Origin of the sequence: Bacillus aquiflavi, assembly GCF_019915265.1 — a bacterium.
GTDB lineage: Bacteria > Bacillota > Bacilli > Bacillales > Cytobacillaceae > Bacillus_BT > Bacillus_BT aquiflavi.
In genome coordinates this window covers 2,883,570-2,941,240 of the sequence record NZ_CP082780.1, presented here as the reverse complement: position 1 = coordinate 2,941,240, position 57,671 = coordinate 2,883,570, and the positions used below count along the sequence as shown (strand labels likewise).

57 protein-coding genes, 1 pseudogene and 2 riboswitches (1 of these 60 only partly in view) are annotated in these 57,671 nt (G+C 35.5%); of the genes and pseudogenes, 36 read left to right on the top strand and 22 right to left on the bottom strand.

What is annotated here, in order from left to right; genetic code table 11:
* The 8 genes from K6959_RS14340 to K6959_RS14310 form a co-directional block, all read right to left on the bottom strand.
* Positions 1 to 407, bottom strand: the 5' portion of a protein-coding gene (locus tag K6959_RS14340) for a zf-HC2 domain-containing protein (protein ID WP_262421798.1). It extends 7 nt beyond the left edge of the window; the window shows 407 of its 414 coding nt (coding positions 1-407); the start codon lies at positions 405 to 407; the stop codon falls past the left edge of the window.
* Positions 400 to 894: an RNA polymerase sigma factor gene (locus K6959_RS14335; protein ID WP_163243066.1), complete on the bottom strand. Its 495-nt coding sequence runs from the start codon at positions 892 to 894 to the stop codon at positions 400 to 402. The genes K6959_RS14340 and K6959_RS14335 overlap by 8 nt, the downstream gene beginning before the upstream one ends.
* Before the next feature lie 207 nt (positions 895 to 1,101).
* On the bottom strand, positions 1,102 to 1,356 hold the full coding sequence (locus K6959_RS19700; protein WP_316252499.1) for an alkaline phosphatase: 255 nt from the start codon (positions 1,354 to 1,356) through the stop codon (positions 1,102 to 1,104).
* Positions 1,357 to 1,378: 22 nt separating this feature from the next.
* Positions 1,379 to 2,428 (bottom strand): alkaline phosphatase, encoded by a 1,050-nt coding sequence (locus K6959_RS14330; RefSeq protein ID WP_316252498.1) that lies wholly within the window; start codon positions 2,426 to 2,428, stop codon positions 1,379 to 1,381.
* A gap of 285 nt (positions 2,429 to 2,713) precedes the next feature.
* Entirely contained in the window at positions 2,714 to 4,015 is a 1,302-nt protein-coding gene (locus tag K6959_RS14325; protein ID WP_163243064.1) for a dihydrolipoamide acetyltransferase family protein, read from the bottom strand.
* Between the two features lie 11 nt (positions 4,016 to 4,026).
* The gene (locus K6959_RS14320) at positions 4,027 to 5,046 is read right to left on the bottom strand and encodes an alpha-ketoacid dehydrogenase subunit beta (RefSeq protein ID WP_163243063.1); all 1,020 of its coding nucleotides are present in this window, start codon (positions 5,044 to 5,046) and stop codon (positions 4,027 to 4,029) included.
* Positions 5,047 to 5,073: 27 nt separating this feature from the next.
* Complete coding sequence (locus K6959_RS14315) at positions 5,074 to 6,030, bottom strand: thiamine pyrophosphate-dependent dehydrogenase E1 component subunit alpha (protein WP_374058351.1); 957 nt, start codon at positions 6,028 to 6,030, stop codon at positions 5,074 to 5,076.
* A gap of 263 nt (positions 6,031 to 6,293) precedes the next feature.
* Positions 6,294 to 8,222: a sigma-54-dependent Fis family transcriptional regulator gene (locus K6959_RS14310; RefSeq protein WP_223086826.1), complete on the bottom strand. Its 1,929-nt coding sequence runs from the start codon at positions 8,220 to 8,222 to the stop codon at positions 6,294 to 6,296.
* 325 nt (positions 8,223 to 8,547) lie between these two features.
* Here K6959_RS14310 and K6959_RS14305 point away from each other — a divergent pair, with 325 nt between their 5' ends.
* The gene (locus K6959_RS14305; RefSeq protein WP_163243060.1) at positions 8,548 to 9,705 is read left to right on the top strand and encodes a glycosyl hydrolase family 28-related protein; all 1,158 of its coding nucleotides are present in this window, start codon (positions 8,548 to 8,550) and stop codon (positions 9,703 to 9,705) included.
* A 169-nt stretch (positions 9,706 to 9,874) separates the two neighbouring features.
* Here K6959_RS14305 and K6959_RS14300 read toward each other — a convergent pair whose 3' ends face one another.
* From K6959_RS14300 to K6959_RS14275, 6 genes are all read right to left on the bottom strand, one after another.
* On the bottom strand, positions 9,875 to 10,174 hold the full coding sequence (locus tag K6959_RS14300; protein ID WP_163243059.1) for a cupin domain-containing protein: 300 nt from the start codon (positions 10,172 to 10,174) through the stop codon (positions 9,875 to 9,877).
* 106 nt (positions 10,175 to 10,280) lie between these two features.
* Positions 10,281 to 10,850 (bottom strand): TetR/AcrR family transcriptional regulator, encoded by a 570-nt coding sequence (locus K6959_RS14295; protein ID WP_163243058.1) that lies wholly within the window; start codon positions 10,848 to 10,850, stop codon positions 10,281 to 10,283.
* Complete coding sequence (locus K6959_RS14290) at positions 10,851 to 12,272, bottom strand: efflux RND transporter permease subunit (protein ID WP_262421797.1); 1,422 nt, start codon at positions 12,270 to 12,272, stop codon at positions 10,851 to 10,853. It abuts the gene before it with no gap.
* Entirely contained in the window at positions 12,262 to 13,242 is a 981-nt protein-coding gene (locus K6959_RS14285; protein ID WP_163243057.1) for an MMPL family transporter, read from the bottom strand. Before K6959_RS14285 ends, K6959_RS14290 begins: the two co-directional genes overlap by 11 nt.
* An 814-nt stretch (positions 13,243 to 14,056) precedes the next feature.
* On the bottom strand, positions 14,057 to 15,415 hold the full coding sequence (locus K6959_RS14280) for an aldehyde dehydrogenase (RefSeq protein ID WP_163243056.1): 1,359 nt from the start codon (positions 15,413 to 15,415) through the stop codon (positions 14,057 to 14,059).
* Between the two features lie 18 nt (positions 15,416 to 15,433).
* Positions 15,434 to 16,531, bottom strand: a complete 1,098-nt coding sequence (locus K6959_RS14275) for an SDR family oxidoreductase (protein ID WP_163243055.1) — start codon at positions 16,529 to 16,531, stop codon at positions 15,434 to 15,436.
* Between the two features lie 273 nt (positions 16,532 to 16,804).
* Between K6959_RS14275 and K6959_RS14270 the strand changes: the two genes are divergently transcribed.
* The 19 genes from K6959_RS14270 to K6959_RS14180 all read left to right on the top strand — a co-directional run bounded on the left by K6959_RS14270 (position 16,805) and on the right by K6959_RS14180 (position 33,589).
* Positions 16,805 to 17,203, top strand: coding sequence for a hypothetical protein (locus K6959_RS14270; protein WP_163243054.1), 399 nt, complete (start codon positions 16,805 to 16,807; stop codon positions 17,201 to 17,203).
* 47 nt (positions 17,204 to 17,250) lie between these two features.
* The gene (locus K6959_RS14265) at positions 17,251 to 17,604 is read left to right on the top strand and encodes a hypothetical protein (protein WP_223086825.1); all 354 of its coding nucleotides are present in this window, start codon (positions 17,251 to 17,253) and stop codon (positions 17,602 to 17,604) included.
* A 539-nt stretch (positions 17,605 to 18,143) separates the two neighbouring features.
* Positions 18,144 to 18,875: a hypothetical protein gene (locus K6959_RS14260; protein ID WP_163242747.1), complete on the top strand. Its 732-nt coding sequence runs from the start codon at positions 18,144 to 18,146 to the stop codon at positions 18,873 to 18,875.
* Between the two features lie 12 nt (positions 18,876 to 18,887).
* Complete coding sequence (locus tag K6959_RS14255) at positions 18,888 to 20,225, top strand: lipase family protein (protein WP_163242746.1); 1,338 nt, start codon at positions 18,888 to 18,890, stop codon at positions 20,223 to 20,225.
* A 132-nt stretch (positions 20,226 to 20,357) separates the two neighbouring features.
* Positions 20,358 to 20,687 (top strand): hypothetical protein, encoded by a 330-nt coding sequence (locus K6959_RS14250; protein ID WP_163242745.1) that lies wholly within the window; start codon positions 20,358 to 20,360, stop codon positions 20,685 to 20,687.
* Positions 20,688 to 20,827: 140 nt separating this feature from the next.
* Positions 20,828 to 21,553, top strand: a complete 726-nt coding sequence (locus K6959_RS14245; protein ID WP_223086823.1) for a hypothetical protein — start codon at positions 20,828 to 20,830, stop codon at positions 21,551 to 21,553.
* Between the two features lie 12 nt (positions 21,554 to 21,565).
* Complete coding sequence (locus tag K6959_RS14240) at positions 21,566 to 22,204, top strand: hypothetical protein (RefSeq protein ID WP_163242743.1); 639 nt, start codon at positions 21,566 to 21,568, stop codon at positions 22,202 to 22,204.
* 119 nt (positions 22,205 to 22,323) lie between these two features.
* A complete protein-coding gene (locus tag K6959_RS14235; RefSeq protein ID WP_374058350.1) occupies positions 22,324 to 23,532 on the top strand; it encodes an RtcB family protein in 1,209 nt (402 codons plus the stop codon).
* A 25-nt stretch (positions 23,533 to 23,557) separates the two neighbouring features.
* Positions 23,558 to 24,214, top strand: coding sequence for an MOSC domain-containing protein (locus K6959_RS14230; RefSeq protein WP_163242741.1), 657 nt, complete (start codon positions 23,558 to 23,560; stop codon positions 24,212 to 24,214).
* A gap of 70 nt (positions 24,215 to 24,284) precedes the next feature.
* Complete coding sequence (locus K6959_RS14225) at positions 24,285 to 24,677, top strand: thiol-disulfide oxidoreductase DCC family protein (protein ID WP_163242740.1); 393 nt, start codon at positions 24,285 to 24,287, stop codon at positions 24,675 to 24,677.
* A 391-nt stretch (positions 24,678 to 25,068) separates the two neighbouring features.
* Positions 25,069 to 25,761, top strand: coding sequence for a DUF1538 domain-containing protein (locus tag K6959_RS14220; protein WP_163242739.1), 693 nt, complete (start codon positions 25,069 to 25,071; stop codon positions 25,759 to 25,761).
* Between the two features lie 19 nt (positions 25,762 to 25,780).
* Positions 25,781 to 26,509: a DUF1538 domain-containing protein gene (locus K6959_RS14215; protein WP_316252554.1), complete on the top strand. Its 729-nt coding sequence runs from the start codon at positions 25,781 to 25,783 to the stop codon at positions 26,507 to 26,509.
* Entirely contained in the window at positions 26,490 to 27,185 is a 696-nt protein-coding gene (locus tag K6959_RS14210; protein WP_223086822.1) for a P-II family nitrogen regulator, read from the top strand. Before K6959_RS14215 ends, K6959_RS14210 begins: the two co-directional genes overlap by 20 nt.
* Before the next feature lie 97 nt (positions 27,186 to 27,282).
* Positions 27,283 to 28,434 carry an endospore germination permease gene (locus K6959_RS14205; RefSeq protein WP_163242736.1) on the top strand — a complete coding sequence of 384 codons (1,152 nt, stop codon included), beginning with the start codon at positions 27,283 to 27,285 and terminating at the stop codon, positions 28,432 to 28,434.
* A complete protein-coding gene (locus tag K6959_RS14200) occupies positions 28,431 to 29,969 on the top strand; it encodes a spore germination protein (RefSeq protein WP_262421796.1) in 1,539 nt (512 codons plus the stop codon). Before K6959_RS14205 ends, K6959_RS14200 begins: the two co-directional genes overlap by 4 nt.
* Entirely contained in the window at positions 29,966 to 31,117 is a 1,152-nt protein-coding gene (locus K6959_RS14195; RefSeq protein WP_223086820.1) for a Ger(x)C family spore germination protein, read from the top strand. The genes K6959_RS14200 and K6959_RS14195 overlap by 4 nt, the downstream gene beginning before the upstream one ends.
* Before the next feature lie 117 nt (positions 31,118 to 31,234).
* The gene (gene tsaA / locus K6959_RS14190; RefSeq protein ID WP_223086819.1) at positions 31,235 to 31,696 is read left to right on the top strand and encodes a tRNA (N6-threonylcarbamoyladenosine(37)-N6)-methyltransferase TrmO; all 462 of its coding nucleotides are present in this window, start codon (positions 31,235 to 31,237) and stop codon (positions 31,694 to 31,696) included.
* A gap of 255 nt (positions 31,697 to 31,951) precedes the next feature.
* Complete coding sequence (locus K6959_RS14185; RefSeq protein WP_163242733.1) at positions 31,952 to 33,133, top strand: FtsW/RodA/SpoVE family cell cycle protein; 1,182 nt, start codon at positions 31,952 to 31,954, stop codon at positions 33,131 to 33,133.
* Between the two features lie 207 nt (positions 33,134 to 33,340).
* Complete coding sequence (locus K6959_RS14180; protein ID WP_163242731.1) at positions 33,341 to 33,589, top strand: DUF2573 family protein; 249 nt, start codon at positions 33,341 to 33,343, stop codon at positions 33,587 to 33,589.
* 139 nt (positions 33,590 to 33,728) lie between these two features.
* Here K6959_RS14180 and K6959_RS14175 read toward each other — a convergent pair whose 3' ends face one another.
* Together K6959_RS14175 and K6959_RS14170 are read right to left on the bottom strand one after the other, a co-directional pair.
* The gene (locus K6959_RS14175) at positions 33,729 to 34,070 is read right to left on the bottom strand and encodes a spore coat protein (RefSeq protein ID WP_163242730.1); all 342 of its coding nucleotides are present in this window, start codon (positions 34,068 to 34,070) and stop codon (positions 33,729 to 33,731) included.
* 35 nt (positions 34,071 to 34,105) lie between these two features.
* Positions 34,106 to 34,366, bottom strand: coding sequence for a hypothetical protein (locus K6959_RS14170; RefSeq protein WP_163242728.1), 261 nt, complete (start codon positions 34,364 to 34,366; stop codon positions 34,106 to 34,108).
* A gap of 249 nt (positions 34,367 to 34,615) precedes the next feature.
* Between K6959_RS14170 and K6959_RS14165 the strand changes: the two genes are divergently transcribed.
* The 4 genes from K6959_RS14165 (at position 34,616) to K6959_RS14150 (ending at position 41,309) form a co-directional block, all read left to right on the top strand.
* A complete protein-coding gene (locus tag K6959_RS14165) occupies positions 34,616 to 35,533 on the top strand; it encodes a proline dehydrogenase family protein (RefSeq protein WP_223086817.1) in 918 nt (305 codons plus the stop codon).
* Positions 35,534 to 35,913: 380 nt separating this feature from the next.
* Positions 35,914 to 38,253, top strand: a complete 2,340-nt coding sequence (locus K6959_RS14160; RefSeq protein WP_262421995.1) for a 3-hydroxyacyl-CoA dehydrogenase/enoyl-CoA hydratase family protein — start codon at positions 35,914 to 35,916, stop codon at positions 38,251 to 38,253.
* Between the two features lie 60 nt (positions 38,254 to 38,313).
* Complete coding sequence (locus K6959_RS14155) at positions 38,314 to 39,489, top strand: acetyl-CoA C-acetyltransferase (protein WP_163242723.1); 1,176 nt, start codon at positions 38,314 to 38,316, stop codon at positions 39,487 to 39,489.
* Positions 39,490 to 39,524: 35 nt separating this feature from the next.
* The gene (locus tag K6959_RS14150) at positions 39,525 to 41,309 is read left to right on the top strand and encodes an acyl-CoA dehydrogenase family protein (protein WP_223086814.1); all 1,785 of its coding nucleotides are present in this window, start codon (positions 39,525 to 39,527) and stop codon (positions 41,307 to 41,309) included.
* 277 nt (positions 41,310 to 41,586) lie between these two features.
* Here K6959_RS14150 and K6959_RS19310 read toward each other — a convergent pair.
* A pseudogene (locus K6959_RS19310) lies at positions 41,587 to 41,757 on the bottom strand (IS5/IS1182 family transposase); the annotation flags it as partial.
* Between the two features lie 437 nt (positions 41,758 to 42,194).
* On the opposite strand from K6959_RS19310, the gene K6959_RS14145 reads away from it, so the two are divergent.
* The 11 genes from K6959_RS14145 to K6959_RS14095 all read left to right on the top strand — a co-directional run bounded on the left by K6959_RS14145 (position 42,195) and on the right by K6959_RS14095 (position 51,575).
* Entirely contained in the window at positions 42,195 to 42,557 is a 363-nt protein-coding gene (locus tag K6959_RS14145; RefSeq protein ID WP_163242720.1) for an arsenate reductase family protein, read from the top strand.
* A gap of 93 nt (positions 42,558 to 42,650) precedes the next feature.
* The gene (gcvH, locus tag K6959_RS14140; protein ID WP_163242718.1) at positions 42,651 to 43,034 is read left to right on the top strand and encodes a glycine cleavage system protein GcvH; all 384 of its coding nucleotides are present in this window, start codon (positions 42,651 to 42,653) and stop codon (positions 43,032 to 43,034) included.
* Between the two features lie 363 nt (positions 43,035 to 43,397).
* Positions 43,398 to 43,745, top strand: a complete 348-nt coding sequence (locus tag K6959_RS14135) for a toprim domain-containing protein (RefSeq protein ID WP_179959040.1) — start codon at positions 43,398 to 43,400, stop codon at positions 43,743 to 43,745.
* Positions 43,746 to 43,854: 109 nt separating this feature from the next.
* Positions 43,855 to 44,172 carry a thioredoxin family protein gene (locus K6959_RS14130; RefSeq protein ID WP_163242715.1) on the top strand — a complete coding sequence of 106 codons (318 nt, stop codon included), beginning with the start codon at positions 43,855 to 43,857 and terminating at the stop codon, positions 44,170 to 44,172.
* Between the two features lie 89 nt (positions 44,173 to 44,261).
* On the top strand, positions 44,262 to 44,468 hold the full coding sequence (locus K6959_RS14125; protein ID WP_223086812.1) for a hypothetical protein: 207 nt from the start codon (positions 44,262 to 44,264) through the stop codon (positions 44,466 to 44,468).
* 359 nt (positions 44,469 to 44,827) lie between these two features.
* On the top strand, positions 44,828 to 46,057 hold the full coding sequence (locus K6959_RS14120) for an MFS transporter (RefSeq protein WP_223086811.1): 1,230 nt from the start codon (positions 44,828 to 44,830) through the stop codon (positions 46,055 to 46,057).
* A gap of 751 nt (positions 46,058 to 46,808) precedes the next feature.
* Positions 46,809 to 46,912: riboswitch (SAM riboswitch) on the top strand.
* A gap of 85 nt (positions 46,913 to 46,997) precedes the next feature.
* Entirely contained in the window at positions 46,998 to 48,305 is a 1,308-nt protein-coding gene (locus K6959_RS14115) for an O-acetylhomoserine aminocarboxypropyltransferase/cysteine synthase family protein (protein ID WP_163242712.1), read from the top strand.
* Positions 48,306 to 48,402: 97 nt separating this feature from the next.
* A riboswitch (SAM riboswitch) is annotated at positions 48,403 to 48,515 on the top strand.
* Between the two features lie 102 nt (positions 48,516 to 48,617).
* Entirely contained in the window at positions 48,618 to 49,643 is a 1,026-nt protein-coding gene (locus K6959_RS14110) for a methionine ABC transporter ATP-binding protein (RefSeq protein WP_163242710.1), read from the top strand.
* The gene (locus tag K6959_RS14105; protein WP_223086809.1) at positions 49,636 to 50,292 is read left to right on the top strand and encodes a methionine ABC transporter permease; all 657 of its coding nucleotides are present in this window, start codon (positions 49,636 to 49,638) and stop codon (positions 50,290 to 50,292) included. Before K6959_RS14110 ends, K6959_RS14105 begins: the two co-directional genes overlap by 8 nt.
* 18 nt (positions 50,293 to 50,310) lie before the next feature.
* A complete protein-coding gene (locus K6959_RS14100) occupies positions 50,311 to 51,138 on the top strand; it encodes a MetQ/NlpA family ABC transporter substrate-binding protein (protein ID WP_163242707.1) in 828 nt (275 codons plus the stop codon).
* Between the two features lie 68 nt (positions 51,139 to 51,206).
* Positions 51,207 to 51,575 carry a carboxymuconolactone decarboxylase family protein gene (locus K6959_RS14095; RefSeq protein WP_223086808.1) on the top strand — a complete coding sequence of 123 codons (369 nt, stop codon included), beginning with the start codon at positions 51,207 to 51,209 and terminating at the stop codon, positions 51,573 to 51,575.
* 89 nt (positions 51,576 to 51,664) lie between these two features.
* Here the strand turns inward: K6959_RS14095 and K6959_RS14090 are convergent, their stop codons facing one another.
* The 5 genes from K6959_RS14090 to K6959_RS14070 all read right to left on the bottom strand — a co-directional run bounded on the left by K6959_RS14090 (position 51,665) and on the right by K6959_RS14070 (position 55,928).
* Positions 51,665 to 52,852 carry a glycosyltransferase family 2 protein gene (locus K6959_RS14090; protein WP_163242704.1) on the bottom strand — a complete coding sequence of 396 codons (1,188 nt, stop codon included), beginning with the start codon at positions 52,850 to 52,852 and terminating at the stop codon, positions 51,665 to 51,667.
* An 82-nt stretch (positions 52,853 to 52,934) separates the two neighbouring features.
* Positions 52,935 to 53,192 (bottom strand): hypothetical protein, encoded by a 258-nt coding sequence (locus K6959_RS14085; protein WP_223086807.1) that lies wholly within the window; start codon positions 53,190 to 53,192, stop codon positions 52,935 to 52,937.
* A gap of 190 nt (positions 53,193 to 53,382) precedes the next feature.
* A complete protein-coding gene (locus K6959_RS14080; RefSeq protein WP_223086805.1) occupies positions 53,383 to 54,075 on the bottom strand; it encodes a glycosyltransferase family 2 protein in 693 nt (230 codons plus the stop codon).
* Positions 54,076 to 54,852, bottom strand: a complete 777-nt coding sequence (locus K6959_RS14075; protein ID WP_163242700.1) for a sugar phosphate nucleotidyltransferase — start codon at positions 54,850 to 54,852, stop codon at positions 54,076 to 54,078.
* 5 nt (positions 54,853 to 54,857) lie between these two features.
* Entirely contained in the window at positions 54,858 to 55,928 is a 1,071-nt protein-coding gene (locus K6959_RS14070) for a glycosyltransferase family 2 protein (protein WP_163242699.1), read from the bottom strand.
* Between the two features lie 915 nt (positions 55,929 to 56,843).
* On the opposite strand from K6959_RS14070, the gene K6959_RS14065 reads away from it, so the two are divergent.
* Positions 56,844 to 57,458 (top strand): lysophospholipid acyltransferase family protein, encoded by a 615-nt coding sequence (locus tag K6959_RS14065; protein ID WP_163242697.1) that lies wholly within the window; start codon positions 56,844 to 56,846, stop codon positions 57,456 to 57,458.
* Positions 57,459 to 57,671: the final 213 nt, after the last annotated feature.

Sequence of the window (57,671 nt, the reverse complement as noted above, 5' to 3'; positions counted from 1 at the left end):
TATGAGTTCCCAGCGACCAGAGGAAAATAGGTGTAAAAGCAATTAAAAAAATCATTTTTCATATCTTTATAAAATAAATAAGTAATGAGCCCTAAAATTGTATACGATAAAATAAACCCAAAGCTTTCATTTAGCAAAGATGTTTGAATGGCAAAAATAAACGATAAGGTAACAAAAATAATTTGATAGAGAGAGAGTTTGCGATTAATTTGTTTAAACATCTTTTTTTGATCAACTGTAGACTCAACAGGTTCTTTGACAATTGAATCTTTTGAAAGTGCTGCAAGCTCTTTACAATGCTCACACTGCTCAAGATGTTCTTCAAGCCACTTTGTCGTTTCAACACTTAACAATCCTTCACTGTATAGAGGTAATAAATCTTCAACAATAAAAAATGCTTTATCCATGAAACCCCTCCATTTCCTTTTGCAGTTTCAGCTTCGCACGGTGATAGGCTACTCGTGTGTAATTTTCACTTTTTCCTATTAATTCTCCAATTTCTTTAAAGGATAGTTCTCCATAAATACGATACGTTACGATTTCCTTTGAAAGTGAATCTAATTGATTAATTTGTTCGAGAAGTTTTCCGCTTCTCTCTTTGATCATTAGCTCTTCTTCTAATGAGTTCGTTTTTTTATCCTCCTTTGAAAGAGTTTCTACTAATTTTTTGCGATATTTTTTTGAGCGATAATACTTCTTTAATAAATTGTTTGCAATAGAGAAAAGCCAAGTTTGAATCGTTGATTTGCCAGCAAAAGAATTAAATCCCTTCATCGCTTCATAGAAAGTATCATGAGTTAGGTCTTCTGCCGTATTTTGATCTAAAGTTTTTACATAGAAGAAGGAATAAATTTTTGGTTGAATATCTTTGTAAAGTTCCTCAAGCTCTTTCACGGTGCCTCTCCCTTATTTAGTTCTTAAATAGATGGGCATCATCTATATCCGTCTTTCACAATATTAGTACCATCATATCTCATTTCGTTACAAACTTTTTTAAAAATTACAAAAAAAAAGAAGCTTTGTTAAAGAGGGCTTTAACAAAGCTTTTTTAAAGGAAAGGAAATAAATCTACATAAGTTGTCGTTAATTAAAGTTGTATTGTTAGAATGCGATTTTCATTTTCATCGCTTTCGCAATTAATTTAGGGAGATCTGTATTGTCATGTAATCCGCTAAACAAGCTAGAGCTCGGTCCAAAGGCATAGAGCGGGACATCTGTACCTGTATGACCTGTACTAGTCCAACCAATGATTGCTCGTTCTGAAATGATTTCATTGATGGCAGTTGCAGGTTTCTCAGCTTCGATAATACGATTAACTTCTTTATCAGTTAAGTCAATATTCGTATATTTTTTCACAATGTCATGTGCATTTGAACGATTAGCATTTTAGCATTAATTCGCTTGCCATAAAGTCACCAGTTGCTGTTACATTACGCAGAATGTCTATGTTTGCTGATGATTTGCCGTAACCTCCAACTGACATACCGCCAGTATCATGATCACCAGCAACGATAACTAATGTGTTTTGATCCATTTCAGCAAAATGGATTGCTTCTTGTAAAGCCTTTTCAAATGCTTCGACATCCTTCATTGCCCATGCAGGATCGTGTGCATGGCCAGCCCAGTCAATTTGGCTTCCTTCAACCATTAAGAAGAAACCATTTTTGTTATTTTGTAACACTTCGATTGCTTTTCTAGTCATTTCGGCAAGACTTGGTTCATCTGTTTCATCCCGATCTAATTCAGGAGCCATACCGTTATCCGCAAATAGACCGATTAATTTATCTGTTTCTGTTTTTTGTACATTTGCTAATTTATCGCGATTTTCAACAAGTTTGTATCCGTCTTTTTGTGCTTTTTCTAAAAGCGATTCAGAGAAAAATTTTTTCCCGCCTCCAAGGAGTACGTCAACATCGTTTTCAATAAGCTGCGGAGCAATTTCTTCTTCGTTTGAGCGTGACGCTACATGTGAAGCGAATACAGCAGGTGTAGCATGTGTAATCGTAGAGGTCGCAACTAAACCAGTTGCTTTTCCTTTGTCTTCAGCAGCTTCAAGGATAGTGTATAGCTCTTTACCATCTGGGGAAATGCTAATCATACCATTGTTTGTCTTTTCGCCTGTCGCCATTGCTGTTCCAGCAGCGGCGGAATCAGTTACTTCAGAATTTGCCGAATGTGTTTTCATCATTCCGACTAACATCGAGTCCATGACAGATTCTTCCCCTTTATACCAGCGATAATTAGTTGCGTATGAAGAAGAAAAACCATCAGGAATCATAAAAATGACGTTTTTTACTTTACCATTATGGTAGTCCGTTTTTGCATTAGCTGGGGATGAAGGTAACGTGTCAACAAGAAAAATTCCAATGATTAATGATGATACGATCGTAAGAAGCAATAGTTTTTTAGTAAAAGCCTGTTTAACCATTCTACTCCCTCCCATAGGTATCTTTCATCATCATTATAGTTTGTTATTGTTTTAGGCTTGTTAAGAGGGGATTAGATTATGATTAATGTATTGTAAACTGTGATCATGACATTCGCTTAAAAAGGTATAATCGGTAAAATAATGAAGTTTTAACAAGGTGAGAACTAGGGGGAATAGATCATTTTTTTGATTTATGGGGTTATTATTCTTGTGAGTCAGTTTCATATAATAAGCATAGTCCTGAAATAAAAAGGGATAGCCATCGATCTGGCTATTCCTTCGTAATTATTTTATTAAATCTATAAATAGTAAATCGGGATCGCTAATAAATTCTTTTAAATTGTTTAATGCTTTTTGAGCTAATGCTCCATCAATTAAACGATGGTCATAGCTTAATGATAACGGCATCATCGATCCAATTGTGATTTGATCATTCACTACAATCGGCTTTTTATCAATTCTTCCGATGCCAATGATGCTTGCCTCTGGATAGTTAATGATTGGCGTGAACCATGCGCCTTTTTCAGATCCAATATTTGAAATCGTGCAAGTTGCGCCTTTCATTTCGGTCATTTTTAGTTTTCCTGTTCTAGCTTTATCCGATAATTCGCTAATTTCATTTGCAATTGTAAAAAGTGATTTCTTGTCTGCATTTTTAATAACGGGTACGAGAAGACCATTTTCTGTATCTATTGCAATGCCAATATGATAGCCTTCTTTTAACACAATTTCATTCGTTTCGCCATCGAGTGATGCATTGAGGAGTGGATATGATTTAAGTGTAAGTGTTAATGCTTTTACAATATAAGCTAAATAGGTTAGTTTAATACCTTGTATTTCGGCGTGTTTCTTAAATTTAGTCCGATGTTTCACTAAAGCATCTACATTTACTTCATCAAAATGAGTAACATGTGGAATGGCAGTTTTTGAATGGACCATTGCTTTAGCGATGACATTTCTAATTCCTGTTAACGGTATTCGGTGTTCATTTTTTTCTTTTTTTACTACTGTAGTGGCTTCAATCGCTTTTTTGACATCCTCAATGACAATCCGTCCCCCGATTCCAGTAGGTGTCACATCTTCTAAGTTAACATTGTTTTCACGTGCAAATTTTCTTACTGAAGGAGCCGCACGGTACGTATGCTTGTCGCTCTTTTCTACCGGATTCGTTTTTATTCGTTTAACAGCATTCAACAAGTCTTCTTCTGTTAATTTTCTGTTTGCTTTTGATGGTTTCATTTCGCGCCAATTGAGACCAAGCTCTTTCGCTCGTTTTTTTATTCGAGGTGTTGCAATGACATTTATCTCTTCTGAAATCGTCTCGTGCTGTTGATTCTTTAAGTTGGTTTCAGTAGTTTCAATCGTAACTAATATATCCCCAACAGCGGCTACATCCGCTCGTTTTTTTACGATTTCTTTAATGATTCCATCTTCTGGTGCTTCAATTTCATTGACAGCTTTTTCTGTTTGCACTTCGACAATTACATCGTTCTTTTTTACAGTATCACCTTCGGAAACATGCCAAAACACGATAACGCTCTCATTATGTTCCTCCGAAACTTGTGGTAATTTCACTTCTATTAACATGGCTGCCTCCCCTATTCGTTCATTAATTTAATAGCTTCTTTCACAATTTTCTCCTCATTTGGCAAAATGAATTGCTCTAATGGGCGGCTATATGGGATTGGAACGTCTGGGATTGCAATTCTTTTTACAGGTGCTTCAAGCTCATATAAACCTTCTTCAGCCGCAATTGCTGCAATTTCAGCTGTCATTCCATATGATAAATAATCTTCATCAACGACCATTAACCGATGTGTCTTTTTTAGTGAAGTTAAAATCGTTTCTTTATCGAGTGGGGCGAGGGAACGAAGATCAATAACTTCGGCATCAATTCCTTCTTTTTCAAGTTTTTTTGCAGCTTCAAGTGCATAATAAACGGTCATTTGAATGCCGACAATTGTGATATCCTTGCCTTCACGAACAATATTTGCTTTTCCTAATGGAACGGTGTAGTTTTCCGCTGGAACATGTCCCACAGATGCATCAAGTTGATCCATCCAACCAAGACCTTGCAGTGTTTTATGAAACATGAACACGACTGGATTGTCGTCTCGAATTGCAGAGATCATCATCCCTTTTAAATCATATGGGGTAGATGGGGCAACGACTTTCATTCCAGGCAAATGGGCAAATGTTGCGTATAAAGTTTGTGAATGCTGTGCTCCATCGTTATAGCCTCCGCCTACACCTGTCATAAGCACTACCGGAAGCTTTACGTTTCCCCCTGACATATAGGGGATTTTCGCCATTTGGTTATAAATTTGATCCATACACACTCCAAAAAAATCAACAAACATTAGTTCAACAATCGGACGCATTCCTTCAGCAGCTGCTCCGACTGCCGCCCCAATAAAAGCCGTTTCAGAAATCGGTGTATCCATCACACGCTCAGGACCAAACTTTTCAAAAAGACCTTGCGTTGAACCGAATATGCCTCCATAAACACCAACATCTTCACCCATTATAAATACGCTTGCATCTTTCTCCATTTCTTGAGCAATCGCTTCTGACATTGCTTTGCTTCCAGTTAATAAACGATTTTTTTCAGCTTCCATTTTTGACAACTCCCCTTTCTATTTGTATTAAATAAATAGATCTTCAAGTGCAGCTTCAGGCTTAGGGTATTCACTATCGCGAGCAAATTGGTAGGCCTCGTCCACTTCTTTGGCAGCTCTTTTTTCCATTTCTTTTATTTCACTCACGTCTAGATGATATTCTTCAACTAGTTTTCTTCCTAGCAGGATAATTGGATCTTTTTCTCTTAAATACGGTACTTCGCTTTTTTCGCGATATAGCTCCGGATCGCCTTGGAAGTGACCTAAATAGCGGTATGTTTCTATTTCTATAATAGATGGCCCTTTTCCAGCTCTAGCTCGCTCGATCGCTTTTTCTGAAACGTTATACATTTCTACTGGATCATTATCCTTCACATTATATCCTTCTATACCATATGCTTCTGCACGTAAGTCGTTAGAAGGGATGGAAGTAGAGGCTTCTTTTCGCACTGAAATTCCGTATTGATTATTTTCAACGACAACAATTAAAGGGAGATTCCATAATGCAGCCATATTTAATGATTCATGGAATGCTCCTTGGTTTGCCGCCCCTTCACCGATAAAGGCGACAGCAACCCAATCCGTTTCTTTTTTCTTCGCTGCAAGAGCGGCTCCGAGAGCATGGGGAATTCCTGCTCCGACAATCCCGCCGCAGGAAAATTTCACATTTGGATCAAAGAGATGCATGTGACCTCCTTTTCCTTTACATAAGCCAGTCACTTTACCGAAAATTTCGGCTGTCATTTTGTTCAAGTCAATCCCTTTTGCAATCGCATGATGGTGCGGACGGTGTGGAGAAGAAACGGTATCATACTTTGTTAGATGAGCACAAATGCCGACTGCTGCCGGTTCTTGTCCAGTTGCTAAGTGCATTTCTCCTGGAACGGGACCAGCGCCAATGTTAAAGACTGGAGATTTACCTTCTCCATATGCTTCAACCATTCTATCTTCGTACCAGCGAATTTTGTACATCATTTCGTACATCCATTTTAATTTTTCAATAGGTACTGCCAATTTGTTCTCCTCCTTTAATAAATGTAGTAAACGCTTTCATTCTATTATTTATGCAAATTTCATGCCAAGTTTGGAAAAAGCGGATTCATGTTACTCAAAATCGCAGAAAGGCGGGAAATGAATGAAGAATGAATGAAGAAAACTGTTTCATTTAAAACGAAAAAATGTACCATTATGCAACAGAATAAAGTTACACTTTGATACACTTTAGAACAGAATGGCACGGTCTTCATTTAGTATGGGATGTTATATTTTTTTAATTGGCGGTATAGAGTGCTTCGCGAAATGCCTAAGTGCTTTGCGGCTTTTCTAAAGTTACCATTATATAAGCGAATGGATTGCATTAAGGCTTGTTTTTTCATGTCATCTTTATTTAGCGGCCATCCAGTATCTTTTTTAAACTGTTTTGTTGAAAAGATTTCTTCAGGCAAGTCTTCTGGCATTAATAAATGATCCTCTTTTTTATTTAATATCCGTTCTAAAATATTTTGCAATTCCCGAATATTCCCAGGCCAGCGATATTCCATAAGCGGGTTAAGAAATTCGCTCGTAATATCGAGTACTTCTTTGTTTAGTTTACTGCTTAATTCAGAGATGAAATATTGTGCAAGGAGCGGAATATCAGACTGTCTTTCCCGTAAAGCAGGAAGCGTGATTGGCATTACATTTAAGCGGAAAAATAAATCTTCGCGAAAGCTTCCTTTTTCGACTTCCTTTCGTAAATCTTTATTTGTAGCTGCTATGATTCGGACATCAACAGGTGTTACTTTATAGTCTCCGATACGGATCACTTCTTTTTCCTGAATAACTCTAAGAAGGAGGACTTGCATCTCTAAAGACATTTCACCAATCTCATCTAAAAATAACGTACCTCCATCAGCCAATTCGAACTTTCCTGCACTTCCCCCTTTTTTTGCCCCTGTGAAAGCTCCTTCAACATAGCCAAACAGTTCACTTCCAAGCAGATCACGAGGAATACCTCCGCAATTAATTGCGATAAATGGCTTATTTTTTCGATTGCTTTCATTATGAATTGCTTGGGCAAACATATCTTTTCCTGTACCGCTCTCACCTAAAATTAACACGTTAGAATTCGTCTTAGCCGCCATTTTTGCTTCTTTTAATTTTTGAATAAATAGAGGATGACTGCCAATAATTTCGTCAAATGATACCTTTGCTTGGTTGCCAGATAAATAGTTCACGAATTGGCGAACTCGTTGGATTTCCTTTATAACAATCATAGAGCCAATTATTTTTTTGTCTTTATCGATGGGAATGATATCAATTAAAACATGATGGATCTTACCAGTCTTACTTTCTTCTAACCTTAATTCTTTATTATAAATTTGTTTTTGTAAGCTTTTTTGAAAAATATGATTTACGAAAAAGTGTTGAATAAACCGACCTTCGATATGCTCGGGTTTCGTGGATAATAGATGCTGCAGTTTTGTATTTGTTTTAATGATTTCTCCGTTTGGATGAACGATTAAAATTCCGTCCGTCATATTATTTGTTGTTGCTTCAAGAATTCTTTGCATCATCATATTTTTTTTCATATTCTCTTTTAGTCGAAGCTGGTATTCAATTGCTTTAACTGTGGAGACAACCATCCCGAGTGTATGAGGATGAACACGTTCATAAGGACCAGACATATTTAATACTCCGATAATTTCTCCGTTTGATTGATGAATTGGAGCAGCTGAGCATGTCCATGACTGGCATACTTTTGTATAATGTTCTTCGGCGAAGATTTGTAATGGCTTATCAATAACGATGGCAGTACCAATTGCATTAGTACCCATCGCTTCTTCACTCCAATCCGCCCCTTCTGAAAAGTTAATTTTTTGAGCATTTTCAAGCATATCCTGATCCCCGATGGATTTTAGTAACTGCCCTTTTTCATTACATAGAATAACTAAAAAGCCTGATCCTTTAACTAAAGAAAACAGTCCTTCCATTAACGGGATTGAGATTTCAATGAGTTCATCATACATTTTAACAAAGTCCATTTTCCTTAATTTACCTTGTTTTTGAAACGGATCTACTTGAAGCTTCTTTGAACGAAGCCATGACTTTTCGACAATTGGATGCAATCCTTTATCTAACTGACCAGTTTTAACAAATTTCCACCAAATATTTTTTACTTTTTCTCGGTTTTTCATATGACCCACCTCATAAAAGTATTAACGGCTCGCCTAAATTGATTTTTCACATATGAAATAGTATGTAACTTTAATTGGCATAATGGTGTTAATTGTATCTGTGTTAGGCACTTATACCTTTATTGTATCATTATTTTTTAAAAAATTTGACCTTGTATTGATAGTGTTAAATGATGGCTGATAGAATAAAAGAAGTAATTGCTGTAAGTATTTTCTCTTATCAGTTTATCCTTTTGCGCATAAACTCCTATTTTATGAGAAAGAGGTATAAATCATTTCAGGGAAAATATTTATGTAAAGAAAATCATTTAAGGGGTGAAAGAAAATGTTAAGTGTAAAAGACTTTGGAGCAAAAGGTGATGGGATTACTGACGATACTTATGCGATACAACAGGCATTAAATCAACGGAAGTCAGTCTATTTGCCTGCAGGAGATTACCGCATTTCTGATACCCTTGTAGTACCGACGGGAACACGTATGTATGGGGATGGTGTTTATGCTACTAAAATTGTGCAATGGCGTGATGGAGTGCCAATTATACGTGTGAGCGGGAGTCATTATTCTATTGAACGTTTGTATTTATTGTTTCTCAATCAACAAAATGAGTCCACATCTGGTGGGGTAGGTATAGAACTTGGGGATGCACAAACAAGTGCCGGAGCTTTCGAAGGGATGGTACAATACGTTAATATTGAAAAAAGCTTTCGAGGTGTGGCAATCCCAACATGGGCTGGCCAGCCATTTGCGTTTCAAAATACTTTTAGGCATATTCGGGTGTTAGATCATTGGGATTACGGATTTCATTTAGGAGGAAGGTTGAATATCGGGCTGACAACGAATACATTTATTAATTGCTACGTTTTAGCTCAGAGTGATCAGCCGAATCCAAATTCTAAAGGGTTTTATCTTGCGATGCACGACGACTTCGCTTTAATTAATTGTGCTGTCGACCATGTCGCTCAAGAAGCATTAAAGATTGAACAATGTAAAGGCGGTTCAGTTATAGACTTCCACGCTGAAGAATGCCGTGTACGGCAAAATTATAAACAAGTTGTCCATGTTCATAATAGTAACGTTTGGTTTAGCAATTTACAGGTTATTTATACGATCATTGAAAATATTAGTACAGAAGCTTATTTAGTATTCGTTTCTGGCGAAAGCCATGTTCATATTCAGAACTATGTCGATAGAGATGAGAAGATTCTAAATAGTAATCAAGTATTTTCAATTGTAAAGGATAAAGAATCGGTGTTAACGGTAGAAAAGAAAAAGAGCAATCTTCCTCCATATTTTCAAGGCAAATATTTATCAGAACATAAATTATACGAAAGTTCTAATATTCCGACGGAAGGAAACTGGAAAAAGGGCGAGATTGTACTTAATACAAATCCCGCTTCAGGAGGTTATGTCGGTTGGGTTTGCACTCAAGCAGGTACAGCAGGGAGTGCTAAATTTCATCCTTTTGGAAAATTAGAATCGTAAAAATACAAATTGTCGCTGGTCCTTAAAAATTTTTAAGGATCAGCGACAAATGACAGATTGTTGAACAAATATGTTCTACTCTTGCACACCTTAACCTACAAGTGTTTTTTTCTAGTCTGAGGGAGATTTGCTGCAAATATTAACGCTATCTACAAGCTCAATTATTGAACTATCGAATTTTCACTAATAATAGTTCAGTATCTTCTAATGCAATGATCGAATGATTTTCATCAGGCTCCAAGTAAAGAATATCGTGATTCGTTATAACGATCTCTTTCCCTTCCACAGTAAATTGTACTTTTCCTTTTCTAACGATTATGAGTGCATCAGTTCCAGCTTTATGCGTAGAGATTTCCTTCCCTGCTAGAAGTTGGATTTGGATAAGCTGATTTTCATTAAACGATAGTAGCTTTTGCATGTTTTTTGGCTCATTTTCGGACACTTTCCATTCAGTTTTTATATAGTTCATTTTCAACGCTCCTTATCTAAAATGAAGGTAGGATTATTTTGTTGGCATTCGACTCACTTTTTTTCCTGACTATTAAGCGTTTTCAAGGTTAACGGCGGTTATTTATTCATCGTTCATTTATTACCGATATGACCGATTGTGCGTATGTTTTTGCTAAAATATTTTTTTCTTGCTCATTTAAACGATAGTATGGTTTTTCATTTGGTAAGATAATCTGGCTTAGGAAAATACCGCCCAATTGTCTTGCACATAATTCTGTATTTACATGATCACCTTTATTTTCAAAATGACGATCTAATCCCTTTTTCAAACTGAAAAAAATGATATTAGGAAAATCGATTTCATCTGTTAAATTACCCATTAGACTTTCTGAAATGAGCATTTTTACTAGTGGGATATTTTTCGAAAGGATTTCCAGTCTATTTTTAATAATTTTTGTTAAGAATACTTCGGTATCTTCCTCTGCAGCAATTTCCATCATAAAAGGATTAAATTGATTTTCAATCACATGTTTAATAACGTTTTTAAAAAGGTTTTGTTTTGTTGAGAATTTACGAAACAGTGTGACTTCGGCGACATCTGCCTCTTTTGCAATCTCTTGTGTTGTTGCCTGCAGACCTTTCTTAATAAAAACAGCAATGGCTGCTTTTAATATTTGTTCTGTTTTATCTCGCAATCACTTCACCTCTATTCCCTGTATCTCTTTACCGCCTATATGTTTTATTTTCACAAACCGATCAAAAATAATCAAGATAGCAGGCATGACGACAACGGTACTTAATAAAGCAAAGGAAATATTAATCAATGTCATCAATCCAAAATTACTTAAGATAGCAAAGTCGGATACGAGCAGGGCACTGAAGCCTCCAATAGTTGTAAAAGCTGATGTGAAGATCGCTCGCCCAACTTTTTGATTAGATATTTTCACCGCATCTTTGCTTCCTTTTCCTTTTTTGCGCTCTTCATAAAATCTCTCCATTATTAAAACTGTAAACTCTGTACCGATCCCAATAATTAATGCACCTAAAGTCGCGGTCAATGGAGTATAATTGATGTCTAAAAAATACATCACGGCTCCTGACCAGCCAATGATGAAGATGATTGGCAATAAAGGAATGAATGCTTTGACAGGATGGCGGTAGACAAGCAAGAGCCCTAAAAAGACAAGCCCCATTCCTAAAAATGTCATTTTATATCTACCTGTTGTTAATGCTGAGATCATCTCAACATCTAATACTGTTTTTCCTGTAACGGTTATCGTTACCATTTCATATTCGTTTTCATTTAAATACACCTTTAAGTCATTGAGAAATGTTTGCAACGATTTTGAGTCTAAATGTTTAATTCCAACTGTAATTAAGCCTTTTGTTTGATCTTCATTCATAAACAGCTTTAGTTGGTCTTCCGGTATTTGTTCTATTTGTGCTTTCAGTTGATTTCCTTCAGGTAATGTGCCTTCATTCAATTGTTTAAGTACACTGGTGATTGATTTACTGCTTACCACTACATCAGAAAAGTTGGACAGTAATGATTCAGTTGTGTCATTAACCCATGTTAGAATATTTTCTGACATTATATTTTTCCCTTTATATACAATTGTTACTTGATCAGTCGTTCCGATAATATCTCGTAAATTATGAAGATCTTTTAATGCTTGTGTATCTTGTGGCATAAACGTCTCAACATCAGTTTCAACACTTGCATTCATGTCTAGAAAAATCCCAAACCCAGCCGTGATAAAGGCTACGATCATAATGCCCCATCTTAATGAGATGATTTTTTCTGTATATGTTCCTAAAAAATTTTCGCTGTTTGACTGCTTTTTATTTGTTTTTCCTTTTGATTTTACAGTTTTCTCTCTAAAAAAAAGATCGCGTGTAAAAAGAATTGGTATTAATATAAATACTCCGACAAAAAAACTGATGATCATACCGATTGTTAACATTTTTCCGAAATCCTTGATCATCGGTACTGGAGAAGTATATAAAGCGATAAATCCAAGAACAGTTGCAATTAATGCCGACAAGACTGCTGGGATCATTTTCGAGACTGTATGGGATAGGCTTTTTTTTGCTCTTGTATTTAATTTATTGTTCAAGGGAATCCTCCTCTTTCATTTCTTCTGTGTAACGATTTTGGAGTTGGATAGCGTAGTCAATTCCTAGCCCGATTAAAATTGGGAAGACAGCCATTGAGACCATCGTAATTGGTATTTTTAGCCATCCCATCAAGCCAATTGTACCGAAAATGGCGATTAATATCATTCCAAGTGGTAGCAAGCGCCAACTTACTTTAAAGGTTAAAGATAAAATAATAATCATAAAAAAAATTGACAGAAGCATCATCTTTTTCATACTATCCTGCATTGAAGAGCGAATGGCATCATCTAAGACGGGTTTTCCTGAGACAAATGTTTTAGTCGCTTTTAACTCATGATCAGCTAAGTATGTTTTAATTTGACTGACAATTTCACTTTTAGATGAATCTTCTATACCGCCTTGAAATTTGATGATCATCATCAGATGTTCATCATCTGTTATAACTTCAGAAAACAGATCGCGTAATTTTCCATTGTTATCATAAAGCAGATCATTTAATGTTTTTTTATTTTCAGGCAATCCCGGCTTCAGTATGTCAGAGTGAGCTAACATCGTATTGATATGTTGGTTGTTTTTTAAGGCTGCGGACATTTCTGTTATTCCTTTTTTATATTGCTCAAATTGCCTTTTTGAAAGTTGTTCAACAACGGTAACGGGGCTAAAAATACTATAAATTTCATCCATCGTTTGCAACTGATTTTCTAACCCTTTCATATGATGTAAGTTCGTAAGATTGAGCAAATTTTGTCCTTCATACATAACAATAATCGACTCACCGCCAAACTCCTCTTCCAATTTCTCATTGTCTTTATATACTGTTGTGTCCGTGTTTATTAAAGTCTCATTACCTGTAGCCATTTGAATGTTTTTTGCACCAATAAATAAAATGATGATCACAAAGATGGATACTAAGGTGACTTTTATCGGCTTTTTCATTAGAAGTGTTGATAACTTATTTAATCGTCTCATGCTTTCTCCTTTCTTGAAATTATTTATATTTAATGTATGTAAGTAATTACTTACATATGTATTATGATCTAAGTTAAATGCTTTTGTAAAGTATTTTATTTTAAGTTTTTTAAATTACGTCCAGTTTGCCATGTACGTGCGCAAATTCACTGACAGAGAGGTGTTAAACTTCTTCGTTTAGAGGCGTTCGAGCACATAAACCAGCGTTCTCATGTGGTATAGAGGAATTTATTCTCACACCACATCCGCGGGCGCATTGTCATGACATCGACGCACGATTTCATGACGAAACGAAGCCATAGAAGAGTGAACTAATCGGAAGCCCATAATCATATAAGTAAAGGTTAAACCATAACGCATGCAACGCTGGCTAGGCACAGTGAGTTCAATCCAAAGGGTACCAAGATGTCAAGAATTAAATTTAATTAGTTTGAACGGTCTCGAGCCGAAGTATGACATTCTTGATTGGGCTTCTAATCATGAAAAGAGGATAAAGGAATTACTTTTAGCAATCTAGAGTTAGAAAAGCTTTAAGGAGTATTGGAGAAGATCAATTGAAGTCCGCAAATAAGGTTGAAGAGATTACCCCAAAAGGTCAAACATGTTAAATATAGTCTTAACATCCAAAGGGGAACCCAATAGCAAAAATAGACTTATTGGATACCCCTTTCAGACTGTTGACAAACAAACTTTCATGAACACCTATTCAAGTGTTTTTTTCTAACTAGGAAAAAGTTTGTTTGCTATCTCGTGTGAGCATAAACATTTGACAGCCTTATATTGCATAAACGATGATAATAGCTTTGGAAGCTAGTTATTTTAAGAAAAACTTTATTTTTTTCAGGCCATTTTTTATATTTGGATATCTAAGCGGAATATCGAATAACGTTGTTTGTTTTAAGATGCTTTTTTTATGAGAAAAAGTATCGAAGCTGCCTTTTCCATGGTAAGCCCCGATTCCGCTCGTACCGACACCGCCAAAGGGCAAGTAGGGAGAGACGATGTGATAGACAGTATCATTTATACACCCGCCTCCGAAAGAGATGTTGGTAACAATATGTTGTTGAACATTTTCACTTTCAGTAAAAAGATAAAGTGCAAGCGGCTTAGGATGATGGTGAATGCCTTCGATTACATCCGCGATTTCGTCATACTCTAGCACAGGAAGGATCGGACCAAAAATCTCATCCTGCATAATCGGATCTTCCCATGTGATCTTTGTAAGCACCGTCGGCTCGATCAATAATTGTTCCTGATTGATTTTCCCTCCTAAAAATTTTTCCCCGTTGTTTAGATAAGAACAAAGACGTTTGAAGTGTTTTTCGTTTACGATTCGCGTCAAATGACGAGGCTCCCCATATAAATCTTTAATCGCTTCTTGTAAATAAGTTAAAAATTCATTTTTAATCTTGTGATGAACGTATAAGTAATCAGGTGCGACACATGTTTGGCCAGCGTTCATAAATTTCCCCCAAGCAATTCGTTTAGCTGCCAGCTTTATATTTGCGTCTTCATGAACGATACAAGGACTTTTACCACCTAACTCTAATGTGACAGGAGTTAAATTTTTGGCAGCGGCTTTCATAATCATTTTCCCGACATGTACACTCCCTGTGAAAAAGATGTAATCAAATTTTTCATTAAGGAGAGCTTGGCTCGTTTCAACGCCGCCTTGAACGACTGAGATATACTCTTCAGGGAAATTTTTTTCAAGCAGTTTTGATAATATTTCCGATGTTTTGGGCGTCAGTTCTGAAGGTTTAATGATAGCGCAGTTACCAGCAGCGATTGCCCCAATTAACGGCGCAACTGCTAATTGAAATGGGTAGTTCCATGGAGAGATAATAAGTGCTACACCGTATGGTTCAGAATAAATAAAGCTTGTTGAGCCGATATGGGTGATCGGTGTTTTTACCTTTTTTGGCTTCATCCAAGAGCGTAGCTGTTTTATCGTAAAACGTATTTCTTCAAGGATCATCCCGATTTCAGATGAATAAGCTTCAAATTCAGATTTGTTTAAATCTAATTTTAATGCTTCAATAAGCTCTGTTTCATTATTTTTAATTGCGGTTCTTAACTTTTGCAGAGCGTTCAAACGAAAGGCAAGATTTTTTGTTTTGTTAGTACGGAAAAATGATTTTTGTTTGTTCACTCGTAATTCATAGTTTTCCATATGATCTCCTCTCGTAAGTTAGTCAATGATAAGTTGCTTATCAGTATCGTTTTTATGTTGCTCATAAAATTGAACCATTGAAGAAATTGTCTCTTGAAAATCTGGGCAAGTAATGCCTAATTGCTGCAAATCGTTTTTCGTTTGCGTACAATCATATTTTGCCATGCAAGTGAAATAATCTAAAGCTTCTTTTTCAACTCGAAGCCATTTTCTTAATAATGGAATAGAAAGAAGCCATTTTGCAAAAGAAAGGGGAAGCATCCCGATAGGTTTTCTGCCGAGAAACTCTTCCATTAGCATTCGATACACTTCTTTCATCGTGTAAGGATTTGGATCGATTAAGTGATACGTTTTCCCAATCCCTATAGGAGCATGTCCAAGATAAATTGCTGCTTTCAGAACATAATCTAGAGGAACGAAATTTCCTTCAGCTTTTCCCGTTCCTAAGTACGGGATTACTGGGAAAAATTTTAGCTTATCAAAAAAATTTAAGATGAAGTAAGGTCCATCAAATTTAATTGTTTCGCCAGATAGCGAATCTCCTTTCACAATTCCAGGACGGATGATCGTAGTTGGGACTTTACTTATTATACCGCGCACTAATTTCTCAGCTTCGTATTTCGTTCTTTCGTAATGATTTTTAAAGCTTTGGTTCATCTCTAACTCTGTTTCAAAAATACGACCTTCACGAGTTCCAGATACGTAGGCAGTGCTAAAATAAATATAACGCTCAGGCTTAGATAAAGTTAATACCCACTCGTTCATATGTTTCGTCCCATTTACATTGACGTCATAAGCGATATTTTCTGGTACGGCAAGATCATAAACAGCAGCGAGATGGAAAATATGTGTAACATGATGTTGTAGATGAGTATTTAATTCACGTTCAATATTTAAGTGAGGTTTTGTTATATCTCCAGGAACTATTGTCAACTTTTCTCGGCTTATATTTCCCTCATTTGTTAGTTTATCAATTTCCTCTGAAGCTTTGTCGATCAAATGAGGCAAAACAAGTAAATAAAGATGATCTATACTAAAACGATTACGAATCATTTGTTTAATAAGAGAGGTTGCAATAAATCCCGGAAATCCTGTAAAAAAATAAGTGTACCCCATATAAAAACCATCTCCTCACAAAGATATGATTTTCAAAAACAATAAATAAACTCATGAAAAGCCAATTTTTATTAACCAATATGTATGTCATGTATTTGTATATTATTCTAAATATTCTGCTAAATAATTCAAAGTGAGGTATGTTGCTAAAAGAGATGTAGGCTTGCACTCAGCAAAGGAGTAGACGATAAGCAAGTGAAAAAGCATAAGTAAGACAATCGGAATATATAGTGAATAACTAAAACGATTGGATGAAGGCGCGAATTTTTACAAATGAATGAAACGTTGACCAAAGTAGACCGTCAATTATATAGGGATGAAATGAGTGAGCGGAAAAAGGCGGGGATGTTGATGAAAAAAGCTATATCGAAAGCAATCATTGTTTTAGTAGGAATGATGTTAATCGTTTGTACAGATTTTGTTGAAGCAAATCGCGAAGAAATTGAGGAAAGTGTTAAATCATTTATCAAAATGAATAAGCTTGACCCTGAAAAGGTAGAAATCGAGAGGATATATGAGCCGACACGTTATCCAAATGGAGATTATGAATTTGAAGTAGATATTAATTATAGAGGTCATCCTTATTTCTCAATCTCATTAGAGGCAGACCCAGAAACATTGCATATTACAGATCGTAAAGACTTTTTTAAAGTTGAAGTATTTATATATTGAAGAACGATATGAAGAATTTAAGCCTGCAATTGATTATTTAGAATCACTTGGGGGCCGAGGATTCTTTTCGCCCGAAAGATTCAAAAGTAAAATATTTCTTTACGAGTGTCGGTTTAGATCCAGAGCTAAATGAAGAAATAAAGCAAGCATATCGAGAAAGCAATAAAAATCTAGATCAATTAAAGCAATATATTAAAGATCATAAAGAAAAAATTACTTCTTTAGATTCGAATACTGAAATTATTGCCTATTTAGAAGATGTAGACGATGAGCAAGCTGAAATCATTAAAGAAGAATTAAAGAAAAGGCTTCCAAAAGGGATTTACGTTCTTAATATTGGAGAGGGACAAATTGAGACAGGAATAATTCATGGTGTTATAGGACAAATAACTGTTGAGTAATCAGGGAAGTAAGCGAAGTTTATTTTAGACTGAAACCTTTTCCGAGGTTAATCGTCAACTAATAAAAATTGAGTAATAAGGAAATTAAGAGATTTTTATTTTAGACTGAAACCTTTTCCAAAGTCAATCGTCAATTATATAAAGAAGTTAAGTGAAAAATATAGAATTATAGTAATTAAATATCTAAAAAGGTTGAAAATATAAATCTTCTACTATTATTTTGAAAATAAATGTCATAAGAAAAGTACAATAGAACGGGTCGATTATCTGACAAACTAACAATCTATTCATTTTTCTTGTTTAAAATGTCCTATTTCAATTATAGATAATTATTACAAATCACTTAAGTGAATGAATCTTTATTCTACTTTGATGATAGGGGTTTAAAAATATAGTCAATTATCTGGTATAATGAACCATTTAGGGAATTAAATATTGATTTTTCCTTAAAAACAGAGATAATTTATCTATGAAATTTACCACCGCTCTAAGCAGAGAACAAACTTAACCAAATGAAGATAAAAAAGGCGGGATGTTCGTTGAAAAAATTTTTGTTGGCAATAACTATTGTTTTAGGAGGAATGTTACTAATGGGTTGTACAGATTTTGTTGAAGCAAATCGTAAAGAAATTAAGGAAAGTGTTAAATTTTTTATTGAAATGAATAAGCTTGATCCTGAAAAGGTTGAAATCGGAAAAATCTATCCACCGAAACGATATCCAAATGGAGATTACGAATTTATGGTCGATATTTTATATACAGGTCACCCTTATTTCTCAATATTACTAGAAGCAGATCCGAAATCATTGCGCATGAAAGATCATAAAGACTTTTTTAAAGTTGAAGTATTTAATTATTTATATATTGAAGAACGATATGAAGAATTTAAGCCTGCAATTGATTATTTAGAATCACTTGGGGCAGAGGATACTTTTCGCCCAAAAGATTCAAAAGTAAAATATTTCTTTACGAGTGTTGGCTTAGACCCTGAGTTAAATGAAGAAATAAAGCAAGCATATCGAGAAAGCAATAAAAATCTAGATCAATTAAAGCAATATATTAAAGATCATAAAGAAAAAATTACTTCTTTAGATTCGAATACTGAAATTATTGCCTATTTAGAAGATGTAGACGATGAGCAAGCGGCGATTATTAAAGAAGAATTAACGAAAAGACTCCCTAAAGGTACTTATGTAGTAGAAATAGGAAAAGATGATGTGGAATTAGGTGGAATAAATATAGGTTTAGGGGGACAAATAACGATTGAATGAGGAGGGAAGTAAATGACGTCTTTTATAAATAATGAAACATTTTCTGAAGCTGATCATCAACTAATAGGGATGAAATTAAGTTATCAAGCTGAGGAAATAACAAGAAGCATAGAAATTAATGATCGAAATTCTAAGAAAGTTAAAAACAACATGTTAAAGGTCTATCGTAAGCATTTAGATAATAAGAAAATTAAATTGGTAGAAAATCTTCCCCAATACTTTAAAGATAAGATCCCAATTAAACCAATTTCAAGTGGTATGAATGAAATAGAAACAGGTTTTCATGCGAATGCGATTACGAAAGGAGATCCGAAAAATCCAAAGGAAATTACTGTTGTTTTTCCTGGAACAGATTTTGATGATGGTTTTGATGTTCAGCAAACGAGCAGATCTCAAAGTAAAAGACACGATGATTATAGTGAAAGGGCAATTAAATATATTGGACAAGTAAAGGAAAAATATCCGAATGCAGAAATTGTTGTTGATGGTCACTCGATGGCGGGTAAGATCGCTATTCAAATTGGATTAATATATCCCGATGTTACTGTTTATGCGTTTAACCCGACAGCGATTGATAGTGAATATCATAAATTAATTGAGGAAGGTAAGCATTACGACAATATTAACGTCTTAATATTTGATAATGATATTGCAAAATATGAAAGGTGGTTCCAATACTTTCTGAAATCTAAAACAACTGGAAGTCTTCCATTTAATACATATCATATAGACCCTGATAAACTTCAATGGATCCAACAACTGCCAGCACCACATGATGGTATTTTTGACCACCACTCTACCGGTGGTTTTAGAGGGGTAGATGGTTCTTTATGGGACATTTTTAACCTGACACCGATTGGTTTTTCAGCAAGTAATAGTGGGACAACTGAGATTAACTTTGATAAGGAACGATATTTACATTTTTCCAATGTGCTAGAACACCAAATGGTTCCTTATTTAAGAAAGGCAATCCCTTTAATCGAGCAAATGGAAGAGGAGATTGACGAGAAAATAAGGGAGATTATCACTCGGGCAGAACAACAAATTGAAAGTGTGAAGTTTGAGTCTACCTATCCTGATCCCCGGCCGGGAGCAATCGAGTCATTAAAAGATAAATTTTATCGGTCAGGAAAATATCGTTGCTATGAGGAGGAGAGCATGTTGACACTGCTCGATGCGCTCCATCGTTCTGCCCAAGAAATTACTCAAAGTGCTTCTAAAATTGTTGAAACAGCAGAAGCGTTTGAAAGAATTGATACCGAGCTCGCTAAAAAAAATCGTGCTAAAGAATCCGAAGATGTTTGGAAAAAACACAGAATGGAAAATTCAGGAGGTTATGGGCCGCAGTAAAATGGGAAAAACCTTTAAAGATATTAAATAAAAGTGATTAGTTTAAATGATGGCTGGCAAATGAAAAGCAGCCACATTTCAAAAAGAGAATGATATTTTAATTCAAAAGTATGGGATAGATAGGAGAATGATATGGATACGATACAGCTTGCTAATCTTCAATTAGATGATGAATTTACTGCTTGGGAGAAAACGCAAAGAGATGTGGCTAAGATTACAAAATCTGTTGAAAAAGAGATCAGCCGTATGAGTGAAAATATGGCGGCGGATGATCAATTTAATCATGAGGTGATCACTCAATTATATTTAATTGAAATAATGATTCATAATATGAAACAGGAAATCTATTTTAATTTATCTGGAAAATATCGAGATGAAATTGTAAATGAAATGAAAAGGCTTTCAAGCCTTATTAGGGATACGAATGAGAAATGGGAAGATTATCGGAAAACATTTTTTTAATGAGAGCACACAACTTTGGCAATTATGCCGAGGGGGGTGTGCTTTTCTATACTTTTAATGAAACTCTATATTTTTAAAATATGATCACTGTGGCTTTATATAGAACAAACTTAACAAAATGAAGAAGGCGGGGATGTTCGTTGAGAAATTTTATATTAGTAGCACTTATCATTCTCGGGGGAATGTTACTAATGGGTTGTACAGACTTTGCTGAAAAAAACCGTGAAGAAATTAAGGAAAGTGTTAAATTTTTTATCAAAATGAATAAGCTTGACCCTGAAAAGGTAGAAATCGAGAGGATATATGAGCCGACACGTTATCCGAATGGAGATTATGAATTTGAAGTAGATATTAATTATACAGGTCACCCTTATTTCTCAATCTCACAAGAGGCAGACCCAGAAACATTGCACATTACAGATCGTAAAGACTTTTTTAAAGTTGAAGTATTTAATTGTTTATATATTGAAGAACGATATGAAGAATTTAAGCCTGCAATTGATTATTTAGAATCACTTGGGGCTGAGGATTCCTTTAATCCTAAGGACTCAAACATAAAATACTTTTATACGAGTGTCGGCTTAGACCCCGAGCTAAATGAAGAAATAAAGCAAGTATATCGAGAAAGTGATAAAAACCTTGATCAATTAAAACAATATATTAAAGATAGTAAAGAAAAAATCATTGCTTTGGATACAAATATTACTATAAACGCTATTAAAGAAGGTTTAGATGAAAAGCAATCGACAATCATTAAAGAAGAATTAATAAAAAGACTTCCAAAAGGAATTTACGTTACTGAAATTGGAGAGATAGATGAGACGGGAATAATTCACGGTCTTAACGAACAAATAACGGTTGAGTGAGGTGTATAGTAAATGACGTCTTTTGTATATAATGAAACGTTTTCCGAAGCAGATCATCAACTAATAGGGATGAAATTAAGTTATCAAGCCGAAAAAAAAGTAAGAAATAAAATAATAGAAGATCTAAATGATCTAAATGAAGTTAAAAGAAAAATGTTAAATGTTTACCGTAAGCATTTAGATAATAAGACAATTAAATTGGTAGAAAATCTTCCCCAATTTACTAAAGATAGAGTGCCAATTAAAACAGGATATATGGTAGAAACGGCAGGACAATCAGAATTCGAAAGAGAAACAGGTTTTCACGTGAATGCGATTACGAAAGGGGATCCAGAAAATCCAAAGGAAGTTACTGTTGTTTTCCCTGGAACAAATTTCAAGGACGCTTTAGATGTTGGGCAAACGGGCAAATCTCAAAGGAAAAGAGCTGATGATTATAGTGAGCGCGCCATTAAATATATTGGGAAAGTTAAGGAAAAATATCCGAATGTTAATATTGTTGTCGATAGAAAGATCGCTATTAAAATTGGATTCATATATCCAGATGTTCCTGTTTATCCGTTTAACCCGACAAATAAATTAATTAAGAAAGGTAAGTACTGCGATTATCTGAGTATGAAGGGTGTTCCATATTATTTGAAGTGGTGTTAAAATATATTTTTACATCCTAGTTTTTGTTAACTTTTTCATCGGATGTACTCGAAGTTATTTGGCACAAGTATTTAATAAAAACATGATAAGTTTATAGATAGAAAGAGATGATTAAGCATATGAAATCAATTATTTTTGGAAAACATGATGATAAAACAATTAATCAATTTAATACATGTCTTCAAACTGGGAATGTCATTGGCGGTGTGTTATGTGCTGATGGGCATTACGGTTATAGTCAGCCTGTTGGCGGTGTCATCGTATATGAAGGGCAAATTTCTCCGTCAGGTGTCGGTTATGATATTGCTTGTGGCAACAAGGCTGTCAAAACAAATGTTAAATATCATGACATTAAAAATAGTATGAAGCATATGATGGATGAGATTGCTAGTAAAGTTTCTTTTGGCATTGGCAGAAATAATAAAGAAAAAGTAGATCATGCCCTTTTTGACGATGAAGCATGGGATGTTTATCGCAATATTGGCAAGCATGAGCACGACAAACTGAAAACATTAGCCCGAAATCAGTTGGGAACTGTAGGTTCTGGAAACCATTTTGTTGATATTTTAGTAGAGGAAAAGTCTGACGATGTATGGATAGCAAACCATTTCGGCAGTAGAGGTTTCGGTCATAAAACAGCGAGCGGGTTTCTTAACTTAGCTAAAGGTCGTCAATTTTCCGATAAAGCACCTGGAGAAAATATGGAGCAGCCGCCAACTTTATTAGATCTAGACAGTGAACTTGGAGAAATGTATGAGAAGGCGATGAATTTAGCGGGTCGTTATGCCTACGTAGGCAGAGATTATGTAATAAATCAAGTGCTTTCTATTTTAAAGGCAGAAGCAACATTTGAAGTGCATAATCATCATAATTTTGCTTGGAAGGAAATACATGATGGGAAGGAATGTATCGTTGTCCGCAAAGGGGCAACACCGCTCGCTTCGGGTCAGCTCGGTTTTGTTGGCGGAAGTATGTGTGACATCTCAGTTATTATTCGCGGGAAAAACTCTGAGAAAAATAAACAAGCATTTTCTAGTACTGTGCATGGGGCAGGTCGAATAATGAGTCGATCGAAAGCAGCGGGCAAAATGAATTGGAAGACACGTAAAAGAACAGGTGGTTTAATATCAGAGAAGCAAATGATGGAGGTGGTAAAAAATTTTGGTCTAGAATTGCGCGGTGCAGGTACAGACGAAAGCCCATTTGTTTATCGGAAGTTGCAAGAAGTGATTGATGCCCATAAGGAAACGCTTGATGTTTTGCACGTTTTAAAACCTGTCGGCGTTTGTATGGCTGGCGCAAATGAATTTGATCCGTATAAAGATTAAATTTTTGGTTCAGGAGGAAAAATAAATGTCAGATCGTCAAATGAAATTAGTTAATCTAAATATCGGCTTACCAAAGAAAATGACATATAATGAAAATAAAGAAATCGTAACGGGAATATGTAAAAAATCTGTCGACGAAGCATATTTATCATACGATGGTTTTCAAGGTGATGGGATTGCTGATACAAGGTATCACGGTGGTCCTGATCGTGCTGTGTGCGTATATGCTGATGAACATTATGAACAATGGGAGAAAGAGTTCAACATTAAGCTGCCCTCTGCAGCGTTTGGTGAAAATTTAACTGTTCGTAACATGTTAGAAAGTGATATTTGTATTGGTGATATATATCAAATAGGAGAAGCCGTTGTTCAAATATCACAAGGGAGAATTCCGTGCAGTACAATTACAAAAAGAATCGGAGTGCCAAAGCTTCTAAAGCGAATTGTTGAAGAGGGCTATACAGGTTATCTTTGTCGTGTTTTAGAGGAAGGAACCATTCATAAAAACGCAACGATTAAATTAATTAAACCGCACCCGAACGAGATTTCGATCCTTTTTGCTAACGAAATTTATTTTCACAGACGCGATGATGTGAAAGGCATTCAGAAAATATTAGCTGTTCAAGAATTAGCAGATGCATGGAGAAAAGATTTATCTGAACGATTAGCGAAACTTATTTAACGCTTTAGGGGCAGTAAAAAAAACATACTGTCCCAAAATTAATTTGAGCTTTTATAAAGAGGTGGAAATGGTGACAGCACTTATTTTATATGATGGAGTTTGCAATTTTTGTAACCGCAGTGTGCAATTTATTATTAAAAGAGATCCGAATGCTTATTATCAATTTGCTTCATTACAAGGTGAAACTGCTCAAAAGTTGCTGAGTGATTTTCGTGTAAAAGGAGATGTAGATAGTTTCATTTTGATTGAAGACGGTCAATTGTATGTAAAGTCAACAGCAGCTCTGCGTATTTGTAAACAATTAGCGGGAACTGTACGGTTTTTAACCTTTTTTTTAGTTGTGCCAAGACCGATCCGTGATTTTTTTTATGACATAATTGCAAAAAACAGGTATAAATGGTTTGGTGAAAGTGATCATTGTCTTATACCGTCAGATGATATAAAGAAACGTTTTGTAGACTAATAGACGGTTATTCGGGTTTTTCTTTATCTTCCTGAAGTATTTTCTTATTTAAAATGTGCGTCATCGTTTCTTCTATTATTGCTAAAACAATAATAATACCAACTCCTGCTCCAATCCAAATCCACATATACGTTCCTCTCCCGTTCAATATCAATTTAAAGGATTCGTAATGATTCTATTCGAATCATACAATAAAATGACTAAATTTTACATAGAAATAAATAAAATGACGATAAAAAATTCACCTCCATTGGCCCGTAGCTTTGTCAGTGATAAATTTGTTTTGTAAAATATAAGAAGGATGGTATTGTCAAGTACAGATTGGATAAAGGTAAATGACCATTCAATTAGGTGTTTTTTTCTTTATAGGTTGAAAAAAAGGGGGAGTTTCATGGACAAATTTAAAGAGACATTTTTGGAAGTAGTGTATGCTATTTTTCCTGTAACAGTGGTAGTCATTCTTTTGCAATTTTCACTGATCTGGCTGCCGATGGAGGCGTTTATCCAGTTTTTAATTGGTGTTGTTTTTGTCACGATTGGATTATGGCTATTTTTAATCGGTGTGCAAGTCGGTTTGCTTCCAATTGGAGAGTTAGTTGGGAAAACCCTTCCGAAAACAGGAAAGCTATCACTTCTTCTTTTCGTTGCATTTCTACTTGGGTTCGTTGTGACTGTTGCTGAGCCTGATGTCCGCGTTTTAGCAACACAGGTAGATCAAGTGTCAAATGGACAAATAGGATCAGGGATCTTAATTTATTCTGTTGCGTTAGGTGTTGGCATTTTTGTTGCACTAGCGATGCTTCGAATCGTTTATCAAATTCCAATTCAATATTTATTAATTGCTAGCTATGGTCTAGCGTTTGCACTATCCTTTTTTATTCCAAAAGGATTTGTCCCGATTTCATTTGATGCAGGGGGTGTCACGACAGGACCGATGACTGTACCGTTTATTATCGCATTAGGTGTTGGAGTTGCCTCTGTTTTAAGGAGTAAATCATCATCTGCTGACAGCTTTGGGCTTGTCGGGTTAGCTTCAGTTGGGCCTATCCTCGCAGTGATGATTTTAGGAGTGATCTACCGATGAAGCTGCAAATTTTTTCTGGATTTTCACAAGTAATGTTGGATGTTTCGTTTGCTTTATATTTCCCTCTTATTATCTTCTTCTTCTTTTTTTTTCAGTTTTATTTTTAAAGCTTCCAAAAAGAAAGCTTTGGAATATCGTTTTCGGTATGATCTTTACTTATTTTGGCCTTGCTTTTTTTCTCCAAGGTGTTCATATCGGATTTATGCCAATTGGTGAATTAATTGGACAAAAGCTTGGAGAGTTATCTTATAATTGGATTATGATCCCAGTTGGTTTCGTTCTTGGATTTGTCGTTGCTTTTGCAGAGCCAGCTGTCCGGGTATTAACTCAAGAAGTTGATAAAGCAACTGGAGGCTACATTTCTGAAAAGGTGATGTTATATACTTTATCAATCGGTGTCGGAATGTCGATCGCATTGGCAATGCTCCGAATTTACATTGGCTTTTCACTATGGTATATATTAGTGCCTGCTTATATGATTGCCTTTATACTTACTTTTTTCTCTAAAAAAAACTTTATCTCAATTGCGTTTGATTCTGGAGGCGTCACGACAGGACCGATGACTGTCACATTTATTTTATCAATGGCTGTCGGGGTCGCTTCAGAAATGGAAGGACGCAATCCGTTGACGGATGGATTTGGCATGATTGCTGTCGTAGCAATTGCACCAATTATTTCTGTTTTAATATTAGGTTTGCTATTCCAAAAAAAGGAGGAAGACAGCAAGCATGTTCGCTCTAAAGCATAAGTTAATTGTGACGATCGTAAAAAAGGGTTGCGCCAAAAAGGTTGTTAAAGCATCGAAGAAGGCAGGTGCTGAAGGCGGAACGATTTTATATGGACGCGGAATAGGTGTAAATGAAAAAACAATTTTCGGTCTAGAACTAGAAAATATAAAAGAAATCGTGTTAACGCTTGTTCAGGAAGACATAACAGACAGTGTTTTAACAGAAATAGTTGACGCTGTCGATTTGAATAAAAGAGGTAATGGAATTGGCTTTGTTCTTCATACGAAGCGCATGTTAGGAATATGTCATATGTCTCAAGAAGGAAATATGAATCATTCGCTGAAAGCGGAAGGGGTAAACAGAATGTCAGAAAAGATTCAATATGATTTAGTTATTTCTATCGTTAATCGCGGCGATTCTGATTTAGTTGTGGAAGCATCAAAAAAAACAGGGGCAACTGGCGGGACAATTATTTCAGGACGAGGAACAGGCATCCATGAGCAGCTTAAATTATTTAATATCGATATTCAACCAGAAAAAGAAATTGTTTTAACATTAATTCATAAAGAAAAAAGTGAGGCCGTTTTACAAAAAATTTGTGAAGAAGCACAGTTAAATACACCAGGGAAAGGGATCGCCTTTGTGTTAGATGTCGATAAAGTAGTCGGTATAACGAACTTGTTGACGAAAAAGTGATCATTTTATAAGAGTGGCTGATTGAAGTGTTTATGAACATTTTAATCAGCCTTTTTCTGTTTCTATTTTAAATTCATAAATCGGGGGAGTTTTGTAAATGATAAATTTACCAAGCTTTTTTAAGGAGATTATCATGATGAGTATGAAAGGTTCTGATCAAGTTTCGATCCTTCACTATATTCTTATTACGATGATGGCGATAGGATTGAAAAACCATGTCGTCGTCATTCCCCCGTTAATTCAAGTGGCTGGAAGAGATTCATGGCTGTCTGTTATTTTCGCTTATGGATTTACACTAATTTGGGGATTATTGGTCATTTATATTTACAATGGAACAAAAGCCCAAAATATGACCCTTTGGTTACAACAATCGATCGGTAAAGTTGCGACGATGATTTTTAACACGATGATTGTCCTTTATCTCATCTTTCTTGCAACATTGATGGTGAAGGAGACAGTTATTTGGACAAATGTGAGTTATTTGCAGGAGACGCCTGCATTTGTCCTTACATTATTTTTAACGGTTGTTTGTTTTTTTCTAGCAATTACTAGCTTTCGAGCAATTGCAATTGCCAACGTGTTTTTTTTATCAGCTGTCATTGTGTTCGGTTTTTTCGTTGCTTTTGTGAATATGCAGTTTAAAGATTTTTCATTATTGAAACCGTTTTTAGAGCATGGTTATGAGCCGGTTATAATGGGAATGGTTTATCCTGCTTCAGGAATGATTGAAATGATTATGATTCTGTTTCTGCAACATAAAATAAAAGGTAAAATTCGTTATAAACATATCATCATTATCGGTTTATTATTAACATGGTTAACTTTAGGCCCGCTCATTGGGGCAATTATTGAATTTGGCCCAGCTGAAGCAGCAAGGCAGCGTTTTCCTGCTTATGAGGAGTGGGGGCTTGCACGAATCGGCCGGTTTTTTGAACATCTAGATTTTTTGTCCGTCTACCAATGGTTGACAGGAGCATTTATTCGAGTTTCACTGCTTTTATTTGTGAGTACGGAGATTTTTCAACTGCAAACGAAAAAGAAAAAAATTTGGTTTTTACTCATTATTGTTACCATGATGAACATTGTTGCTTTACTCCCGATAAGTGACCTTGACTATTATAAATTGTTGAAGTTTGTCTTTATCCCGTTTACATTCATCTTTTTTTTAACTGTTTCTCTTTTACTCGGATTCGTCGTCTTTTTCTTTAAAAATAAATCGAAACAACCGAAGAAGGAGGTAAAAATGTGATCTTTAGGAGAAAACGAAAGGCAAAAAACATCAATCAGCAACCAATAGCAAATCATCCTAGTGAACAACAACAAAAAGATAAATGGAAAATGGATGAACAACGTTTAAGAGAGCTGTTCCATAAAAGTCCCGATGTCATCTTTCAGAAGTTTTGCTTTGGAGAAGAAAATAAACAAGATGTACTCTTAATTAAGTGTGAAGGAATGATTGATAATGAGGCATTAAATCATTTAATTTATGAACGGCTTGAGGCCTTTTTTCAACATCTTGGACAGCGCCCATTAACAAATGAAATCGTGATTGAGCGATTGCATGCCCCTTCATTAACCGAGGTTCAAAATGCCCAAGAAATTATTTCTGGTGTTTTTTCTGGAAAATTATTGTTATATTTTATGAACGAACAATTACTATTTTCAGCTGACATTTCGAAAAGACCGCAAAGAAAGCCAGAAGAAACGACAGCTGAAGTTGTTGTAAATGGACCTCGCGACGATTTTATAGAAGATATTACCATTAATATTGCACTTATTAGAAAGAGGCTGCGAACAAATTCTCTATGCATTGAAAAGTTTGAAGTTGGTAGACGAACATTAACAACTGTCGCAATGCTGTACATAGATGATATTGCAAACGAAGAGATTGTCAATGGAGTTCGCGAAAAAATAGCGAATATCGATGTTGATGCGATTTTAAGTGGGCAGCAACTAATGGAGTTAATCCATAAGAGTCCACGAATTTTCCCAAGACATGACTACACAGGGCGGCCTGATTTTGCTGTACATTCTTTGTTAAGCGGGAGAATTGTCGTAATTTTAGATGGAAGTTCATACGTGAATATTGTACCAGCTAATTTGTTTCTGTTATTAAAAGCGGCAGAAGATTATGATATAACACCGTATTTTAGTTCATTTGAACGAATAATGCGGGTTGTTGGCTTACTGATTGCAACGTTTATTCCGGCTTTATGGCTGGCGTTAACAACGTTTCATCAAAATCAAATCCCTCTTATTTTATTAGCAACTGTAGTTGAGTCGAGAAAGGGATTACCGTTTCCTTCAGCTGTTGAGGCAATTATCATGCTGTTAATTTTTGAACTGTTTCGCGAGGCTGGGCTGCGTTTGCCAATTGCGATCGGTCAAACGTTAAGTGTTTTTGGCGGGTTAATTATCGGCGATGCGGCGATAAGAGCGGGATTGACGAGTCCAGCAATGCTTGTTGTCATTGCTGGTTCAACGATTGCAACATTTACATTTGTGAATCAGTCGTTAGTCGGCATGGTCAGCTTGTTGCGTATTTTTTCCTTGGTCTTTGCGGCTTTTCTTGGATTATACGGTTTCCTGTTGTCTATATTTATTATTTTAATTTATTTAGCAAGTGTAAGGGTATTCGGTATTCCATATATGGAAATGGCCGCAAATTTAAGTCTTAAAAATATTTTAACAGCTATCTTTCGATTATCTGCTAAAAAGTATACGACTCGTCCGGAAATGTTTCATCCTAATGATGCGTACCGAAAGGGAGATAATCCATCATGATAAAAAAAACCATTCTTTTCATGATTATTTCATTATCATGTTCACTTCTTTCTGGATGTTGGGATTCAAATGAGCCTGAAAGAATGGTATATGCCCATGGGATTGGGATTGACTATAAGGATAATCGCTACATCATCCAGCTCCAAATGATTGATCTTGGCGGACTGTCAAAATTAGAAAGCAGCGGCGGACCGGTTGAAGAGCAGTCAGAGGTTGGTAAAGCATCTGGAAGAACAATCAATGAAGCAATATTTAATTTATATCGTTCAACGGATCGCCGCGTGTTTTGGGGTCATCTTTCATTTATTATTTTGTCAGAAAGTGTCATGGAGCAAGAAGGATTAAAGTTTGTTACTGATTTAATGAATCGCTATCGGGAAACTCGTTATCGCATATGGTTTTATAGTACGAAAGATTCAATAGAAGACATTTTATTAGCTGAACCGATTATTGGTATTTCAATTGCCCGGTCAGTATTAAGTGACCCAGAAAACAGTTTTGAGCAAAGTTCATTTATTAAACATATTGCTTTACGAGAGCTTTTATTAAAGCTTAATGAACCTGGACATGAAGTAGTCATTCCCGCAGTAAGTGTAACGAAACGATGGAAGACACAGAAAAAAACAGATGACGTTATTCAGTTAGACGGTCTGACTGTGTTAACGAAGGCAAACTTAAAAGGGTTTATATTAGGAGAGAAAGCAAAAGGATTAAGATGGATGGATGAAACGATGCATCGTGATGACTTAACCATTTATAAAAATAAAAAGCCGGTAACAGAAGCCATTTTAAAAACACAAAATGTAAAAATTAAACCAGTTATTTCGGGTGGAAGGGTTGATTTTGATATCGAGATTAAGTTAAAAGCATCGATTAACGAGCTTGACTTTCAAGTTAATAAAGAGTTTATTGAAAAAGAAATTAAAAAAATGGTGAAGAAAGAAGTAATGAAAACTTATAAAGCAGCGCTTGAAATCGATGCTGATATTTATCGTTTTTCAGATGTACTTTACAGAAAAAATATAAAAGAGTGGAAAAAGCACCAACATAATGGAAAATTATCACTAGATGAACATTCAATTCGTTCTATTAAAGTAAAAGTGTTGTTAAAAGACGCAAGTAAACATTTATTAATACCATCGGTGTAAGAAAAAATCCTTTCATATTTTGTAAATCATGTACTTAACAATAATAGAAACGGTATAATGTAAAAAGGATGATTTTTTTGTATTTCCAGATAGAAGGATGAACAAAGGGAGGATTGTATGAGTATTGTTTTGCAGCCGATTGGTACAATCCGCAGTACGCGGAAAGTAGTTATTGATGATGATTGGGGAAAAGAAACTGCAACGATTGAATTAGATGAAAGCAAGTTTACAGAGGAAGCGCTTTTTGGTTTAAATGACTTCTCTCATGTCATTGTCGTTTTTTATTTAGATAAGGTAGATGTAAATAAAATTGAATTGAAAGCGCGTCACCCTCGTAATAATTCTAACTGGCCAAAGGTAGGAATATTTGCCCAGCGTGGGAAAAATCGCCCAAATCAAATTGGAATTACTGTATGCCGTGTGGAAGAAGTAAATGGGACAACATTAACTGTAAGTGGTTTAGATGCAATTGACAACACCCCAGTATTAGATATAAAAACGTATATGACCGAATTTGGTCCAAACGGGAAAGTGAGACAGCCAGACTGGTCAAAGCAATTGATGAAAAATTATTTTTAATATCTTGGCTCAATCAAGGATAGCAACTATGGTAACAGTTGTGATTTTGTGAGTAAAAAAATATAATAAAAAGAACGAGATAGTAGACAAATCATTTATGCAGACTGGTTGAACGCTCGTCAGTCGGGGCGCTGCGGCACGAGGCTGAAATATAGTTCCTGAGCTTCTAATGAAGTGCAAGCAACGAAGAATGCGAGCGTTTTTCAATCGTCTAAAAAAAGAAACGTTTATGTTATGGAAAATAGGGGAGTGCTCATGGCTTCACATAATAGACTATCTTCAAGGATAGATTACCGGTTAATTTTTATATTATTATTATTATTTCTCGTGAGTTGCATTGCCATTTACAGTGCACAATCGACAGGGCAATATAAAGAGAACTTTTTAATGAAGCAAGTGGTGGCATATATAGTAGGAACGGGAATTATTGCCGGAATCATTACTTTAGATTCTGATCAATTAAGAAAAATAACATGGTATGGGTATGGGTTTGGCTTATTATTACTTGGGTTTTTAATTGTAGCACCGAGCGGACTTGCTCCTGTTATTAATGGTGCGAAAAGCTGGTATCGTGTTCCAGGAATGGGTTCTTTACAGCCATCAGAAATTGTAAAAGTATTAATTATCTTGGCTTTGGCCAAAGTGATAGCCGATCATCATGAAAAAAATCAATTAAAAACGATTCAAACAGACTTATTTCTTTTATTAAAGATTTGTTTAGTAACACTTGCACCGACATTACTAGTGTTAAAACAACCTGATTTAGGAACAACACTCGTTTTTTTTGCGATTATGGTTGGGATGATTTTTATTTCGGGAATCTCGATGCGAATTTTAGTGCCGATATTTAGCTTTATTACTTTAATGATTGGGGTTATTTTTTATTTAGTTCTTTGGCAGCCTGATGTTCTTGAAAAATATTTAGGAGTCAAACAATATCAATTCGGACGAGTCTATTCTTGGATTGATCCTGAAAACTATCAAAGTACGACAGGGTTTCAATTAACGAAGTCGCTTCTAGCAATCGGTTCAGGAGAAACGGTCGGTAAAGGTTATGGTAATCGTGAAGTTTATCTTCCAGAAAGCCATACTGACTTTATTTTTAGTGTCATTGCAGAGGAGTTCGGTTTTATTGGCTCAAGTATTGTTATCAGTTTGTTCTTTATATTAATTTATCTTTTAACAAAGATAGGAATGGAGGCGAGCAATCCATATGATACTTATATTTGTGCCGGAATCATGAGCATGATTTCCTTCCATGTGTTCCAAAATATTGGGATGTCTATCGGGTTATTGCCGATTACTGGGATACCGCTTCCGTTTATTAGCTATGGAGGAAGTTCGGTGCTCGGGAATATGTTTGCTATTAGTTTAGTATTTTCAATTCAATATCATAATAAAAAATATATGTTCGCCTCAAAAAACACAATTTCATAACGAAATATTTAGCATACTGAAGGCTCAGATTGTAGACAAAGTAACATTTGAACTCGCAAATGCTTATGTCAAGCGAGGTCCGCAGCAAAAGTGAAAGCGAATAGAACAGTCGTTCATGAGTTTGTTTGTCAACAGTCTAGGCCTTTAGTGGCGGGAGCATTGAAGGTTTTCTTTTAGTCGGATAAAAGGAAAGGTATGGGAATGTAAATGGATCAAAAGTTTAGCGATCAATTCGCTGCGCTTATTGAAAAATATACCGAATTATTACTCGGTGACAAGAATGATGAATTAATAGAAAAAGTGAAGATTTGGGTTTTATATACATATATGGCGAAATCAATGCCGCCATTAGTAAAACATTGGAATGAACAATATCCTGAAGGAAAAGAAGCAATGAAAAAATTAATAAGTGAGATAAAGGAATTAAATGATATTCATCGAGCAAAAATAAAGTAGTCGGTCTGTTGTTACAAATAGCGACTAATGATTTTTTCTAAATTTTTTGTTCTTTCTTTATGATCCTAGCTTATTAACAAGGAAATAAATCAAAAATAATCATCCCGTTCGGAGTTTCTGAACGGGATGAACTTTCTTCTTATTGCATTTGTCCGTTACCGTAAGGAAATTGAGATGAATAACCTTGGAACTGCTGATATGACTGCTGAAGTTTTTGTTGAGCCTCAGCATCAACGTGATACCAGCCTTTTTTAAACATTAAATTATATAGCTCTCGCTGTGCATCTTGTGTTTCATTAAAAATCGATAATAAGTCTTGATATAAGGCTTGGTGACTTGCTTCATGTAAAGCCATCGTATAAGAAGTCGTCATATATTTTTCAGTTGTCAACATATCGTTTACAAAATCACGGTCGTTCATTTGCGGTGTTTTCGGAACTTGAGTTTCAGGGTTTTGAACCTTCTGTTGATTTTGATTCATTGCAAAAACTCCTTTACGTATTTTTAAAGCAATAACTACATGCTAAATGTTTGATTTTGATTTAAGTGGGATAAAATTTGCTCGTAATGACGTTGATGCATTTGTCCGAACTTCTCAATTTCTGACTTTAATTCTTGGTCTTGACATTGTTGTGCAAAAAAATGAGCTTTCTTCATTGCAAGTAAATTCCATGAAAGCATATCTGTTAAATAAAGAGAGTCTTTAGTTGAAATAATTTGCGGTGGCTCTTGCATAATTCTAGCTTGATTTTGCATGTTCATATTTTGTTGCTGCATAACATTACCTCCCGAATAATTGTCGACATTATCCTTCCCTCATATGTATATTTTATGCAGAATTTTTTTAATAAAAATAGCAACATATCTTTTAAGGCAGGTTGGGAATAATACTACATATTACAGAAGTGTAGACAGGCGCTTGAGATTTTTCGTTGCAAGCTCTATCGTTTCCGCTTATGAAGTGGAAATGTGCTTTCATTTTGTCTACAGGTTGAAATACTGTGCTTATGTGAGGAGGTTGCAAAAATGGAACAGTTGATGAGAAATTTTTTTCTCTTTTTATCAAAAAAAAGAGTGTTAACAAATGCAGCTAAAAAATATGGCTTGCGATTCGGTGCGTCTCGTTTCGTCGCTGGTGAAACAATTGAGGAGGCAGTAAAAAAAATAAAAACAATAAATAAAAAAGGTCTTGAAGTTACAATCGACTATTTGGGGGAATTTGTTGATCATGAACAGGAAGCTAACGAAATGGCTGATCACTCAATTGAAGCAATTAGAGCAATTGGAAAAGAAAAGCTTCATTCTCAGTTGTCATTAAAAATGACATCAATGGGACTTGATATTTCGGACGAACTTGTAATGAATAATATGCATCGTATTTTAGAAGCAGCAAAAGAAAATGATGTGTTTGTTACGATTGATATGGAAGATTATTCACGAATTGGAAGAACACTGGATATTTTTAAACGATTAAAATCAGAATACGATAACGTTGGAACGGTCATCCAAGCTTATTTATATCGAACAGAAAAAGATATAATCGAATTAAATGACTATTCTCCTAATTTGCGCCTTGTCAAAGGAGCATATAAAGAGTCAGCGGAGGTAGCTTTTCCAAATAAGAAAGATGTCGATGAAAACTTTAAAAAAATCATTAAATTGCACCTTCTTAATGGTAATTATGCTGCTATCGCAACACATGATGATGCGATTATCGAATATACGAAAAAACTTGTCAAAGAACATCACATTCCGAATAACCAATTTGAATTTCAAATGTTATACGGAATTCGTTCAGAAAGACAGCTTGAATTAGTTAAAGAGGGCTATAAAATGCGCGTCTATGTTCCATATGGAACGGATTGGTATGGGTATTTTATGCGCCGCTTGGCTGAAAGACCAGCTAACGTTGCTTTCGTCCTAAAAGGAATGATGAAAAGATAGACAGATGAAATGCATGTATAAATAGTAAGATTTTTGATGGACGTTTTCATTCATTCCTAGCTCGCTTTCGCATTGACTGACAAGCGTTTTCACTAGTACTCAAGTATTACCTTTTTCTCTAAGCTCAAATGCAGGCATTTTCGTCTGCATTTTATTTTTGCACGTCAATCAATAAAAAAAGAAATTTTTTGATGAAATTCTTAAAAATCATTGCGGAAATTTTTAAAATATTTTATAGTATTAAGTAACATAACTCATTTTTAGGAGTTCATTTTTTTTAATAAAAAAAAGAATGAGCATTCATTCAAAACTTATTTTAAAAGGAGGAAACAGAATTGACCCAACGAATCAAAAAGGCTGCTGTTCTTGGTTCAGGTGTAATGGGATCTGGAATCGCTGCTCATTTGGCGAATATTGGAATACCAACATTATTACTGGATATAGTACCAAAAGAATTAACTGCGAAAGAAAAAAAGCAAGGATTAACGCTTGCTGATAAGAAAGTTCGTAACAGAATCAGTGAAGAGGCAATCCAAAAGCTTTTAAAGCAAAAGCCAGCACCATTAACATCTAAACAAAGTCTCGCACTTCTTGAAGCTGGAAACTTCGAAGATGATATGGAGCGATTAGGAGAATGCGACTGGATTATCGAAGTTGTCGTTGAAAATTTAGCGATTAAGAAGCAAGTATTTGAAAAAGTTGATCAATATCGCAAACAAGGAAGTATCGTTAGCTCTCATACATCAGGTATTTCTGTTGAAGCAATGGCTGAAGGACGCTCTGAAGACTTTCAAAAGCATTTTCTCGGTACACATTTCTTCAATCCGCCTCGTTACTTAAAATTACTAGAGGTGATCCCGACGAAAAAAACTGCTCCTGAAGTGTTAGCTTTTATGAAGCAGTATGGGGAAAATATCCTTGGTAAAGGTGTGGTTGAAGCAAAGGATACACCGAACTTTATTGCTAACCGAATCGGTACTTACGGTTTACTCGTAACTTTACAAGAAATGATAAAAAATGGCTATAGCGTTGGTGAAGTAGATTCTGTTACAGGTCCATTAATTGGACGCCCGAAAAGCGCTACATTCCGTACGCTTGATGTAGTAGGTTTAGATACGTTTGCTCATGTTGCTAAAAATGTATACGACCAAGTGGACGGAAAAGAAAAAGAAGTATTTGAAGTTCCTGCCTTTATGAAAGAGATGCTTGAAAAAGGTTGGCTAGGAAGTAAATCTGGTCAAGGATTTTATCTGAAAAAAGGAAAAGATATTCTTGAATTAAATCCAGAAACATTACAGTATGAGCCAAGGAAAAAATTAAAATCAGCTGCAATTGAAATGAGCAAGCAGCAAAAAGGGCTTGCTAATAAAATGAAAGCGCTCGTTTATGCAAATGACCGTGCCGGCAGTTTGCTATGGAATATTTTAACCCCAGTCCTAATTTATTCGGCAGAGCTGTTAGGAGAAATTGCTGATGATATTGTGGCAGTTGACCGTGCGATGAAGTGGGGCTTCGGCTGGAAGCTTGGTCCGTTTGAAACATGGGATGCAATTGGTGTTGGAAAATCTGTTGAGAAAATGGAGAAAGCCGGTATCGAAGTGCCGTCATTGCTAAAAGACATGCTGGCAAACGGATTTACTTCTTTCTATAAAGAGGAAGAAGGAAAACGATACTACTATGATAACGGGCAATACAAACAAATGATTGAAAACGAAAAAGTAATGAACCTTAAAATGCTGAAAAAACAACATGATGTGATTAAGAAAAACAGTGGTGCAAGTCTGATTGATCTTGGTGACGGGATTGCTCTGTTAGAATTCCATTCACCGAACAATGCGATTGGATTTGACATCATTCAAATGATTAATTTTGCTGTTGATGAAGTAGAAAAAAATTATAAAGGACTAGTGATCGGTAACCAAGGGAAGAACTTCTGCGTTGGTGCGAACTTAGCAATGATTTTAATGGAAGCACAAGACGATAATATTTTTGAGATTGATATGGTCATAAACCATTTTCAACAAGCAATGATGAAAATTAAATACTGCTCAAAGCCAGTAGTTGCTGCACCGTTTGGAATGACTCTGGGTGGCGGAACAGAAGTATGTTTACCTGCAGACCATATTCAAGCATCAATGGAAACGTATATGGGTCTTGTTGAAGTAGGGGTTGGACTGATCCCAGGAGGCGGCGGAAACAAGGAGCTTTACATGAAGTATCTTGCGAGTATGCCAAATGAGCTTAAATATGATTTACAAGAAGTAGCCAATAAAGTGTTTGAAACGATTGCAATGGCAAAGGTGTCTACTTCCGGAGAAGAAGCTCGAGAGCTTAACTTCTTAAACAAAGCTGACGGTGTAAGCGTAAACAGTGATCATCTTCTTTACGATGCAAAACAAGCTGCATTAGCTCTTTATGAAAAAGGCTACAAACCACCTGTTCGAAAGAAAATTCCTGTTGTTGGAGAGACAGGTTATGCAACATTGCTATTAGGTGCACAAGCGATGTACGATTCAGGCTATATTTCTGATCATGATTTAAAAATTGCGAAAAAGCTTGCGTACGTGATTGCTGGCGGTAAAGTTCCTTATGGAACAAAAGTCGATGAGCAATATTTGCTGAATCTTGAAAGAGAAGCGTTTTTAAGCTTAATTCAAGAACCAAAATCACAGCAGCGGATGCAACATATGCTTGTAAAAGGCAAGCCTTTGCGTAACTAGGAGAATAAGAGATTTATATAAAGAGTTTTAATTAAGTGACAGAAAGAGGAGGAACGAGACATGAGAGAAGCGGTAATTGTTGCTGGTGCCCGAACTCCAGTCGGCAAGGCAAAGAAAGGGACTCTTGCCAATGTTCGCCCTGATGATTTAGGGGCACTAGTTGTAAAAGAAACGCTTAAAAGAGCGGGAAATTACGAAGGTAATATTGATGATTTAATCATTGGCTGTGCAATGCCAGAGGCTGAGCAAGGACTGAATATGGCGCGCAACATCGGGGCGCTTGCTGGACTTTCACATACAGTCCCTGCAATAACAATCAATCGTTATTGCTCATCTGGTTTACAATCAATCGCTTATGCAGCTGAAAAAATTATGATTGGACACGCTGACACAATTATTGCTGGCGGCGCTGAGTCAATGAGCTTAGTTCCGATGATGGGACACGTCGTTCGTCCGAACGCAAAGCTTGCGGAAACAGCCCCGGAATATTATATGGGAATGGGTCATACAGCAGAAGAAGTCGCAAAAAAATACGGTATTAGCCGTGAAGATCAAGACGCTTTTGCTGTAAATAGCCATCAAAAGGCCGCAAAGGCAATTCAAGAAGGAAAATTTGAAGATGAAATTGTGCCAGTAGACGTTACAATGCGTTCAGTAGGAAAAGATCATCAGCTCGTTGAAAAAACAATTCAATTTAGTCAAGACGAAGGTGTTCGCCCTGATACGAATGTAGATGTGTTAGCAAAGCTTCGTCCTGCTTTCTCGGTTAACGGAACTGTGACAGCCGGAAATGCTTCACAAACGAGTGATGGAGCTGCTGCTGTCATGGTCATGGATCGGGAAAAGGCGAATTCTTTAGGATTACAGCCAATGGCTAAATTTAGATCGTTTGCTGTCGGAGGCGTTCCTCCTGAAATTATGGGGGTCGGTCCAGTCGTAGCCATTCCAAAAGCGTTAAAACTTGCAGGGCTCGAACTTTCCGATATTGGCTTATTTGAACTAAATGAAGCATTTGCTTCCCAATCAATTCAAGTTATTCGCGAGCTTAGTTTAGATGAAGAAAAAGTGAACGTAAATGGCGGCGCAATTGCTTTAGGTCATCCGTTAGGCTGTACTGGTTCAAAACTTACATTAACACTTATTCATGAAATGAAGCGACGCAATGTCCAATTCGGTGTTGTGACAATGTGTATCGGCGGCGGAATGGGAGCTGCTGGAGTATTTGAACTTCTTTAATCTAATCTCTTAAAAAATGATAGGAGGAAGAAAAAATGAGTAATCAAACTGAAAACTTAGTAAAAGGCGGAAGTTTTTTAATTGACGACATAAGTGCGGAAAAAATGTTCACTCCAGAGGATTTTTCAGATGAGCATAAAATGATTGCAAAAACGACTGAGGATTATGTAGTAAATGAAGTAATGCCTGAGGTTGAACATTTAGAAAATCATGAATTTGATCGTTCTGTAAAGCTACTAAAACAAGCGGGAGAGTTGGGGTTATTAGGCGCTGATGTTCCTGAACAATATGGCGGAATCGGACTTGATAAAATTAGCTCGGCATTAATAGCGGAAAAAATGTCCCGTGCAGGCGGCTTCTCAATTACTCATGGTGCTCATGTAGGAATAGGCTCTTTGCCAATTGTGTTATTCGGTAAAGAAGAACAAAAGGAAAAATACCTTCCGTTACTTGCAACCGGGGAAAAAATTGCTGCCTATGCTTTAACTGAGCCTGGTTCTGGTTCAGATGCTTTAGGTGCTAAAACAACAGCAAAGTTAAATGCTGAAGGAACACATTATATTTTGAATGGTGAAAAACAATGGATTACAAACGCTGGATTTGCCGATGTATTTATCGTGTACGCAAAAATTGATGGCGACAAATTCACAGCGTTTATTGTAGAAAGAGACTATCCAGGAGTGTCAACTGGTGCTGAAGAAAAGAAAATGGGAATTAAAAGCTCTTCAACACGCACATTAATTTTAGAGGATGTACCTGTACCAAAAGAAAACGTTTTAGGCGAAATTGGTAAAGGCCACGTTATTGCTTTTAATATTTTAAATATTGGTCGTTATAAGTTAGGTGTAGGTGCAGTAGGAGCATCAAAACGGGCATTTGAAGTAACAGTTGAATATGCGAACCAACGTCAACAATTTAAAACACCAATTGCTCAATTTAACTTAACGAAGGAAAAATTCGGTACATTGGCAGCAAAGATTTACGCCGCTGAAAGTTCTGTTTACCGTACAGTTGGGTTATTTGAAGATCGAATGAGCATGCTTTCAGAAGAAGAAGAAAAAGACGGTAAAGAAGTAGGGAAAGCGATTGCAGAGTATGCAATTGAATGTTCATTAAATAAAGTTTTTGCTTCAGAAGTTCTTGATCACGTAGTTGATGAAGGAGTTCAAATCCATGGTGGATATGGATTTATGACTGAATATGAAATTGAAAGAATGTATCGTGATTCTCGGATTAACCGAATTTTCGAAGGAACGAATGAAATTAACCGTTTACTAGTACCGGGGACGTTCTTACGTAAAGCAATGAAAGGCGAGCTTCCACTTTTACAGAAAGCACAAGCACTTCAAGAAGAGCTTATGATGCTTATGCCTGAAGAGCCTGGTGATGAAGCATTAGCGCAAGAAAAATATTTAGTGAAAAATGCAAAGAAAATCGGTTTAATGATTGCAGGCTTAGCTGCACAAAAGTTTGGCACAGCTTTAGAAAAAGAACAAGAAATTTTAGCTAACATTGCTGATATCGTTTCAAATGCATATTCAATGGAATCTGTCGTCTTACGTACGGAGAAGGCAATCGCAAAAGCTGGTCTCGAAAAGAATAAGCAAAAGCTCCTTTACACAGAAATCTTCTGTCAAGAAGCTTTCAACCAAATCGAGCAGCTTGCAAAGGAAACGTTAGTTGCTACTGAATCTGGTGATACACTTCGCATGATGTTATCGGCTCTTCGTAAGTTTACCCGCCACACTCCAATTAATGTACTTGCAAAGAAGCGTGAAGCAGCAGAGAAAATTATTGAAGCAGAGCGTTATGTTTTATAATAAATAAATGCAAAAAAAAAGCTGGTTTTAATGCTGAGGGCACTGAAAAAATTACGTTTTTTTATATCATAACGGTTTCTAAGATAAAAAGAAGGTACTTTCTGTTCAAAAAGAAGAGAAAGTGCCTTCTCTCTTTACCTATTTCTTACTTTTTTCGTTCATAAGCTTCAATAATCGCTTGAGGTTTACGGCAAATATCGTAGTGGCTCATTGAATCTCCATGCTAAATCGACCTGCATCCTTGTTGTATTCGAACTTGTCTTCTTCTTTTCGATTAATCATGAATCGCCTTTCTTAATAAATACTTAATCATCCGGATAGAAGGAATTGCATTTCGACTATTATCCAAACAGCATTTCGTTTTTAGTTCTTCTCATATAAACGAAAAATCGACAAGTTCATTCATTTGACGAAGCCTGTTATCTTTTGGTATGAAGATATTATAAATTGGCGTATATGGACTTAAATTGAGCGTTTCTTAGGTGGAAATCATGGAGAGTACCATCTGCATCTACTTTATTTTAGTAGACAGGAAAAAGGACATTTTTTAGAGAGGAGAAATATTTTTAATGGTAATCACTAATAGATTGGAGAGGAAGGCGGCGACTCCTGCGGGAAGCGAGATAGACGAGACCCCGCGCGAAGCGAAGTGAAGGAGGAGGCTCGTCGCTCCCGCGGAAAGCGTCCGCCTGGAACGGAAATCAACGGGTTCCAAAAAGGCGAGTAGATGAACGACAAGTCGCTCACCTACTCGATAGAAATCTCTTTGGGGACCTTTTCAGTGCTCTCTAAATGCTAGACCAGTTTTTTTTAATGAAAAAAAGAACTACTTTCACATACTATAGTACAATAAGTTGTAAACGATTAAAAAGGTGGTGAAAGCTTATGCTAACATTGTACTGGTATCCGAAATGCGGCACTTGTCGAAAAGCAAAAAAATGGCTAGACGAGCATGGTAAAGTATATAAAGAAGTACATATTGTTGAGAACCCGCCTTCTCGTGAAGAAATTGAGCAATTATACCGAATAAGCGGGTTAGAATTGAGAAAATTCTTTAATACGAGCGGAAAAAAGTATCGTGAGCTTGGATTAAAGGATAAAGTTAAAACAGCAAGTGAAGAAGAACTTCTTGATATACTTGCAACAGATGGCATGCTGTTAAAGCGGCCAATTTTAACTGATGGAAGCAAAGTGACAGTAGGTTTTAAAGAAGAGCAATATGAAAACATTTGGGGTTCATCATTTTGAACACGTCTCTTGCTTTCAGGACATTATTTATGACATGATGGGAGTATGAAAAACGATCTAAAATCGATCGAGTTAATTAATGGAGGGATTACTATGAATTTACCAGAAGAATTACGCTATTCAGAAGAGCATGAATGGGTAAAGACAGAAGGAGACAAAGTTCGTATAGGGATTACTGACTTTGCGCAATCAGAGCTTGGCGACATCGTATTTGTAGAGCTTCCAGAAGTAGGCGATGAAGTGACAGCCGATGAGCCATTTGGAAGTGTTGAATCCGTTAAAACCGTTTCAGAGCTTTATGCACCAGTAAGCGGCAAAGTTGTTGAAGTAAATGAAGACTTAAATGACAACCCAGAATACGTGAACGAATCTCCATACGAAAACGCTTGGATGATCGTAGTCGAACCATCTGATAAAAGTGAACTAGACAAGCTGATGACAGCTGAACAATACGAAAATATGGTCAAAGAAGACTAATAAAAAAGCATCTTATTTCAAGGTGCTTCTCATCATTTGAAACAACTGTCCGAAAGACTACTTGAGGACGCTTGACAGTCGATGCGCCGAGCAACGAGACACTTTTAGTTTATGAGCTAACAACGAGTGCAAGCAACAAAGAATGCGAGTGTTTGTCAACAGTCTGAGCACCTTGGCTATTTCGAGGTGCTCTTTTAAAGCAACTGCCCTCAAATGAAAACTTGTTTTCGACAGTTTGAAAGCTTTTTGATGTCGTTAGTAGAAACTTTTTTTAATCAGTCATGCGAAGAAGTAGTGGTATTTGTAAAGGGAATAATGAAGGAATAAAATGTACGCTCACGAATTAAAGTTTAGGTGATAAACATGGAAAAAAATAAAGTGTTGATCGTTGAAGGATCTTCAGATAGGGAGAAAATGGAAAAGTTAATTAAAGAGCCGATTGAAATTGTTTGTACGAATGGAACGATCAGTTATTCCCGTTTAGATGAGTTTGTTGAGCGATTTTTTGATTACGACGTATATATACTCGTAGATTCAGATACCGCAGGCGAAAAGCTTCGTAAACAGTTAAAGAGGGAATTCCCGTTAGCAAAACACTTATATATTGATAAAGAATATCGTGAAGTAGCAACAGCTCCAGACTATCACCTTGCCACCGAGCTTGTTAGAGCAAATATAGATGTGCACGTAAACTATTTAAACGAAAGATGAAAAAAATGTGCGGTTAAGGCAAATGCAAGGTAAGGAGTCACAGTAATTGAAGTTTCATTTTTGAGACGATCATGAATATAGAAAACATATTAAAAGAGGGTGAGCAGCGATGGAGCAATGGTCAAAAGAAGAATTTTCAACAAGGCTTGCACAAGGGGAAAAAGGCATCCTTTATTTGTTCACTCCGTTATGTGGGACTTGTCAAGTAGCAAGTAAAATGCTAAACGTTGTCAACGAGCTGATTCCAAACTTACCGCTTGGAAAGGCTGACTTAAACTTTCTTCCAGACATAGCGGAAAATAATCATATTGAAAGTGTACCTTGTTTACTCATGTTTGAGAATAACCAAATCGTGAACAAATTATATGCATTTCATTCAGTACCATATTTACATAACTTGTTGAAAACATTTATGGCATCTGAGTGATGCTTTAGTGAAAGATAATTGGAAACGCTTCGAAATCATGGCGCACAGCACAAGAAGATAGCAAATAGAACAGTCGTTCATGAACTAAAATGAACAATAAACTGTTTGTCAACAGTATGTATCTAGCTTTTTTTACCGTAAAAAGACTAAAGGCTGTTTATCATCATTTAACATGGTCAATCGAGTTCGTTGCATTGATTGTTCTTTTTTATCACTATTTTATAATGAATGATCATCAAGTGATGACAGAAATTCATTTAAAGATTATTCTTCATACGGTACTGCTTCTCATTTAAGCCTAGCAACTTCTTCTGTAAAATACTTCTCTATTTTCAAATTTAATGTTCAGCGAAAAAAGATAATATTTCCCTGCATTTTTATGTGAAAAATATACAGTTGAAAGATTGATTTAATCATTCAATTTTCGCGAACATGATTTTGATCAACTTCGGTCATTCTACTTCTTTGTTGTAAATAAATCCTCTTAAATTTTAGCAACACGATAAGGAATATCTTCATTCTATAAATTAAAAAAAAATTTTTAAAATTCCCACTCCATATTTAGTAGTGAGATCAACATTGGTAATATTTTATTTACAACATATGAAAGAGTAGTTATTATTTAGAGAGACGAAATATTCAAGGAGCGAAAAACATGGCGTTCTATCGGGAATGGATAGGTCAATTTAACAAGTTTAATAAAAATATAAAGTTATCAATTTGGAGTACTATTTTGCTGCAAATTGGTCTAGGGATTTTTATGGTCATTTATAATTTTTATATTCGAGAGTTAGGCTTTTCAGAGCGGACTAATGGGCAAGTAATAGCTATGACATCTTTAGCAACCGCAATGATCTTAATTCCTGCTGGATTGTTAAGCGATCGTTATGGAAGAAAGAATATATTACTGTTAGGTATTGGATCGTCAGGAGTTGTTCTATTCTTTAGAAGTATAATTGAACTGGAAACATTATTAATGACGGGTGCATTTTTGACTGGACTGACAATTGCCTTCGTTCAAGTAGCCTCGATCCCATGGCTTGCGGAAAATTCGAAACCAGATCAACGAGTGCATCTTTTTAGTATTCATTTTGCTGTTATGACTGGTGCAAACGTCATTGGGAACTTAGTCGGCGGTGTGATGACTGATCTATTGTCAATATATTTTCCTATCCTTTTAAGTCTTAGACTAACATTACTGTTTGGTAGTGTTCTTTTCTTAGCTGGTGTGATTCCTGTTTTTCGCTTTAAAGAAGTAAAAAGCAAAACATCACCGGAAAATATAGAAAAAGAAAAAACGCCTGCCAAAAGGGAATTAATCGAAGATAAACGGGGTATTAAAATTATTATCTTATTTGCGATTGCACAATTAATTATTGGGATTGGTTCAGGGTTGGTTATTCCTTATTTAAATCTTTATTTTGCAGATCGTTTCCATGCATCGAACTCAGCAATCGGTTTTATTATTTCATTAGGTCAAGCTGCAACCGCTTTTGCAATGATTATTGGACCAGCAGTTGTTCGGAAATTTGGGGAAGTAAAGGCTGTTGTCATTTTGCAGTTGTTATCGTTGCCGTTTTTATTATTAACTGCTTTCACGCAACAGTTATGGCTTGCTGCAATCGGCTTTTTATTTCGCCAAGCTTTAATGAATGCCGGAAATCCTATCCAAATGTCTTTAATGATGTCAAAAGTAGATGATTCAATGAAAGGATTAGCTAATTCAATAAACCAAATGGTATTTAATATTGGCTGGGCAGTCATGGGACCGATTTCTACAGGAATTGTGATAAAATACGGTGCTTATTGGGGCTACGCTTTAGTGTTCTCAGTGACAGCATCATTATATTTTATTGCATCAATTTACTTTTTTGTTGTGTTTTAAAAACTTTCCCCATCCCATCCTTCGTCAAGTTTTGAAAAAGCGACATCGTAGCTTGTATTTTTGACATATTTCTTGGGAAATAAAAGTTAATGTCGAGATAAAGATTCATTTTGCAGCTGTATACCTAAAGTAGTTACAATTGTAGACAAAATGAATATTCAAATTGATTTTCCGAAAGCTTGTTTGTTGAGATGTGCAATATGAGGCTAAAGTGAATAGAAATAGTCGTTAAGTAGTTGTTAACTAAAGTTAAGTTGTTGATGTAAAACAATTTGAATAAGATAGACGTAACTTGTTCAACTAATCGGCTTATTTAGGACCTTTGCTAGATAAAAAATACTTTATGATATCCTTATAATTTTTGAAAGGTGCGCTTTAGGAAATAAAAAGCCTTAAGGGGCTGCCTTAAGGCTTAATCTTATCTGTTTCTTAAGAATTATGTTTACTAAATGTCATTTAAAGTTCATTTACTTCCATTAATCCTAGTATTTTTGAAAAAAATATTCTTGCTTGTTCTTCGCAACCTTTTGGTCCTGCTAATTGGATATGATCTATTTGTTTTAGAAGAAAAGTCATTTTTTAATGCTTCTTTCTTTTTTTCTCATTTTATAGCCATTTAAACGGTATAAACGAATATTACTTTATTATAGCTAACAAATCATATTTTAAGAATGTTCAAAATGTTATTGACTCTTTATTATATTCATGCTACTATCATTTTAATGTATTAAAGCGACAGTTGAATAATGGTTTCTTATCAAGAGAGGTGGAGGGACTTGGCCCTTTGAAGCCCGGCAACCGGTTAGTTAACACGGTGCTAATTCCAACAGAGCTAATTTTTCTGGGAGATAAGAAGAGTTGTAAATATTCCCTCTTCTTATATGAAGAGGGTTTTTTAATACTTTTGAAGATGACGATCATGAGGTTAGGAGAGATAAAGATGAGTACAAATGAAAAAAAGTATCGATTAGAGACGTTATCAGTTCACGGCGGATTATCCCCTGATCCAGTTACAGGAGCGCGGGCATTACCAATTTATCAAAGCAATGCTTATCAATTTAAAAATACGGAGCATGCTGCTAATCTTTTTGGCTTAAAAGAACCTGGTTATATTTATACTCGGATTCATAATCCAACTGTTACTGTGTTTGAAGAACGTGTTGCAGCATTAGAAGGGGGAGTAGGTGCGCTTGCTACGTCAAGTGGAATGGCCGCAATTACAATGGCTATTTTAAATATTGCCGAAGCAGGCGATGAAATTGTTGCTACCTCTCACTTGTATGGAGGCACGTATAATTTATTTGAAACGACTCTTCCAAAGTACGGAATAAATGTTAAGTTTGTCGATGGGACAGACCCTGATAGCTTTCGCCAAGCTATGACCGAAAAAACAAAGGCAGTGTTTGCTGAAACAATTGGCAACCCTAGCTTAAGAATTTTAGATATTGAAGAAGTTGCTAATGTCGCCCACGAAGCAGGTGTTCCATTAATTATTGATAATACGTTTGCAACACCTTATCTTTGCCGTCCAATTGAATTTGGCGCAGATATTGTCGTTCACTCTGCAACAAAATGGCTTCTCGGTAATGGGACTACGTTAGGTGGAATTATTGTCGACGGAGGTCAATTTGATTGGAATTCTCCAAAGTTCCCTGGATTCACTGAACCAGATAAAAGCTATCATAATATTGTTTATAGTGAAGCACTTGGACCTGTTGCATATATTGTTAAAGCACGTGTTCAGTTGCTGCGTGATTTAGGACCAGCTTTAAGTCCACAAAGCGCATTTCAATTTACATTAGGGCTTGAAACACTTCACGTAAGAATGAAAGAACATGTTTCCAATGCTAAAAAGGTTGTTGATTATTTAGAAAACCATCCAGCAGTTAATTGGGTGCTATATCCAGGTAATGAGAATCATTCTGATTACAAATTAGCGAAGAAGTATTTGCCGAAAGGTGCAGGCTCAGTTGTAGTATTTGGAATAGATGGCGGTAGAGAAGCAGGCGCTAAGCTGATTAATTCTGTGCAACTTTGGGCGCACGTTGCTAACGTTGGTGATGCAAAAAGCTTAATTATTCATCCAGCAAGTACAACACACCAACAATTAGACAGTGAAGGTTTACAAGCAGCAGGTGTTCCTGAAGATTTAATCCGACTTTCAATCGGAATCGAGCATGCAGATGATATTATCGCAGATTTAGAGCAGGCGATTGAAGCAGCTACTGGAGTCACATCTTTAAAATAAAGGCTTAAATAGATGTTTGTAAAAATATGGCGTTGACACCTTAAATAATCCGTGCTAGAATGGCTGTTATATTTAAGTTAATAGAGTATATTATGCACTCTTATCAAGAGAGGTGGAGGGATGTGCCCGAGGAAGCCCGGCAACCGTCAATGAAAGTTTCATTGAAATGGTGCCAATTCACACAAAGCGGATTGCTTTGAAAGATGAGAGAAAGGGAATGGACGTCTATTTTATACCTTTCTGCTCATATGCAGAAAGGTATTTTTAAATTTTATGATGCATCTAGATCACGGATAAAAGAAGGTGAGTCAATTGATTACTTTAAAGGATGTTAGTAAAGTTTACAGTTCAACATCTGGTGAGATACAGGCAGTCGATCATGTAAGTCTTGAAATTAATGAAGGTGAAATATTTGGTATTATTGGTTATAGTGGAGCTGGAAAAAGCACATTAATCCGTATGTTAAATGGTTTAGAAACACCAACTAAAGGGTCCGTCATTGTCGCAAATAAAGAAGTATCTAAAATTAAAGGAAGAGAGCTTAGAAAAGCACGTCAAGAAATTAGTATGATTTTTCAACATTTTAACCTTCTTTGGTCAAGAACGGTTAGGGAAAACATTGCCTTTCCCTTAGAAATTGCTCGGGTTCCAGAGGAAGAACGGTTAAGGAAAGTTGATGAACTGATTAAGCTCGTTGGCTTAGAAGGAAGAGAAGATGCCTATCCTTCACAACTAAGTGGAGGACAGAAGCAGCGGGTTGGGATTGCGAGGGCACTTGCGAACAATCCAAAGGTTCTTCTATGTGACGAAGCGACTTCTGCTCTTGACCCGCAAACGACCGATTCGATTTTAGATTTACTTGTCGATATTAATAAACGGCTACGGTTAACGATTGTCCTTATTACCCACGAAATGCACGTTATCCGTAAAATTTGTCACCGAGTGGCAGTAATGGAAAGTGGACGGATTGTTGAGCTGGGAAATGTATTAGATGTCTTTAAAAATCCTTTGCAGCCCATTACTAAAACGTTCGTCAACCAAGTAACAGAACCTGAAGAGACGATAGAAACGATCAAACATTTGCTTAAACAATATCCAGAAGGAAAGGTTGTTCAGCTAACATTTGTTGGAAGTTCGACAGAGCAGCCGTTAATCACAAACTTAATTCGCCATTACAACGTTACGGTTAATATTTTAAAAGGAAAAATATCACAAACGCAAAATGGGTCATATGGCACTTTGTTTGTCCATCTCGATGGAGATGAACATGAGGTTGAAAAGGCGATTCAATATATCCACACTCAAAAAGTTGGGGTGGAGGTGATTACAAATGTTTGAAAATGTGAAATGGGATCGAATGCTAGAAGCAACAAATGAAACACTTTTTATGACAGCGATTTCTGTTGTTGCAACGTTTGTATTTGGAATATTATTAGGTCTTTTGCTTTTTTTAACATCAAAGGATAATATATGGGAAAATAAGTCAATCCATTTTATTGTAAGTGCGTTTGTCAATATATTTCGTTCAATTCCATTTATTATTTTAATCGTTTTACTCATTCCGTTTACAAAATTAATTGTTGGAACGATTATTGGTCAGAAAGCTGCATTACCAGCATTAATTATCGGTGCAGCCCCATTTTATGCTCGAATGGTGGAAATTGGTCTTCGAGAAATTGATAAAGGTGTAATTGAAGCCGCTAAATCAATGGGAGCAAGAACAAGTACGATTATTTTTAAAGTTTTGCTTCCAGAATCGATGCCAGCGCTTATTTCTGGAATTACAGTAACAGCAATAGCGCTTGTCGGTTATACAGCTATGGCAGGTGTAATCGGTGCGGGCGGTCTTGGGAATTTAGCATATATGGAAGGATTCCAACGAGGACGGAATGATGTAACGTTAGTCGCAAAAGTCATCATTTTAGTGATCGTCTTTATTATCCAATTAATTGGGGATTACATTACTACAAAGATAGATAAACGTTAAAAAAGGAGTGTTTTAATCATGAAAAAACGATTAAGTATTTTACTTTCTTTCGCTTTAGTACTCGTATTAGCAGCTTGTGGTTCATCTGAATCGAAAGATGAAAAAACAGGAAATAAAGAAATTATCATTGGAGCTTCTAACGTACCTCATGCTGAAATTTTAGAAGAGGCAGCTCCTTTACTAAAAGAAAAAGGGATTGAATTAAAAATTGAAACGTTTCAAGACTACGTATTACCAAACAAAGCACTTGCTGATAAAGAGCTAGACGCAAACTATTTTCAGCATATTCCTTATTTAGAGGCACAAATTGCCGAGCATGACTATGACTTTGAAATTGCTGGAAAGGTGCATCTTGAGCCGATTGGCGTTTATTCAAAAAAATATAAAAGCCTTGAAGAGCTTCCAGATGGTGCCGAAATTTTAATGAGTAATTCAGTTTCAGATCATGGCCGGATTTTAGCAATGCTAGAACAGAAAAAATTAATTACTTTAAAAGAAGGCGTTGAAAAAGTTAAAGCTACAGTTGACGATATTGAGGACAATCCAAAAAAATTAATTTTTAAAACAGAATATGATCCTGCTCTTCTTCCGCAAATTTATAATAATGATGAGGGAGATGCAATTCTTATTAATTACAACTATGCCATTGATGCAGGATTAAATCCTTTTGAAGATGCGATTGCTATTGAAGAGAAAGATACACCGTATGTCAATGTTGTGGCTGTCCGTAAAGGAGATAAAGATAAGGAAGAAATAAAAGCGTTAATAGAAGTGCTCCATTCTAAAGAAATTCAAGACTTTATTTTGGAAAAATATGAAGGTGGGGTAATTCCTGTATCAGAATAATGACTGAATAAATTCCTTTCTTAAAAACATACTAACATTTGAATCATTTATAGAATGGAGTTGTTTTTATGGAACACTTTCAACCAAGAAATTCAACAGAAGCCGCTCTCCATGATTATAAAGTTGGGATGGGAATGTTCTCAGAAAAAAAGCCCGAGCTTGCAAGTCATTATCATGCATTCACTGAAGTATGCTTTAAAGAAGGAGCTTTATCACAAAAGGATAAGCAATTAATTGCCCTAGGGATTAGTCTTTTTTCCCAAGATGAATATTGTATTATTTATCATGTAAAAGGTTGTTTAGATCAAGGTGCCACGGAAGAGGAGATCTTTGAGACAGTCGGGGTTACGGCAGCCTTTGGCGGCGGTGCTGCTATGAGCCAAGCGGTTACCCTCGTTCAAGAAGCGATTAATGAATTAAACCAGCTTACACAGTAATGTCTTTTTGAAAGAAAATAATGAAGCAACTTTATAGGGAACCAGTGTTTTACATTGGTTCTTTTGCTTCATTTTAAGAGTAGGCTCAATCAAGCGGCAATTATATTGTCAAAAGTTTTAATTAAATGAGGATACTGCTTAAGAGCATTCATTTCGTTTCGTTCAGAAAGTATGACATGCTTCCAGTTTAAAAAATACGTGGAGTCCAGCTTATTGATAAATTGCTTTAACGGTTTTTGATTTGCTAATAAACGAGCCATTTCTTTCAATAATATTTGAAAGCCTTTTTTAAAAGATTGAAATTTATTTGGATATGTTTTACAAAGAGATTTATATTCTCCTATAATGATACTTTCTTGAATTCTGCTTATCTTTCCTGTTAAAACTAATACATGAATACTAGTTTCAAAGCTTTGATGTTTACGTTGGTAAAGGAAATAGTTTTTGCACATTTCTCGAAAAACATTGCGAGCTGAAACGGGGTGCTCTTGGTGATAAGCAGAAACATTTGCAGCACAGCGGAATGTCGCACCGTTCTGATAAAGGCGATAACCGAGATCCCAATCTTCAAATCCCCAGCCTTTAAATCTTTCATCAAATCCGCCGACCTTTTGGAGAAGTTGTTTTGGAAGAGAAACAAAGCCACTAAAAAATAAAACCCAAGGTAGTTGATAGCCCGTTAAGTTCTCTCCATATTGTTTTATGATTTCCGGTAAATATGGTGATTTATACGATAAGAGGCGATATTTTCTTGTCATAATATCCTTTTTCGAGACTAATTGAATCATTTTATCTGTCTGTTCCTTTAAGTTAAGCATTGCTTTTTTTAAAGCTGCTTTCTTTAGCATAGAGTAAATATGCAAACGTTGTTTTTGTGTAAATTGAGGATAAACACACGTATAGACTCTTTTTTGATATAAGCCGCCCGATAAAACTAAATTCTTTTCTCTTTGATGAGCATTGTAATGGTTTTGGACAAAATCTGGATCGACAATCATTTCAGCGTCTAAAAAAACAATTATTTTTCCATTCGCATGTTTAATGCCTATATTTCTCGCTTTAGAACGTCCGCCATTCCTTTCGTTTCGAATATATTTGAATAAAAAAGCAGGTTTAAAGCTTTTAAGTGCTTGATGTGTTTCATCTGATGAACCATCATTTATAAAAATGACCTCCATTTTAGCGGAATTAAAAGTTTGTTTTTCCAATGAATAAAGTGTCAACAAATTTTGCGGATACCGATTATATGAAGGGATGATGATACTAATTTCTGTCACGATACAAGGCACTCCTTTTATCCCAATTGTTTTTATAGTGAGTTTAAATAGTCAAAAGCATGAACTAGTTGATTGAAAATTCCTAGCGATTTAATTGTATCCCGTTCATATTGAGTTGGTTTTTTTCTATAATAATTTTGTGGATTTTAAAAAATAAATTTGTTGCTGGCTTTCCTGCTAACAAATGACTTAAAGCTGTTTTTAATAAAATAGGAATCATTTCTTTAAAATTGTTAAAGCGATTAGGGTATTTTTGTTCTAATGCTTTATATTGTTTTAAAATCTCATGAACTTCTAAGCGGTTATATTTACCTAACAAAATAAATATAATGACTAGCACATCGATATGTGGATGTTTTTGTTGAAATAGATTGAAGTTTTTTAGTGAAGCTTTCCAATTATGATTGCTAGTTACAGGATGTTCTTGATGATAACTTGTTACATTTTGTTTAAAGGCAAATGCTGCTCCACATTTATAAAGTCGGTAGCCAAGCTCCCAATCTTCGAATCCCCATCCTTGGAGCGTTTCATCAAAAAAAAACCGCCGATTTTAGAAGTTCTTTTCGCACAGAAACATTTCCTGTTAAGAAAACCATCCAAGGCATTTGAAAACCAGTTAATTCTTCTCCGAATTTGGAAATTATCTTTCGGTCTACATGTAATTGAGAATAATAGGCTAGTTTTCGAAATTTAAGTGAATCAATATCTTCTTGAAAGATCATTTGTACTGCACGGTTAGTTTTTAGAAAGGTTTGATATCGTTTTAAATAAATATCATCAGATTCTACTAATTTTGCGATTCGCTTTAAATCTTTTTTATTAAGTTCTGGGAAAATAAATGAAAATAACGAGTAGTAGCCAAGTGAGCCCGTTATCACCTTTTTTTGATGGGCATGGTGATGATTGTAATGGTTTTGAACAAAATCTGGGTTGACGATCATTTCAGCATCTAAAAAAATAATAATTTCCCCAGTCGCTTTTTTAATCCCAATATTTCTTGCTTTTGATCGTCCGTTATTTTTCTCACAACGGATATAGTGGAATGAAAATGGCGGATGAAATGCTTTAACGATTTTTGACGTCAGATCGGTAGATCCATCATCGACAAAGATGACTTCCAGATTTGAAGGATTAAATGTTTGGTTTTGTAATGAAAAAAGGGTCAGTAAGTTTTGTGGATACCGATTATAGGAAGGGATGATCATACTTACTTTAATCCCCATTTAACCCCCTCCGATATCCATATATTTTATCGCTTTAGTTAAGTCCTCCAACGTTCCAATGTCTAAGAAGAGCTCTCCTTTCAGTGCACAAACTTTAAACCCTTCTTTCAAGGCAGCGCTAAATACATCTCCTAACACTAGTTCAGCTTTTTCGGAATAGTTGTGATGGTAATTAGTCAGAAAATGTTGGAATTTTGATTTCCATACAGCTATTCCCCAAGCGTAATCAGTGTCTGGCTTAATTTTCGGCTTATCAATAATTTTTATCACTTCAAGTTCTCCATCTTTTCCTTTTTGTACAGTTGTCATCCCAAGCTTAAACCATGCTTCAGTAGGAAAAACACCTAAAATAAGATCGATATTTTGTTTTTGTTTTATTTTCTTTACTAATTGTCTGAAAAGTGAATCAGGTTTAAAAAGAGTGTCTGGCATTCCAAACGTAATAACGTATTCTTCTTTCGGAAGCCAAGGAGATACTTTAACTAAAGCATCGACCATTCCTTTCGGTTCCGTTTGAATTAAATAGGAAAAGTTCATGTTAAACTGCTGACCGTTTAAATAATAAGACATAATGTCCGTTTTAGATTGATTGATGATAAAGAAAACTTCATCAGTTTCAGCCATCTTCAAAGACTTAACTAAATATTGTGAAACTGGACAAGGCCTAAGCTCTTCATTATATGATTGGTAACCGATAGGATACATTTCTTTTGAGAATGGCAAGGGGGCTAATCTCGTTCCTAGGCCTGCTGCTGGTATAATCCCAAACTGTTTCATTAGTATCACCTTTTTGTAGTTTTTAATATTAATTGTTGGAGAAACATAGCTAATTTACGATATTTTTTAATGGTTCGTAGCTTTTTAATTTCTAGTGATAAAGAAGGCGGTTGAAGTGTTTTACTTTTGCGACTATAGTGAATAAATAAAAGCAAACAATTCTGCTCAAATGATGGTGAGACAATCTTTTCTTTTATTGCATTTTTCATGTCTTGTAATAAACGACTTTTCTCGAAACCATCGATGAAATCGATAAAATAATACATAATTGGGTTTATTTCTGCGTGTTTTTGAATGATATAATGAATATTTTGATAACTGTCATCTTGTTGATTTGTAGAACGATCATGTTCTAAATGATAATTTTTTATCGACGGATCAACAATTCCTTTTAAGCCGCCTTTCCAAAGACGGTATCCCATCTCTTCATCTTCTCCGCCGTACCGTTTAAACTGTTCATCAAACAATCCAACTCGTTTTAAATGTTTTAATTTGACAGAACAGTTCATGACAATAAAATACATCCAAGGAAACTCAAATCCTTCTAAATTAGTTCCATAATACTCTTGAAATGATTCATAAAACTGTGCAAAAGCCTGTTTAGAGGAAGTTTTGAAAATTTGTTTGTTTTTAATCACAATCGGATTGATCGGTGGGAGATATCTTCCTTTTTTCTCATTGTAATTTTTGTTAATTTTATTCCAAAAGGAACCACAAACAAAAATGTTGTCATTTTTCTTATGATGCAAAACGTGTTTAGAAATAAAAGTTGGTTCTGCAATCATATCACTATCACTGAAAATAATGATTTCTCCAGACGCCGCTTTAATGCCGCTGTTTCGTGCACACGCTCTTCCTAAGTTTTTAACATGACGAATATATTTTAAATGATAATGAACATTTAATGTACGAATCATTTTATACGTTTCATCTGTAGAGCCATCATCGACGACAATGACTTCAAAATGCTCTTTTGGATAGTCTTGATCATGATATGAAGAAAGAGCTAAAAAAAGCCGTTCTTTCGCATTATAGGAAGAAAGAATAACACTAACCTTTTTCTGATCAGCTTCCATATAAGTAAAACCTCCTTATTTCCTCAGGAATTTCACTTATTCAACAAACATGAATTAAATCATAAATGCAGAATACCTCAGTTTACATTATGGTAAATCAACCAATATGGTGACAGCTAAAAAGGCGTAAAAAAATATATGATGAAGTGAAGAAAGCAGTAAACTTGGGTCCGGTTTTTTAACAAGGAGTGCATTTTATAATGTAGCTTTAGTAAATGGAGGGCTATATGATATAGATTTATTGATTTATATTGGGTTTATGGGATTTTCCGAACTCTTAGAGTTGAAGATTGATATTTGAATATTTGCATAAATCCATAAGAGCAATCATTCTCATGACAACTTGATCCTTAAAATTATTCTGTAGATAAATTTATATAGCAAGGAAATCAAAGTAATGAATGAGTATGATGTCAAAGGAATAAGCGGGAAATGAATCAAAAGAAGTTAACTGCTGTTTTTCATCTGAATACACATCATTCCACAGTGTTGAATTAACGAGAAGCAATTCTCTTATTCTGCTTGTATTTAGAAGCGGGACACTCTAATTTATTGAATCTTGAATGGTTAAATTGTATATTAATAACGACTGTGTCTTCTAATTGTTTCCAAAAATGAGTTGTTGAACAACGAATGCATTTTTCTTTTCCATACTTTTTTCCAGTTGTAGCTAGTATGTTAAAGTAGTTCGTGAGTAGTAATAAGTAAGGCGCATAGAAAATGCTATCTACAATCTAGGGGTTGATTTTATGTAATTTTGTGCAAAAAACGATTTACCTAACTGTCTCGTTTGATGATCACTTTCTTGTTTAATTGCTGATTATTAAAAAAATTCTATACTTTTTAAAAGTAATCGTAATATTCTCTGATAAAAGGTATTTTATTGAAATAACAATATGATAGTGGAGGAAATATATGTATCACCTAATAAGTACAATTCTTTATAGGTTAGTTAAATTATTTCGTTTATTGAAGGTTGAAGGTAAAAACTATGTTCCTACAAACGACAAATATGTTGTTGCTTGTACTCATCGAGGCTGGGTAGATGTTGTTATGTTAGCTTTAGCGGTATATCCTACCCAAGTGCATTTTATGGCAAAGAAGGAATTGTTCAATTCAAAGCTTGTAGATAAATTTCTTAGATCTATTAATGCTTTTCCTGTAAATAGAGAAAATCCCGGTTCAAGTACTTTAAAGATTCCTCTTAAACTGTTAAAAGAGGGTAAATGTGTTGGTATTTTCCCTAGTGGGACAAGAACAAGCGAAGAAGTCCCTTTAAAAAGGGGAGCAGTTACGATTGCCTTGAAAGGTCAAGTGCCGCTTGTACCTGCTTCATATTCCGGCCCAACTAAATTGTCAGATATTTTTAAAGGGAAGAAGGCGACTATTATTTTTGGTCCCCCGATTAAGGGTAATGATGAACTAAAAAAAGCTGAATTAATCGATGCTGCCTTGATCGAATTAAATAAAACTATGGAAGAATTACAAAAGAAAATAGAAAAAAGTGATGAAAAAATAGATGTAGAGTAATAGTAAGTTATTATTCTATTTAATAGTACGTCAAGAAAATAGACACAGATTTTTCTATCGCATTTTCGTTTGGTGACCTTCATAACAATTTTACAATAGAGAGTGATTTAAACGTTTTTATGAAGGTAAAATCAAACCGCAAAATTCCCATCCATTCGGTTTATAGTATCCCAACGTTGAAGGGATGTAGAAGAACTCGATTTATTCGAGCAA

What these genes read in the sequence shown, in the direction of transcription:
- K6959_RS14325 (WP_163243064.1), bottom strand. Translation starts at nt 4,015, where the DNA reads ATGTTAATAGAAGTGAAATTACCACAAGTTTCGGAGGAACATAATGAG.
- K6959_RS14210 (WP_223086822.1), top strand. Translation starts at nt 26,490, where the DNA reads ATGTTCGCTCTAAAGCATAAGTTAATTGTGACGATCGTAAAAAAGGGT.
- K6959_RS14305 (WP_163243060.1), top strand. Translation starts at nt 8,548, where the DNA reads ATGTTAAGTGTAAAAGACTTTGGAGCAAAAGGTGATGGGATTACTGAC.
- K6959_RS14130 (WP_163242715.1), top strand. Translation starts at nt 43,855, where the DNA reads ATGGAGCAATGGTCAAAAGAAGAATTTTCAACAAGGCTTGCACAAGGG.
- K6959_RS14120 (WP_223086811.1), top strand. Translation starts at nt 44,828, where the DNA reads ATGGCGTTCTATCGGGAATGGATAGGTCAATTTAACAAGTTTAATAAA.
- K6959_RS14205 (WP_163242736.1), top strand. Translation starts at nt 27,283, where the DNA reads ATGATAAATTTACCAAGCTTTTTTAAGGAGATTATCATGATGAGTATG.
- K6959_RS14320 (WP_163243063.1), bottom strand. Translation starts at nt 5,046, where the DNA reads ATGGAAGCTGAAAAAAATCGTTTATTAACTGGAAGCAAAGCAATGTCA.
- K6959_RS14075 (WP_163242700.1), bottom strand. Translation starts at nt 54,852, where the DNA reads ATGAAACAGTTTGGGATTATACCAGCAGCAGGCCTAGGAACGAGATTA.
- K6959_RS14095 (WP_223086808.1), top strand. Translation starts at nt 51,207, where the DNA reads ATGGAACACTTTCAACCAAGAAATTCAACAGAAGCCGCTCTCCATGAT.
- K6959_RS14270 (WP_163243054.1), top strand. Translation starts at nt 16,805, where the DNA reads ATGAATGAAACGTTGACCAAAGTAGACCGTCAATTATATAGGGATGAA.
- K6959_RS14155 (WP_163242723.1), top strand. Translation starts at nt 38,314, where the DNA reads ATGAGAGAAGCGGTAATTGTTGCTGGTGCCCGAACTCCAGTCGGCAAG.
- K6959_RS14135 (WP_179959040.1), top strand. Translation starts at nt 43,398, where the DNA reads ATGGAAAAAAATAAAGTGTTGATCGTTGAAGGATCTTCAGATAGGGAG.
- K6959_RS14150 (WP_223086814.1), top strand. Translation starts at nt 39,525, where the DNA reads ATGAGTAATCAAACTGAAAACTTAGTAAAAGGCGGAAGTTTTTTAATT.
- K6959_RS14070 (WP_163242699.1), bottom strand. Translation starts at nt 55,928, where the DNA reads ATGGAAGCTGATCAGAAAAAGGTTAGTGTTATTCTTTCTTCCTATAAT.
- K6959_RS14230 (WP_163242741.1), top strand. Translation starts at nt 23,558, where the DNA reads ATGTCAGATCGTCAAATGAAATTAGTTAATCTAAATATCGGCTTACCA.
- K6959_RS14065 (WP_163242697.1), top strand. Translation starts at nt 56,844, where the DNA reads ATGTATCACCTAATAAGTACAATTCTTTATAGGTTAGTTAAATTATTT.
- K6959_RS14105 (WP_223086809.1), top strand. Translation starts at nt 49,636, where the DNA reads ATGTTTGAAAATGTGAAATGGGATCGAATGCTAGAAGCAACAAATGAA.
- K6959_RS14250 (WP_163242745.1), top strand. Translation starts at nt 20,358, where the DNA reads ATGGATACGATACAGCTTGCTAATCTTCAATTAGATGATGAATTTACT.
- K6959_RS14160 (WP_262421995.1), top strand. Translation starts at nt 35,914, where the DNA reads ATGGGATCTGGAATCGCTGCTCATTTGGCGAATATTGGAATACCAACA.
- gcvH (WP_163242718.1), top strand. Translation starts at nt 42,651, where the DNA reads ATGAATTTACCAGAAGAATTACGCTATTCAGAAGAGCATGAATGGGTA.
- K6959_RS14240 (WP_163242743.1), top strand. Translation starts at nt 21,566, where the DNA reads ATGACGTCTTTTGTATATAATGAAACGTTTTCCGAAGCAGATCATCAA.
- K6959_RS14170 (WP_163242728.1), bottom strand. Translation starts at nt 34,366, where the DNA reads ATGCAGCAACAAAATATGAACATGCAAAATCAAGCTAGAATTATGCAA.
- K6959_RS14285 (WP_163243057.1), bottom strand. Translation starts at nt 13,242, where the DNA reads ATGAGACGATTAAATAAGTTATCAACACTTCTAATGAAAAAGCCGATA.
- K6959_RS14145 (WP_163242720.1), top strand. Translation starts at nt 42,195, where the DNA reads ATGCTAACATTGTACTGGTATCCGAAATGCGGCACTTGTCGAAAAGCA.
- K6959_RS14330 (WP_316252498.1), bottom strand. Translation starts at nt 2,428, where the DNA reads ATGGTTAAACAGGCTTTTACTAAAAAACTATTGCTTCTTACGATCGTA.
- K6959_RS14280 (WP_163243056.1), bottom strand. Translation starts at nt 15,415, where the DNA reads ATGGAAAACTATGAATTACGAGTGAACAAACAAAAATCATTTTTCCGT.
- K6959_RS14100 (WP_163242707.1), top strand. Translation starts at nt 50,311, where the DNA reads ATGAAAAAACGATTAAGTATTTTACTTTCTTTCGCTTTAGTACTCGTA.
- K6959_RS14275 (WP_163243055.1), bottom strand. Translation starts at nt 16,531, where the DNA reads ATGGGGTACACTTATTTTTTTACAGGATTTCCGGGATTTATTGCAACC.
- K6959_RS14175 (WP_163242730.1), bottom strand. Translation starts at nt 34,070, where the DNA reads ATGAATCAAAATCAACAGAAGGTTCAAAACCCTGAAACTCAAGTTCCG.
- K6959_RS14115 (WP_163242712.1), top strand. Translation starts at nt 46,998, where the DNA reads ATGAGTACAAATGAAAAAAAGTATCGATTAGAGACGTTATCAGTTCAC.
- K6959_RS14195 (WP_223086820.1), top strand. Translation starts at nt 29,966, where the DNA reads ATGATAAAAAAAACCATTCTTTTCATGATTATTTCATTATCATGTTCA.
- K6959_RS14315 (WP_374058351.1), bottom strand. Translation starts at nt 6,030, where the DNA reads ATGTACGAAATGATGTACAAAATTCGCTGGTACGAAGATAGAATGGTT.
- K6959_RS14165 (WP_223086817.1), top strand. Translation starts at nt 34,616, where the DNA reads ATGGAACAGTTGATGAGAAATTTTTTTCTCTTTTTATCAAAAAAAAGA.
- K6959_RS14300 (WP_163243059.1), bottom strand. Translation starts at nt 10,174, where the DNA reads ATGAACTATATAAAAACTGAATGGAAAGTGTCCGAAAATGAGCCAAAA.
- K6959_RS14125 (WP_223086812.1), top strand. Translation starts at nt 44,262, where the DNA reads ATGAACAATAAACTGTTTGTCAACAGTATGTATCTAGCTTTTTTTACC.
- K6959_RS14310 (WP_223086826.1), bottom strand. Translation starts at nt 8,222, where the DNA reads ATGAAAAACCGAGAAAAAGTAAAAAATATTTGGTGGAAATTTGTTAAA.
- K6959_RS14180 (WP_163242731.1), top strand. Translation starts at nt 33,341, where the DNA reads ATGGATCAAAAGTTTAGCGATCAATTCGCTGCGCTTATTGAAAAATAT.
- K6959_RS14235 (WP_374058350.1), top strand. Translation starts at nt 22,324, where the DNA reads ATGAAATCAATTATTTTTGGAAAACATGATGATAAAACAATTAATCAA.
- tsaA (WP_223086819.1), top strand. Translation starts at nt 31,235, where the DNA reads ATGAGTATTGTTTTGCAGCCGATTGGTACAATCCGCAGTACGCGGAAA.
- K6959_RS14185 (WP_163242733.1), top strand. Translation starts at nt 31,952, where the DNA reads ATGGCTTCACATAATAGACTATCTTCAAGGATAGATTACCGGTTAATT.
- K6959_RS14080 (WP_223086805.1), bottom strand. Translation starts at nt 54,075, where the DNA reads ATGGGGATTAAAGTAAGTATGATCATCCCTTCCTATAATCGGTATCCA.
- K6959_RS14255 (WP_163242746.1), top strand. Translation starts at nt 18,888, where the DNA reads ATGACGTCTTTTATAAATAATGAAACATTTTCTGAAGCTGATCATCAA.
- K6959_RS14220 (WP_163242739.1), top strand. Translation starts at nt 25,069, where the DNA reads ATGGACAAATTTAAAGAGACATTTTTGGAAGTAGTGTATGCTATTTTT.